The organism is Actinotalea endophytica, assembly GCF_025717005.1.
Lineage (GTDB): Bacteria > Actinomycetota > Actinomycetes > Actinomycetales > Cellulomonadaceae > Actinotalea.
On record NZ_JAOVZU010000008.1, the window covers coordinates 152,579 to 208,521 of the forward strand.

At 71.9% G+C, this 55,943-nt stretch carries 60 protein-coding genes and 4 tRNA genes (1 of these 64 cut by a window edge); 14 read left to right on the forward strand and 50 right to left on the reverse strand.

All coding sequences use genetic code 11. The features are described from left to right. From rplF to rplJ, 26 genes are all read right to left on the reverse strand, one after another. Positions 1-29 carry the beginning of a 50S ribosomal protein L6 gene (gene rplF, locus OEB99_RS14640; RefSeq protein WP_263578019.1) on the reverse strand. The gene continues 508 nt to the left of window position 1, outside the view, so the window shows 29 of its 537 coding nt (coding positions 1-29); the start codon lies at positions 27-29; its stop codon lies off the left edge, out of view. Positions 30-54: 25 nt separating this feature from the next. Then, positions 55-453, reverse strand: coding sequence for a 30S ribosomal protein S8 (rpsH, locus tag OEB99_RS14645; protein WP_263578108.1), 399 nt, complete (start codon positions 451-453; stop codon positions 55-57). 57 nt (positions 454-510) lie between these two features. Then, positions 511-696: a type Z 30S ribosomal protein S14 gene (locus tag OEB99_RS14650; RefSeq protein WP_263578020.1), complete on the reverse strand. Its 186-nt coding sequence runs from the start codon at positions 694-696 to the stop codon at positions 511-513. Between the two features lies 1 nt (position 697). Further along, a complete protein-coding gene (gene rplE, locus OEB99_RS14655; protein WP_263578021.1) occupies positions 698-1,267 on the reverse strand; it encodes a 50S ribosomal protein L5 in 570 nt (189 codons plus the stop codon). Then, positions 1,267-1,608, reverse strand: coding sequence for a 50S ribosomal protein L24 (gene rplX, locus OEB99_RS14660; RefSeq protein ID WP_263578022.1), 342 nt, complete (start codon positions 1,606-1,608; stop codon positions 1,267-1,269). Before rplX ends, rplE begins: the two co-directional genes overlap by 1 nt. A 2-nt stretch (positions 1,609-1,610) precedes the next feature. Continuing rightward, positions 1,611-1,979 carry a 50S ribosomal protein L14 gene (gene rplN / locus OEB99_RS14665; RefSeq protein WP_263578023.1) on the reverse strand — a complete coding sequence of 123 codons (369 nt, stop codon included), beginning with the start codon at positions 1,977-1,979 and terminating at the stop codon, positions 1,611-1,613. A gap of 79 nt (positions 1,980-2,058) precedes the next feature. Continuing rightward, positions 2,059-2,337, reverse strand: coding sequence for a 30S ribosomal protein S17 (gene rpsQ, locus OEB99_RS14670; protein ID WP_263578024.1), 279 nt, complete (start codon positions 2,335-2,337; stop codon positions 2,059-2,061). A gap of 14 nt (positions 2,338-2,351) precedes the next feature. Then, a complete protein-coding gene (gene rpmC, locus OEB99_RS14675; protein ID WP_318011424.1) occupies positions 2,352-2,594 on the reverse strand; it encodes a 50S ribosomal protein L29 in 243 nt (80 codons plus the stop codon). Further along, on the reverse strand, positions 2,594-3,013 hold the full coding sequence (rplP, locus tag OEB99_RS14680; protein ID WP_263578025.1) for a 50S ribosomal protein L16: 420 nt from the start codon (positions 3,011-3,013) through the stop codon (positions 2,594-2,596). The genes rpmC and rplP overlap by 1 nt, the downstream gene beginning before the upstream one ends. A 3-nt stretch (positions 3,014-3,016) precedes the next feature. Next, the gene (rpsC, locus tag OEB99_RS14685) at positions 3,017-3,823 is read right to left on the reverse strand and encodes a 30S ribosomal protein S3 (RefSeq protein ID WP_263578026.1); all 807 of its coding nucleotides are present in this window, start codon (positions 3,821-3,823) and stop codon (positions 3,017-3,019) included. Continuing rightward, positions 3,823-4,191: a 50S ribosomal protein L22 gene (rplV, locus tag OEB99_RS14690; RefSeq protein ID WP_263578027.1), complete on the reverse strand. Its 369-nt coding sequence runs from the start codon at positions 4,189-4,191 to the stop codon at positions 3,823-3,825. The genes rpsC and rplV overlap by 1 nt, the downstream gene beginning before the upstream one ends. A 43-nt stretch (positions 4,192-4,234) precedes the next feature. Further along, entirely contained in the window at positions 4,235-4,516 is a 282-nt protein-coding gene (gene rpsS / locus OEB99_RS14695; protein ID WP_034223448.1) for a 30S ribosomal protein S19, read from the reverse strand. Positions 4,517-4,527: 11 nt separating this feature from the next. Next, positions 4,528-5,364, reverse strand: coding sequence for a 50S ribosomal protein L2 (gene rplB / locus OEB99_RS14700; protein ID WP_263578028.1), 837 nt, complete (start codon positions 5,362-5,364; stop codon positions 4,528-4,530). Between the two features lie 28 nt (positions 5,365-5,392). Further along, positions 5,393-5,695, reverse strand: coding sequence for a 50S ribosomal protein L23 (rplW, locus tag OEB99_RS14705; RefSeq protein WP_263578029.1), 303 nt, complete (start codon positions 5,693-5,695; stop codon positions 5,393-5,395). Next, positions 5,692-6,399 (reverse strand): 50S ribosomal protein L4, encoded by a 708-nt coding sequence (rplD, locus tag OEB99_RS14710; RefSeq protein WP_263578030.1) that lies wholly within the window; start codon positions 6,397-6,399, stop codon positions 5,692-5,694. Before rplD ends, rplW begins: the two co-directional genes overlap by 4 nt. A 2-nt stretch (positions 6,400-6,401) precedes the next feature. Further along, positions 6,402-7,058: a 50S ribosomal protein L3 gene (rplC, locus tag OEB99_RS14715; protein ID WP_263578031.1), complete on the reverse strand. Its 657-nt coding sequence runs from the start codon at positions 7,056-7,058 to the stop codon at positions 6,402-6,404. Between the two features lie 13 nt (positions 7,059-7,071). After that, positions 7,072-7,380 carry a 30S ribosomal protein S10 gene (gene rpsJ, locus OEB99_RS14720; protein ID WP_012867945.1) on the reverse strand — a complete coding sequence of 103 codons (309 nt, stop codon included), beginning with the start codon at positions 7,378-7,380 and terminating at the stop codon, positions 7,072-7,074. A 362-nt stretch (positions 7,381-7,742) separates the two neighbouring features. Continuing rightward, positions 7,743-8,933 (reverse strand): elongation factor Tu, encoded by a 1,191-nt coding sequence (gene tuf, locus OEB99_RS14725; protein WP_263578032.1) that lies wholly within the window; start codon positions 8,931-8,933, stop codon positions 7,743-7,745. A 114-nt stretch (positions 8,934-9,047) separates the two neighbouring features. Beyond that, positions 9,048-11,150, reverse strand: a complete 2,103-nt coding sequence (gene fusA, locus OEB99_RS14730) for an elongation factor G (RefSeq protein ID WP_263578033.1) — start codon at positions 11,148-11,150, stop codon at positions 9,048-9,050. 33 nt (positions 11,151-11,183) lie between these two features. After that, positions 11,184-11,654 (reverse strand): 30S ribosomal protein S7, encoded by a 471-nt coding sequence (gene rpsG, locus OEB99_RS14735; RefSeq protein WP_263578034.1) that lies wholly within the window; start codon positions 11,652-11,654, stop codon positions 11,184-11,186. After that, complete coding sequence (gene rpsL, locus OEB99_RS14740) at positions 11,654-12,028, reverse strand: 30S ribosomal protein S12 (RefSeq protein ID WP_263578035.1); 375 nt, start codon at positions 12,026-12,028, stop codon at positions 11,654-11,656. Before rpsL ends, rpsG begins: the two co-directional genes overlap by 1 nt. A gap of 377 nt (positions 12,029-12,405) precedes the next feature. Further along, complete coding sequence (locus OEB99_RS14745) at positions 12,406-13,260, reverse strand: hypothetical protein (RefSeq protein WP_263578036.1); 855 nt, start codon at positions 13,258-13,260, stop codon at positions 12,406-12,408. A gap of 124 nt (positions 13,261-13,384) precedes the next feature. Beyond that, positions 13,385-17,263, reverse strand: a complete 3,879-nt coding sequence (locus OEB99_RS14750) for a DNA-directed RNA polymerase subunit beta' (RefSeq protein ID WP_263578037.1) — start codon at positions 17,261-17,263, stop codon at positions 13,385-13,387. Between the two features lie 92 nt (positions 17,264-17,355). Further along, the gene (rpoB, locus tag OEB99_RS14755; RefSeq protein WP_263578038.1) at positions 17,356-20,850 is read right to left on the reverse strand and encodes a DNA-directed RNA polymerase subunit beta; all 3,495 of its coding nucleotides are present in this window, start codon (positions 20,848-20,850) and stop codon (positions 17,356-17,358) included. Between the two features lie 313 nt (positions 20,851-21,163). Next, positions 21,164-21,556, reverse strand: coding sequence for a 50S ribosomal protein L7/L12 (rplL, locus tag OEB99_RS14760; RefSeq protein ID WP_263578039.1), 393 nt, complete (start codon positions 21,554-21,556; stop codon positions 21,164-21,166). Between the two features lie 63 nt (positions 21,557-21,619). Next, positions 21,620-22,150, reverse strand: coding sequence for a 50S ribosomal protein L10 (gene rplJ / locus OEB99_RS14765; RefSeq protein ID WP_263578040.1), 531 nt, complete (start codon positions 22,148-22,150; stop codon positions 21,620-21,622). Positions 22,151-22,534: 384 nt separating this feature from the next. Between rplJ and OEB99_RS14770 the strand changes: the two genes are divergently transcribed. Continuing rightward, positions 22,535-23,368: a S8 family serine peptidase gene (locus tag OEB99_RS14770; RefSeq protein WP_263578041.1), complete on the forward strand. Its 834-nt coding sequence runs from the start codon at positions 22,535-22,537 to the stop codon at positions 23,366-23,368. Here the strand turns inward: OEB99_RS14770 and OEB99_RS14775 are convergent. The 4 genes from OEB99_RS14775 to OEB99_RS14790 all read right to left on the reverse strand — a co-directional run bounded on the left by OEB99_RS14775 (position 23,297) and on the right by OEB99_RS14790 (position 28,795). After that, positions 23,297-25,891, reverse strand: coding sequence for a CHAT domain-containing protein (locus OEB99_RS14775; RefSeq protein WP_263578042.1), 2,595 nt, complete (start codon positions 25,889-25,891; stop codon positions 23,297-23,299). The two genes, OEB99_RS14770 and OEB99_RS14775, sit on opposite strands and share 72 nt — an antisense overlap. A gap of 100 nt (positions 25,892-25,991) precedes the next feature. Then, positions 25,992-27,671 (reverse strand): S8 family peptidase, encoded by a 1,680-nt coding sequence (locus OEB99_RS14780; RefSeq protein ID WP_263578043.1) that lies wholly within the window; start codon positions 27,669-27,671, stop codon positions 25,992-25,994. A 39-nt stretch (positions 27,672-27,710) separates the two neighbouring features. Then, positions 27,711-28,193 (reverse strand): hypothetical protein, encoded by a 483-nt coding sequence (locus OEB99_RS14785; RefSeq protein WP_263578044.1) that lies wholly within the window; start codon positions 28,191-28,193, stop codon positions 27,711-27,713. Next, positions 28,190-28,795 carry an RNA polymerase sigma factor gene (locus OEB99_RS14790; RefSeq protein ID WP_263578045.1) on the reverse strand — a complete coding sequence of 202 codons (606 nt, stop codon included), beginning with the start codon at positions 28,793-28,795 and terminating at the stop codon, positions 28,190-28,192. The genes OEB99_RS14785 and OEB99_RS14790 overlap by 4 nt, the downstream gene beginning before the upstream one ends. Before the next feature lie 339 nt (positions 28,796-29,134). On the opposite strand from OEB99_RS14790, the gene OEB99_RS14795 reads away from it, so the two are divergent. Next, positions 29,135-30,076, forward strand: a complete 942-nt coding sequence (locus OEB99_RS14795; protein ID WP_263578046.1) for an asparaginase — start codon at positions 29,135-29,137, stop codon at positions 30,074-30,076. Positions 30,077-30,207: 131 nt separating this feature from the next. Here the strand turns inward: OEB99_RS14795 and rplA are convergent, their stop codons facing one another. From rplA to OEB99_RS14820, 5 genes are all read right to left on the reverse strand, one after another. Further along, positions 30,208-30,930: a 50S ribosomal protein L1 gene (rplA, locus tag OEB99_RS14800; protein ID WP_263578047.1), complete on the reverse strand. Its 723-nt coding sequence runs from the start codon at positions 30,928-30,930 to the stop codon at positions 30,208-30,210. An 82-nt stretch (positions 30,931-31,012) separates the two neighbouring features. Then, on the reverse strand, positions 31,013-31,444 hold the full coding sequence (gene rplK / locus OEB99_RS14805) for a 50S ribosomal protein L11 (RefSeq protein WP_263578048.1): 432 nt from the start codon (positions 31,442-31,444) through the stop codon (positions 31,013-31,015). A 97-nt stretch (positions 31,445-31,541) separates the two neighbouring features. Next, positions 31,542-32,318 carry a transcription termination/antitermination protein NusG gene (nusG, locus tag OEB99_RS14810; protein ID WP_263578049.1) on the reverse strand — a complete coding sequence of 259 codons (777 nt, stop codon included), beginning with the start codon at positions 32,316-32,318 and terminating at the stop codon, positions 31,542-31,544. A gap of 56 nt (positions 32,319-32,374) precedes the next feature. Continuing rightward, positions 32,375-32,620, reverse strand: coding sequence for a preprotein translocase subunit SecE (secE, locus tag OEB99_RS14815; RefSeq protein ID WP_263578050.1), 246 nt, complete (start codon positions 32,618-32,620; stop codon positions 32,375-32,377). Positions 32,621-32,679: 59 nt separating this feature from the next. Beyond that, positions 32,680-32,752: transfer RNA gene (locus OEB99_RS14820), tRNA-Trp, on the reverse strand. Between the two features lie 154 nt (positions 32,753-32,906). Between OEB99_RS14820 and OEB99_RS14825 the strand changes: the two genes are divergently transcribed. The 6 genes from OEB99_RS14825 (at position 32,907) to OEB99_RS14850 (ending at position 38,470) form a co-directional block, all read left to right on the forward strand. After that, positions 32,907-34,130 (forward strand): pyridoxal phosphate-dependent aminotransferase, encoded by a 1,224-nt coding sequence (locus OEB99_RS14825; RefSeq protein ID WP_263578051.1) that lies wholly within the window; start codon positions 32,907-32,909, stop codon positions 34,128-34,130. Positions 34,131-34,134: 4 nt separating this feature from the next. After that, positions 34,135-34,725, forward strand: a complete 591-nt coding sequence (locus tag OEB99_RS14830) for an alpha/beta hydrolase family protein (RefSeq protein ID WP_263578052.1) — start codon at positions 34,135-34,137, stop codon at positions 34,723-34,725. Positions 34,726-34,862: 137 nt separating this feature from the next. Beyond that, entirely contained in the window at positions 34,863-35,714 is an 852-nt protein-coding gene (locus OEB99_RS14835) for an ABC transporter ATP-binding protein (protein WP_263578053.1), read from the forward strand. Continuing rightward, positions 35,711-36,568, forward strand: a complete 858-nt coding sequence (locus OEB99_RS14840) for an ABC transporter permease (RefSeq protein WP_263578054.1) — start codon at positions 35,711-35,713, stop codon at positions 36,566-36,568. The genes OEB99_RS14835 and OEB99_RS14840 overlap by 4 nt, the downstream gene beginning before the upstream one ends. Positions 36,569-36,581: 13 nt before the next feature. Further along, positions 36,582-37,847, forward strand: coding sequence for a sensor histidine kinase (locus tag OEB99_RS14845; protein WP_263578055.1), 1,266 nt, complete (start codon positions 36,582-36,584; stop codon positions 37,845-37,847). Continuing rightward, positions 37,844-38,470 (forward strand): response regulator, encoded by a 627-nt coding sequence (locus tag OEB99_RS14850; RefSeq protein WP_263578056.1) that lies wholly within the window; start codon positions 37,844-37,846, stop codon positions 38,468-38,470. The genes OEB99_RS14845 and OEB99_RS14850 overlap by 4 nt, the downstream gene beginning before the upstream one ends. Positions 38,471-38,472: 2 nt before the next feature. Here the strand turns inward: OEB99_RS14850 and OEB99_RS14855 are convergent, their stop codons facing one another. After that, complete coding sequence (locus tag OEB99_RS14855) at positions 38,473-39,039, reverse strand: HdeD family acid-resistance protein (protein WP_263578057.1); 567 nt, start codon at positions 39,037-39,039, stop codon at positions 38,473-38,475. A 131-nt stretch (positions 39,040-39,170) separates the two neighbouring features. Here OEB99_RS14855 and OEB99_RS14860 point away from each other — a divergent pair, with 131 nt between their 5' ends. Together OEB99_RS14860 and OEB99_RS14865 are read left to right on the forward strand one after the other, a co-directional pair. Next, complete coding sequence (locus OEB99_RS14860) at positions 39,171-40,184, forward strand: adenosine deaminase (protein WP_263578058.1); 1,014 nt, start codon at positions 39,171-39,173, stop codon at positions 40,182-40,184. 61 nt (positions 40,185-40,245) lie between these two features. After that, a complete protein-coding gene (locus OEB99_RS14865; protein ID WP_263578059.1) occupies positions 40,246-40,713 on the forward strand; it encodes a GntR family transcriptional regulator in 468 nt (155 codons plus the stop codon). 16 nt (positions 40,714-40,729) lie between these two features. Here the strand turns inward: OEB99_RS14865 and OEB99_RS14870 are convergent, their stop codons facing one another. From OEB99_RS14870 to OEB99_RS14880, 3 genes are all read right to left on the reverse strand, one after another. Beyond that, a complete protein-coding gene (locus tag OEB99_RS14870) occupies positions 40,730-41,839 on the reverse strand; it encodes a UDP-N-acetylmuramate dehydrogenase (protein WP_263578060.1) in 1,110 nt (369 codons plus the stop codon). A gap of 117 nt (positions 41,840-41,956) precedes the next feature. Beyond that, on the reverse strand, positions 41,957-43,153 hold the full coding sequence (locus OEB99_RS14875) for an MFS transporter (RefSeq protein ID WP_263578061.1): 1,197 nt from the start codon (positions 43,151-43,153) through the stop codon (positions 41,957-41,959). Between the two features lie 2 nt (positions 43,154-43,155). Further along, entirely contained in the window at positions 43,156-44,724 is a 1,569-nt protein-coding gene (locus tag OEB99_RS14880) for an MFS transporter (protein ID WP_263578062.1), read from the reverse strand. A gap of 148 nt (positions 44,725-44,872) precedes the next feature. On the opposite strand from OEB99_RS14880, the gene OEB99_RS14885 reads away from it, so the two are divergent. Beyond that, positions 44,873-45,922: a LacI family DNA-binding transcriptional regulator gene (locus OEB99_RS14885; protein ID WP_263578063.1), complete on the forward strand. Its 1,050-nt coding sequence runs from the start codon at positions 44,873-44,875 to the stop codon at positions 45,920-45,922. Positions 45,923-45,927: 5 nt separating this feature from the next. Here OEB99_RS14885 and OEB99_RS14890 read toward each other — a convergent pair whose 3' ends face one another. The 6 genes from OEB99_RS14890 to OEB99_RS14915 form a co-directional block, all read right to left on the reverse strand. After that, complete coding sequence (locus OEB99_RS14890; RefSeq protein ID WP_263578064.1) at positions 45,928-46,338, reverse strand: MaoC family dehydratase; 411 nt, start codon at positions 46,336-46,338, stop codon at positions 45,928-45,930. Then, on the reverse strand, positions 46,335-46,784 hold the full coding sequence (locus tag OEB99_RS14895; protein ID WP_263578065.1) for an FAS1-like dehydratase domain-containing protein: 450 nt from the start codon (positions 46,782-46,784) through the stop codon (positions 46,335-46,337). The genes OEB99_RS14890 and OEB99_RS14895 overlap by 4 nt, the downstream gene beginning before the upstream one ends. A 13-nt stretch (positions 46,785-46,797) precedes the next feature. Then, positions 46,798-46,968, reverse strand: coding sequence for a 50S ribosomal protein L33 (gene rpmG, locus OEB99_RS14900; protein WP_263578066.1), 171 nt, complete (start codon positions 46,966-46,968; stop codon positions 46,798-46,800). Positions 46,969-47,031: 63 nt separating this feature from the next. Continuing rightward, a tRNA-Met gene (locus OEB99_RS14905) sits at positions 47,032-47,108 on the reverse strand. Positions 47,109-47,146: 38 nt separating this feature from the next. Continuing rightward, a tRNA-Thr gene (locus OEB99_RS14910) sits at positions 47,147-47,219 on the reverse strand. A gap of 139 nt (positions 47,220-47,358) precedes the next feature. After that, positions 47,359-47,439, reverse strand: a tRNA-Tyr gene (locus tag OEB99_RS14915). A 110-nt stretch (positions 47,440-47,549) separates the two neighbouring features. On the opposite strand from OEB99_RS14915, the gene OEB99_RS14920 reads away from it, so the two are divergent. Further along, positions 47,550-48,041: a YajQ family cyclic di-GMP-binding protein gene (locus OEB99_RS14920; RefSeq protein WP_263578067.1), complete on the forward strand. Its 492-nt coding sequence runs from the start codon at positions 47,550-47,552 to the stop codon at positions 48,039-48,041. Between the two features lie 65 nt (positions 48,042-48,106). On the opposite strand, the gene OEB99_RS14925 is transcribed toward OEB99_RS14920, so the two are convergent. Both OEB99_RS14925 and OEB99_RS14930 read right to left on the reverse strand, forming a co-directional pair. Next, entirely contained in the window at positions 48,107-48,469 is a 363-nt protein-coding gene (locus OEB99_RS14925) for a TfoX/Sxy family protein (protein WP_263578068.1), read from the reverse strand. A 76-nt stretch (positions 48,470-48,545) separates the two neighbouring features. Continuing rightward, positions 48,546-49,031, reverse strand: a complete 486-nt coding sequence (locus OEB99_RS14930; RefSeq protein ID WP_263578069.1) for a MarR family winged helix-turn-helix transcriptional regulator — start codon at positions 49,029-49,031, stop codon at positions 48,546-48,548. A gap of 24 nt (positions 49,032-49,055) precedes the next feature. On the opposite strand from OEB99_RS14930, the gene OEB99_RS14935 reads away from it, so the two are divergent. Beyond that, on the forward strand, positions 49,056-50,924 hold the full coding sequence (locus OEB99_RS14935) for a chloride channel protein (protein WP_263578070.1): 1,869 nt from the start codon (positions 49,056-49,058) through the stop codon (positions 50,922-50,924). Positions 50,925-51,008: 84 nt separating this feature from the next. Here OEB99_RS14935 and htpX read toward each other — a convergent pair whose 3' ends face one another. After that, positions 51,009-51,881 (reverse strand): zinc metalloprotease HtpX, encoded by an 873-nt coding sequence (gene htpX / locus OEB99_RS14940; RefSeq protein ID WP_263578071.1) that lies wholly within the window; start codon positions 51,879-51,881, stop codon positions 51,009-51,011. Between the two features lie 263 nt (positions 51,882-52,144). Next, positions 52,145-53,506, reverse strand: a complete 1,362-nt coding sequence (locus OEB99_RS14945) for an FAD-dependent oxidoreductase (RefSeq protein ID WP_263578072.1) — start codon at positions 53,504-53,506, stop codon at positions 52,145-52,147. Positions 53,507-53,662: 156 nt separating this feature from the next. On the opposite strand from OEB99_RS14945, the gene rarD reads away from it, so the two are divergent. Further along, the gene (gene rarD, locus OEB99_RS14950; RefSeq protein ID WP_263578073.1) at positions 53,663-54,604 is read left to right on the forward strand and encodes an EamA family transporter RarD; all 942 of its coding nucleotides are present in this window, start codon (positions 53,663-53,665) and stop codon (positions 54,602-54,604) included. Here rarD and OEB99_RS14955 read toward each other — a convergent pair. Continuing rightward, positions 54,580-55,695: an RDD family protein gene (locus OEB99_RS14955; protein WP_263578074.1), complete on the reverse strand. Its 1,116-nt coding sequence runs from the start codon at positions 55,693-55,695 to the stop codon at positions 54,580-54,582. The two genes, rarD and OEB99_RS14955, sit on opposite strands and share 25 nt — an antisense overlap. Between the last annotated feature and the right edge of the window lie 248 nt (positions 55,696-55,943).

Sequence of the window (55,943 nt, forward strand, 5' to 3'; positions counted from 1 at the left end):
GGGACGGGGACCTTGCCGATTCGAGACATGGCTGGCTCCTTCCTGGTTCTCAGATCACCAGACGTAGGCGAGGACTTCCCCGCCCACACCCTTGGCCTGTGCCTGCTTGTCGGTCAGCAGGCCGGAGGACGTGGACAGGATCGCCACGCCGAGGCCGCCGAGCACCCGAGGCAGGTTGGTCGACTTCGCGTACACCCGGAGACCGGGCTTGGACACACGGCGCACGCCGGCGAGCGAGCGCTCGCGGTTCGGGCCGTACTTGAGCTGGAGGGTGAGCGTCTTGCCCACCGTGGCGTCGGCCACGCTCCAGCCCGAGATGTAACCCTCGGCCTGGAGGATCTCCGCGATGTTGCCCTTCAGCTTCGAGTAGGGCATCTGCACGGAGTCGTGGTACGCCGAGTTGGCGTTACGCAGACGCGTCAGCATGTCTGCGATGGGGTCGGTCATCGTCATCGGGCTCATGCCCTTCCTCGCCGCGGTATCCCTCTGCTGGGACCTACGGCGTCGTGGTTACCAGCTGCTCTTGGTGACGCCAGGGAGCTCGCCGCGGTGCGCCATCTCGCGCACGCAGATGCGGCACAGCCCGAACTTCCGGTAGACGGCACGCGGGCGGCCGCACTTCTGGCACCGGCTGTAGGACCGGACGCCGAACTTCGGCTTCGCCGCGGCCTTGTTGATGAGCGCAGTCTTCGCCATCTCAGTTCTCCTTGAACGGGAAGCCCAGCTTGCGCAGCAGCGAGCGGCCCTCGTCGTCAGTGGTCGCGGACGTCACGACGGTGATGTCCATGCCACGCACCCGGTCGGACTTGTCCGGGTCGATCTCGTGGAACATCACCTGCTCGGTCAGGCCGAAGGTGTAGTTGCCGTGGCCGTCGAACTGCTTGGGCGACAGGCCGCGGAAGTCGCGGATCCGGGGCAGGGCCAGCGAGACCAGGCGGTCGCAGAACTCCCACATCCGGTCGCCGCGCAGCGTGACGTGCGCACCGATCGGCATGCCCTCGCGCAGCTTGAACTGGGCGATCGACTTGCGGGCCTTGGTCACCTGCGGCTTCTGCCCGGTGATCGCGGCCAGGTCGCGCACCGCGCCCTCGATGAGCTTGGAGTCCTTGGCGGCCTCGCCCACACCCATGTTCACGACGATCTTCAGCACCCGCGGCGTCTGGTTGACGTTCGCGTAGCCGAACTCCTCGCGCAGCGCGGGAGCAATCTCCTCGCGGTAGCGCGTCTTCAGCCGCGGCGTGACAGCGGTCTCGGTGGTGGTGCTCATCAGACGTCCTTACCGGAGCGCTTGGCCACCCGGACGCGGACGTTGCGGGTCCGGCCGTCGCGCTCGATCTGCTCGGTGCGGTAGCCGACCCGGGTGCCCTTCTTGGTCTCCGGGTCGACCAGCATGACGTTGCTCACGTGGATCGGGGCCTCGACGGTCTCGATGCCACCGGTCCGCGTGCCGCGGGAGGTCTGGCCGGCCTTGGTGTGCTTGGTCACCCGCTGCACACCCTCGACCACCAGGCGGTCGGAGTCCGTGAGCACCTCGAGCACGCGGCCCTGCTTGCCCTTGTCCCGACCGGTGATGACGACCACCAGGTCGCCCTTCTTGATCTTCGCCATGGTCAGAGCACCTCCGGCGCCAGCGAGATGATCTTCATGAACCGCTTGTCACGCAGCTCGCGGCCCACCGGGCCGAAGATGCGCGTGCCGCGCGGCTCGCCGTCGGCCTTGAGGATCACTGCGGCGTTCTCGTCGAACTTGATGTACGAGCCGTCCGGGCGCCGGCGCTCCTTGGTGGTGCGCACCACGACGGCCTTGACCACGTCGCCCTTCTTGACGTTGCCGCCGGGGATCGCGTCCTTGACCGTCGCGACGATGACGTCGCCGATACCGGCGTAGCGGCGGCCCGAGCCGCCGAGGACACGGATGCAGAGGATCTCCTTCGCACCCGTGTTGTCGGCGACCTTGAGTCGCGACTCCTGCTGGATCATTGCTTCTGCTCCTGTCGTCTGCCGGTTCTCGCCGCTCCGTCACCGGGGTGGCGAGCCTTGCCGAACGGATGGGTGAGGGCTACTTGGCCTTCTCGAGGATCTCCACCACACGCCAGCGCTTGGTCGCCGACAGCGGGCGGGTCTCCATGATCAGGACGAGGTCGCCCGAACCGGCCGCATTGGCCTCGTCGTGCGCCTTGACCTTGCTCGTGCGGCGCATGACCTTGCCGTAGAGCGGGTGCTTGACCCGGTCCTCGACCTCGACCACGACCGTCTTGTCCATCTTGTCGCTGACCACGTAGCCGCGCCGCGTCTTGCGGTACGGCCGGTGGTCGGCGGCCTTCGTCTCTGCGCTCATCGTCTGCTCCTCGCTCACTGCGCGCTCGAGCCGGGCGCGGTACGGATACCGAGCTCGCGCTCACGCAGGATCGTGTAGATCCGCGCGATGTCGCGACGCACGGCCTTCAGCCGCCCGTGGCTCTCCAGCTGACCGGTGGCCGACTGGAAGCGCAGGTTGAACAGCTCCTCCTTGGCCTTCTTCAGCTCCGCGACGAGGGTGTCCTCGTCCATGCCGTCGAGCTCGGTGGGAGCGAGCTCCTTCGACCCGATAGCCATCAGCTGCCACTCCCTTCACGAACCACGAAACGGCACTTCATCGGGAGCTTGTGCATCGCACGACGCATGGCCTCGCGGGCCAGCGGCTCCGGGACACCGGCGAGCTCGAACATCACCCGACCGGGCTTGACGTTCGCGACCCACCACTCGGGCGAGCCCTTGCCGGAACCCATCCGGGTCTCCGCCGGCTTCTTGGTCAGCGGACGGTCGGGGTAGATGTTGATCCAGACCTTGCCGCCACGCTTGACGTGCCGGGTCATGGCGATACGAGCGGCCTCGATCTGCCGGTTCGTGACATAGGCCGGCTCGAGAGCCTGGATGCCGTAGTCACCGAACGCGATCGTGGTGCCACCCTTCGCCACGCCGGAGCGCGACGGGTGGTGCTGCTTGCGGTGCTTGAGCCTGCGCGGGATCAGCATGACTCAGGCCTCCGTTCCGGACGTGGTGGGCTCGGCGGCCGGGGCCTCGGCGGCGGGCGCCTCGGCGGGAGCCTCGCGGTCGCGGCGCGGACGACGGTCCCCACGGTCCCCGCGGTCGCCACGACCACGCGGCCGCGGAGCGGCGGCGGCCTGCTCGCGGGCGAACTCCTTCTCGGTCATGTCGCCCTTGTAGATCCAGACCTTGACGCCGATCTGGCCGAACGTGGTCTTCGCCTCGTAGAGGCCGAAGTCGATGTTCGCGCGGAGGGTGTGCAGCGGCACGCGACCCTCGCGGTAGAACTCCGAGCGGCTCATCTCGGCGCCGCCGAGACGACCCGAGCACTGCACCCGGATGCCCTTGGCACCGGCGCGCTGGGCGGACTGCATGCCCTTGCGCATGGCGCGGCGGAACGAGACACGGCTCGCGAGCTGCTCGGCGATGCCCTGCGCGACCAGCTGTGCCTCGATCTCGGCGTTCTTGACCTCGAGGATGTTCAGCTGGACCTGCTTGCCGGTGAGCTTCTCGAGCTCGCCGCGGATGCGGTCCGCCTCGGCGCCACGACGACCGATGACGATGCCGGGACGCGCGGTGTGGATGTCGACGCGGACCCGGTCGCGGGTGCGCTCGATCTCCACCTTGGCGATGCCGGCCCGCTCCAGACCCTGGCTCATGAGCTTGCGGATCTGGACGTCCTCACGGACGTAGTCGCGGTAGCGCTGACCGGGCTTGGTGCTGTCGGCGAACCAGCGCGACCGGTGGTCGGTGGTGATGCCGAGACGGTACCCGTGCGGGTTGACCTTCTGTCCCACTAGCGGGTCCTCTCCTTCGTCGGGGTCGGCGCGACGACCACGGTGATGTGGCTCGTGCGCTTGAGGATGCGGCTGGCCCGGCCCTGCGCGCGCGGACGGAACCGCTTGAGCGTCGGGCCCTCGTCGACGTAGGCCTCGGAGACGACGAGCGTCGAGGCGTCGAACGCCTCACCCGCTCGGTCGGCCTTGACCCGCGCGTTGGCGATGGCCGACTCGACCACCTTGCGCACCGGCTCGCCGGCGGCCTGGGGCGCGAACCTCAGGGTCGCCACGGCCTCCTCGGCCCGCTTGCCACGGATCAGGTCCACGACGCGCCGGGCCTTGAGGGGCGTGACACGGACGAACCGCGCCTGCGCCTTGGCTTCCATTGCTGTCCTGCTTTCTGGTGTCGTCGATCGCTCGGGGCGCGCCTCAGCGGCGGCGGCCCTTGCGGTCGTCCTTCTCGTGGCCGCGGAAGGTCCGCGTGGGGGCGAACTCGCCGAGCTTGTGGCCGACCATCGACTCGGTCACGAAGACCGGGACGTGCTTGCGACCGTCGTGCACGGCGAAGGTGTGCCCCAGGAAGTCCGGGGTGATCATCGACCGGCGGGACCAGGTCTTGATGACCGTCTTGGTGCCCTTCTCGTTCTGCACGTCCACCTTCTTCTGCAGGTGGTCGTCGACGAAGGGGCCCTTCTTCAGGCTGCGCGGCATCGGTGCTCTCCTCAGCGCTTCTTGCCGGTGCGACGGCGGCGGACGATGAGCTTGTCGCTCTCCTTGTGCGGGTGACGCGTGCGGCCCTCCGGCTGGCCCCAGGGGCTCACCGGGTGACGGCCACCGGACGTCTTGCCCTCACCACCGCCGTGCGGGTGGTCGATCGGGTTCATGGCGACACCGCGGACGGTCGGGCGCTTGCCCTTCCAGCGCATCCGGCCGGCCTTGCCCCAGTTGATGTTGGACTGCTCGGCGTTGCCGACCTCGCCGACCGTGGCGCGGCAGCGCAGGTCGACGTTGCGGATCTCACCGGACGGCATGCGCAGCTGGGCGTACGGACCGTCCTTGGCGACCAGCTGCACCGAGGCGCCGGCCGACCGCGCGATCTTCGCGCCGCCACCGGGCTTGAGCTCGATCGCGTGCACGACGGTACCGGTCGGGATGTTGCGCAGCGGCAGGTTGTTGCCGGGCTTGATGTCGGCCGACGGACCGTTCTCCACGGTGTCGCCCTGCGCGAGCCGGTTCGGCGCGAGGATGTAGCGCTTCTCGCCGTCGGCGTAGTGCAGCAGCGCGATCCGCGCCGTGCGGTTCGGGTCGTACTCGATGTGAGCGACCTTGGCCGGCACGCCGTCCTTGTCGTGACGACGGAAGTCGATGACCCGGTAGGCGCGCTTGTGGCCGCCACCCTGGTGCCGGACCGTGATCCGACCCGAGCTGTTGCGACCGCCGTTCTTCGGCAGCGGCCGGACCAGCGACTTCTCGGGGGTCGACCGGGTGATCTCGACGAAGTCGGCGACACTCGAGCCGCGGCGACCCGGCGTCGTCGGCTTGTACTTGCGGATTCCCATGGTTGTCCTTGATCCGTTCGGGCCGGCCTCAGCCGACCGGTCCGCCGAAGATGTCGATGGTTCCCTCGGACAGGGTCACGACCGCACGCTTGGTGTCCTTGCGCTTGCCCATCCCGAAGCGGGTCCGGCGCACCTTGCCCTTGCGGTTGATCGTGTTGACCGAGGCGACCTTCACGCCGAACACCTGCTCGACAGCGATCTTGATCTCGGTCTTGTTGGCCCGCGGGTCGACGAGGAACGTGTACTTGCCCTCGTCGAGCAGGCCGTAGCTCTTCTCGGAGACCACCGGCGCGACGAGCACGTCGCGGGGGTCCTTGTTCAGCTCGGTCACTTCGACTCCTCCGCCTCGAGCTCGGACGCCTCGGACGAGGTCGCGACGGCCTTCGCGCCGCGGCCGGCCGGCCGGGTCAGGAAGGCGTCGAGCGCGGTCCGGGTGAACACCACGTCGTCGCTGACCAGCACGTCGTACGTGTTGAGCTGGTCCGCGGTGAGCAGGTGCACCTGGGCGACGTTGCGCAGCGACTTCCACGACGCGTCGTCGGCGCGGTCGAGCACCACGAGCACGTGGCGACGCGGGGTCACTGCGGCGAGCACCGCGAGCGCGGCCTTGGTCGAGACCTCGTCACCGACGAAACCGTCGACCACGTGGACGCGACCGGCGCGGGCCCGGTCCGACAGCGCGCCGCGCAGCGCGGCGGCCTTCATCTTCTTCGGGGTCCGCTGGCTGTAGTCACGCGGCTGCGGGCCGTGCACCACGCCACCACCGGCGAACTGCGGCGCCCGGGTCGAACCCTGGCGGGCGCGGCCGGTGCCCTTCTGGCGGTACGGCTTCTTGCCACCGCCGGAGACCATGCCCCGGGTCTTGGTGGCGTGCGTGCCCTGACGGGCCGCGGCCAGCTGGGCCACCACGACCTGGTGGATCAGCGGAACGTTGGTCTGGACGTCGAAGATCTCGGCGGGGAGCTCGGCGGTGCCGGACTTCTTGCCCTTCGCGTCCAGGACGTCGACGGTCAGCGTCTGGGTGGACTCAGACATGGTCACGCCCCCTTCGCGGCAGTCTTGACCAGCACGACGCCGCCACGCGGACCGGGGACCGCGCCCTTGACGAGCAGCAGACCCTTCTCGACGTCGACCGCGTGCACGGTCAGGTTCTGGGTGGTCTGGCGCACGTTGCCCATCCGGCCGGCCATCCGGACACCCTTGAAGACCCGGCTCGGGGTCGCGCAGGCGCCGATCGAACCCGGCTTGCGGTGGTTGCGGTGCGCACCGTGGGAGGCACTCACGCCGGCGAAGCCGTGACGCTTCATGACACCGGCCGTGCCCTTGCCCTTGGTGGTGCCGACCACGTCGACGGGCTCGCCCGCCTCGAACGCGTCGGCGGCGATCTCCTGGCCCGGCGCGAAGTCGGCGGCGTTCGCGGTGCGCACCTCGACGAGGTGACGACGCGGGGTCACGCCGGCCTTCTCGAAGTGGCCCTTGAGCGGCTTGGTCACCTTGCGCGGGTCGATCGCGCCGAAGCCCAGCTGCACGGAGTCGTAGCCATCGGCCTCGACGTTGCGCACCTGGGTGACGACGTTGGTGTCGACCCGGACGACGGTGACCGGCACGAGCTTGCCGGCCTCGTCCCAGACCTGGGTCATGCCGAGCTTCGTGCCGAGCAGCGCGGTGATCGGCTTCGTGGAAGTCGCAGTCATCGTGATCTCCGGCTCAGAGCTTGATCTCGATGTTCACGTCCGCCGGCAGGTCGAGACGCATGAGCGAATCGACGGCCTTCGGAGTGGGATCGATGATGTCGATGAGACGCTTGTGGGTACGCATCTCGAAGTGCTCGCGGCTGTCCTTGTACTTGTGCGGCGACCGGATCACGCAGAACACGTTCTTCTCGGTCGGCAGCGGCACCGGGCCCACCACAGTCGCACCGGCGCGGGTCACCGTGTCGACGATCTTGCGCGCCGAGCTGTCGATGACCTCGTGGTCGTAGGACTTGAGCCGGATGCGGATCTTCTGTCCCGCCATGGCGTCGTCTGACTCTCTCTCTCGTACCGCTGGAACCCGACCCCCGCACTCGGGCGTGTCGCATGTCGCGACGCACCTCTGCGCTGCGCACCTGATGGTGCGAGGTCGTTGGATGCCTGTCGTGCCCGCTCCCCCGCCTCGAAGAGGCGGCCGGTTCGCGGCCACGTCTCCCGCGCCGCGCACCGCGCCCTGCCGTCTGACGGCAGTTCACAGCGCACCCGGCGCCGGGCAACCTGACTAGTGTGCCAGATGCCGACCCGATCTGGCCAATCGGTCGACCCCGAGGGGCCGTCGAGCTCGTCCCACCGCGTCGGCAGCGGCAGGGCGAGGGCCCGGGCGCGATGCCCGGGCCCTCGACCGGCTCACTTGAGGATCTTGATGACCTTGCCGGAGCCGACGGTCCGGCCACCCTCACGGATGGCGAAGCCGAGGCCCTCCTCCATGGCGATCGGCTGGATGAGCTCGACCGTCATCTCGGTGTTGTCGCCGGGCATGACCATCTCGGTGCCCTCGGGCAGCGTGATGACGCCGGTGACGTCGGTCGTCCGGAAGTAGAACTGCGGACGGTAGTTCGAGTAGAACGGGTTGTGGCGGCCGCCCTCGTCCTTGGCCAGGACGTAGACCTGGGCCTCGAAGTCGGTGTGCGGGGTGATGGTGCCCGGCTTGGCGACGACCTGACCGCGCTCCACCTCCTCACGCTTGATGCCGCGGAGCAGCAGACCGCAGTTCTCGCCGGCCCACGCCTCGTCCATCGACTTGTGGAACATCTCGATGCCGGTGACCGTGGTCTTCTGCGGCGCGCGGATGCCGAGGATCTCGACCTCGGAGTTGATCGCGAGCTTCCCACGGTCGACCTTGCCGGTCACGACGGTGCCGCGGCCGGTGATCGTGAAGACGTCCTCGATCGGCATCAGGAACGGCTTGTCCATGTCGCGGACCGGGTCCGGGATCGCGTTGTCCACGGCCTCCAGCAGCTCCTCGACGGACTTGACCCACTCCGGGTCGCCCTCGAGCGCCTTGAGGCCGGACACGCGGACGACCGGGCAGTCGTCGCCGTCGAAGCCCTGCGACGACAGCAGCTCGCGGACCTCCATCTCGACGAGCTCGAGGATCTCCTCGTCGTCGACCATGTCGGCCTTGTTCAGCGCCACGAGCAGGTAGGGCACGCCGACCTGACGGGCGAGCAGCACGTGCTCACGAGTCTGGGCCATCGGGCCGTCGGTCGCCGCGACCACGAGGATCGCGCCGTCCATCTGCGCGGCACCGGTGATCATGTTCTTGATGTAGTCGGCGTGACCCGGCGCGTCGACGTGGGCGTAGTGCCGCTTGTCGGTCTCGTACTCGACGTGCGCGATGTTGATCGTGATACCGCGCTGCTTCTCCTCCGGCGCCTTGTCGATCTCGTCGAACGGCGTGAAGGGGTTCAGGTCGGGGTACTTGTCGTGCAGCACCTTCGAGATGGCAGCGGTCAGCGTCGTCTTGCCGTGGTCGACGTGACCGATGGTCCCGATGTTCACGTGCGGCTTGGTCCGCTCGAACTTGGCCTTAGCCACTGTTGTCCTCCTCGGACTGGGTAGTTGTGCCGAACGATGCAGGTGCCAGGTGACGCCTGCGGGGCGTTGCGGTCGCTACAGGTTGATGGATGTGTTGATGACCGACCTGTGGGACTACTCGCCCCGGGTCTTCTTGATGATCTCCTCCGCCACGTTCTTGGGAACCTCGGCGTAGGAGTCGAACTGCATGGAGTACACCGCGCGACCCTGGGTCTTCGACCGCAGGTCACCGACGTACCCGAACATCTCCGACAGCGGGACGTGCGCGCGGATGACCTTCACGCCCGTCGCGTCCTCCATGGACTGGATCATGCCGCGGCGGGAGTTCAGGTCGCCGATGACATCGCCCATGTAGTCCTCGGGCGTGCGCACCTCGACGGCCATGATCGGCTCGAGGAGCACCGGGTCGGCGCGCTTGACGGCCTCCTTGAGGACCATCGAGCCGGCGATCTTGAACGCCATCTCGGAGGAGTCGACGTCGTGCGACTGACCGTCCACGAGGGTGGCCTTCACGCCGACCAGCGGGAAGCCGGCCAGCACGCCGAGCTCCATGGCCGACTGCACGCCCTGGTCCACGCTGGGGATGTACTCGCGCGGGACGCGGCCACCGGTGACGGCGTTGACGAACTCGTAGAGCTCGCCCTCGGCCGAGTCCAGCGGCTCGAAGGTCATCTGCACCTTCGCGTACTGGCCGGAACCACCGGTCTGCTTCTTGTGCGTGTAGTCGATCTTCTCGACCTTGCGGCGGATGGTCTCGCGGTAGGCGACCTGCGGCTTGCCGACGTTCGCCTCGACCTTGAACTCGCGCTTCATCCGGTCGACCAGGATGTCCAGGTGGAGCTCGCCCATACCGCCGATGACGGTCTGGCCGGTCTCCTCGTCGAGCTTGACCCGGAACGTCGGGTCCTCCTCGGCGAGCTTCTGGATCGCGATGGAGAGCTTCTCCTGGTCGCCCTTCGTCTTGGGCTCGATCGCCACGTCGATGACCGGCTCGGGGAACGTCATCGACTCCAGGACGACCTGCGCGTTCGGGTCGCACAGGGTGTCACCGGTGGTGGTGTCCTTGAGCCCGATGAACGCGTAGATGTGGCCGGCGCTGGCCTCCTCGACCGGGTTCTCCTTGTTGGAGTGCATCTGGAACATCTTCCCGATGCGCTCCTTCTTGCCCTTGGTCGAGTTGATGACCTGGTTGCCGGTGGCCACCTTGCCCGAGTAGACGCGGACGTAGGTGAGCTTGCCGAAGAAGGGGTGCGCGGCGACCTTGAACGCCAGGGCCGAGAACGGCTCGGTGGCGTCCGGGTGGCGCTCGATGTGCTCGGACTCGTGGCCGGGCTTGTGGCCCAGCACGGCAGGCACGTCGAGCGGCGCCGGCAGGTAGTCGATCACGGCGTCGAGCATGGGCTGCACGCCCTTGTTCTTGAACGCCGAGCCGCACAGCACCGGGTAGATCTCGCCGGCGATCGTCAGCTTCCGGATCGCGCCCTTGATCTCGTCCTCGGTCAGCTCCTCGCCGCCGAGGTACTTCTCGAGCAGCTCCTCGTCCGACTCGGCGACGGTCTCGAGCAGCGCCTGACGGTACTCCTCGACCTTGTCGACGAGGTCCGCGGGGATCTCCTCGATGGTGTAGTCCTCGCCCTTCTGGACGTCACCGCGCCAGGTCAGCGCGCGGCGGTAGATCAGGTCGACGACACCGATGAAGTCGCTCTCCGCGCCGATCGGCAGCTGCAGGACCAGGGGCTTGGCCTTGAGCCGGTTGATGATCGTGTCGACGGTGTAGTAGAAGTCCGCGCCGAGCTTGTCCATCTTGTTGACGAAGCAGATCCGCGGGACGTTGTACTTGTCCGCCTGACGCCACACGGTCTCCGACTGGGGCTCCACGCCCTCCTTGCCGTCGAACACCGCGACCGCGCCGTCGAGCACGCGCAGCGAGCGCTCCACCTCGACGGTGAAGTCGACGTGACCGGGCGTGTCGATGATGTTGATCTGGTTCTTCTGCCAGAAGCAGGTCGTCGCGGCGGACGTGATCGTGATGCCGCGCTCCTGCTCCTGCTCCATCCAGTCCATCGTGGCAGCGCCGTCGTGGACCTCACCGATCTTGTAGTTGATCCCGGTGTAGAACAGGATCCGCTCGGTGGTGGTCGTCTTGCCGGCATCGATGTGGGCCATGATGCCGATGTTGCGGACCTTCGTGAGGTCGGTGAGCACGTCAAGTGCCACGGTTGTGGGCCCTTCCTGGGTCGCCCGCCGGGATTACCAGCGGTAGTGCGCGAAGGCCTTGTTCGACTCGGCCATCTTGTGCATGTCCTCGCGGCGCTTGACGGACGCACCGAGCCCGTTCGAGGCGTCGAGGATCTCGTTCATGAGCCGCTCGGTCATGGTCTTCTCGCGGCGAGCGCGCGAGAAGTCGACCAGCCAGCGCAGGGCCAGCGTGGTCTGGCGCGTGGCGCGCACCTCGACCGGCACCTGGTAGGTCGCACCACCGACGCGGCGGGAGCGGACCTCGAGCGACGGGCGGACGTTGTCCAGCGCGCGCTTGAGCACGGTCACCGGGTCCTGGCCGGTCTTCTCCCGCACGCCCTCGAGCGCGCCGTAGACGATGGCCTCGGCGACGGACTTCTTGCCGTCCAGCAGGACCTTGTTGATCAGCTGGGTGACGATCGGCGACCCGTAGACGGGGTCGGTGATGAGCGGCCGCTTCGGGGCCGGGCCCTTGCGAGGCATCAGCTCTTCTCCTTCTTGGCGCCGTACCGGCTGCGGGCCTGCTGGCGGTTCTTGACGCCCTGGGTGTCCAGCGCGCCGCGGATGATCTTGTAGCGAACACCCGGCAGGTCCTTCACACGGCCGCCGCGCACGAGCACGATCGAGTGCTCCTGCAGGTTGTGGCCGACACCCGGGATGTACGCCGTGACCTCGATCCCGGTGGAGAGCTTCACACGCGCCACCTTGCGCAGCGCCGAGTTCGGCTTCTTCGGGGTCGTGGTGTAGACGCGGGTGCACACACCGCGCCGCTGCGGGCTCCCCTTGAGGGCCGGCGTCTTGGACGAGTTCGGCTTGGAAGCCCGTCCCTTGCGCACGAGCTGCTGGATCGTGGGCACTGCGTCTCCGTCTTCTTGGCTTTGAACGTTGTCCTCGGGCCGGGCGCTTCCCGGACCTCGGCCGTGCCGGCCGATCCGACCCCCGCACCCGGGCGTGTCGGGCCACCTGAGCGCGATCCTGCCCGCCATTCTTGTCGAGGCGGTAGGACCGCGCGGTGGTGGACCGGCCACCCGGCCCCGTCACCGCGCCCCATGGCCTTGAGGCCGGGGCACCGCTCTGAAGCGCGCGCGAGAGCCCGACGACGCGGGCACAGGGGCCCACGATACCGACTGCCCCCGAGAACCGTCAAAGCGGGCCGGGCACCGGCACCGGTCCGGGGGACCTTGGCGCCTCACCGGTGGTGGCATCCCCGCTCAGCGTGCGGGGAGGGACCGGCTCACGCGCGCGAGCCGCGGTCCTGCGCCTCCGCGACCAGACTCGCGTACTCCTTGGCCGTGGTCGGTTCGAGCGTGCCGCTGGAGACGTCCGAGAGGTACGACTGCAGGCTCCACACGTACCACCGGCCGTCGTACTCGAGGAGCAGCGCACCACCCCTCCGGGTGCCGGCCGGCGTCCGGTAGAGCACGGCTGCGTCCTGGTAGTCGTCGGCCCCGTAGATCGCCGCCATCTCGGCCGCGTACTGCGCCCAGGCGCCACCTGCCGCGCCCAGCAGGTCGACCCGCTCGACCTGCAGCCCCGCCAGCTCGGTCGGATCGAGGTCGGCGGCGAGCTCTGCCGCCGTGAGATCCGCACCGACGTCGGTCGCCAGCCAGACGTCGCGCTCGGGAGCCGTGAGCTGCCAGACGACCTGCCGCAGCTGCAGGGCGACCTGCCCTTGCCGCAGGCCGGTGTCGATCGCCCGGTACCCCTCGTCCTCGGCCGGGAGCCAGCCGACAGGTGTGACACCGCGCAGGCGCTCGGCCTCCGCCTCGAACGAGTAGCCCTCGACGATCGGGCCGACCGCGAAGGCCTCGGCCGCGCCCGCCAGGTCGCCTGCCGCGACGGTCTCCGCGACCTGCCGGATCGCCTCCTCGGGCGTGGCGAAGCCGGCCGAGGTCGAGCTCGAGGCACCGCTCGACCCACGTGGCCACACCGCCACGAGCCCCACGACGGCCACGACGGCCACGAGAGCCGCGACTGCCGCGATCACCCAGGGCAGGCGCGGCCCGGGTCGCCCGGGCGCCACGGTCTCGTGGGAGGCCGTGCCCGGCGCGCCTTGTGGCGCGGCGTGCTCGACGCTCGGTCCGGTCATCGGGTGCCCCCTTCGTCAGGCCGCGGTCACGTTAGCAGCGGCGGACGGCACGGAGCGGGACCACCGGGACGTGACGAGGGGCCCGCACCGTTGCGGTGCGGGCCCCTCGTCGGGTCGGCCTCGATCAGCGAAGGTCGCCGAAGTCGATGTCGTCGAGCGGGATCGCCTCGCCGCTGCCCATGCCGAGCGGCGGGAAGTCGATCTCGTCGTAGCCGAAGCTCGGGTAGAGCTCGGCCTTGGCCTCCTCGGTGGGCTCGACCGCGATGTTGCGGTACCGGGGAAGACCGGTACCCGCGGGGATGAGCTTGCCGATGATGACGTTCTCCTTGAGGCCCAGCAGCGGGTCGCTGCGACCGCTCATGGCCGCCTCGGTGAGCACCCGGGTGGTCTCCTGGAAGGAGGCCGCCGACAGCCACGAGTCGGTCGCGAGCGAGGCCTTGGTGATGCCCATCAGCTCCGGACGGCCCGAGGCCGGCTGGCCGCCCTCGGCGATCGCCTTGCGGTTCGCGTCCTCGAACCGGCCACGCTCGGCCAGCTCGCCCGGCAGCAGGTCGGTGTCACCCGAGTCGAGCACGGTCACGCGCCGCAGCATCTGCCGCACGATGACCTCGATGTGCTTGTCGTGGATGTCCACACCCTGCGACCGGTAGGTCTCCTGGACCTCGTCCACCAGGTGCTTCTGGGTGGCACGCGGGCCGAGGATGCGCAGCACCTTCTTCGGGTCCACCGCACCCTGCACCAGCAGCTGGCCGACCTCGACGTGGTCGCCGTCCTCGATCAGCACGCGCGAGCGCTTGGTCAGCGGGTACGCCACCTCGTCGGTGCCGTCGTCCGGGGTCAGGACGATGCGACGGGTGCGCTCGTCCTCCTCGATCGCGACCCGACCGGAGTACTCCGCGATGGTGCCCTCACCCTTCGGGGTGCGGGCCTCGAAGAGCTCCTGGACACGCGGCAGACCCTGGGTGATGTCGTCGGCCGACGCCACACCACCGGTGTGGAAGGTACGCATCGTCAGCTGCGTGCCCGGCTCACCGATGGACTGCGCCGCGATGATGCCGACCGCCTCGCCGATGTCCACCAGCTTGCCGGTGGCCAGCGAACGGCCGTAGCACTTGGCGCAGGTGCCCACGCGCGACTCGCAGGTGAGCACCGACCGGACCTTGATGTCGGTCACGCCGGCCGCGACGGCCGCGTCGATCAGCAGGTCGCCCGCGTCGTCACCGGCCCGCGCCACGATCGTGCCGTCGTCGCCGACCAGGTCGGTGGCGAGGGTCCGCGCGTAGACGCTGGTCTCGACCTTCTCGTGACGAACCGTCGTGCCGTCCGGGAGCACCGTGGCGATCGGCAGGGTCAGACCCCGCTCGGTGCCGCAGTCCTCCTCACGGATGATGACGTCCTGCGAGACGTCCACCAGACGACGCGTGAGGTAACCCGAGTCGGCGGTCCGCAGCGCGGTGTCCGCCAGACCCTTGCGGGCGCCGTGCGTCGCGATGAAGTACTCCAGGACCGACAGGCCCTCGCGGTAGTTCGACTTGATCGGGCGAGGCATGATCTCGCCCTTCGGGTTGGCGACCAGGCCACGCATGCCCGCGATCTGGCGGACCTGCATCCAGTTGCCTCGCGCGCCCGAGCCGACCATCCGGTACAGCGTGTTGCGGGCCGGGAAGTTGGCCTGCATCGCCTTGGCGACGTCGTCGGTGGCCTGGGTCCAGATCTCGATGAGCTCCTGGCGGCGCTCGTCGTCGGTGATCAGACCCTTGTCGAACTGACCCTGGATCTTCGCAGCGCGGGCCTCGTACTCCTCGAGGATCGACTGCTTCGACGGCGGGATCGGCACGTCGGAGATCGCGATGGTGACACCCGAGCGGGTGGCCCACCGGTAGCCGGCGTCCTTGAGCGCGTCCAGGCTCGCGGCGACCTCGACCTTCGGGTACCGCTCGGCGAGGTCGTTGACGATGCCGGAGAGCTTCTTCTTGTCGACCGGGCGGTTCACGTACGGGTAGTCGACCGGCAGGAGCTCGTTGAACAGCGCGCGACCCAGCGTGGTCTTGACCATCGCCGCGTCGCCCGGCTCCCACTCCTCCGGCAGGCCGAAGTCGCCGTCACCGGGCACCAGGTCGCTCATCCGCAGGGTCACCTCGGCGTTGAGGTCGAGGGTGCCCTGGTCGAACGCCATCATCGCCTCGGCCACCGAGCCGAACGCCCGACCCTCGCCGACCGCCTCGGGGCGGTCGGTGGTGAGGTGGAACAGACCGATGATCATGTCCTGCGAGGGCATGGTCACCGGGCGGCCGTCGGACGGCTTGAGGATGTTGTTGCTCGACAGCATGAGGATGCGGGCCTCGGCCTGCGCCTCCGCCGACAGCGGCAGGTGGACGGCCATCTGGTCGCCGTCGAAGTCCGCGTTGAACGCGCCGCAGACCAGCGGGTGCAGGTGGATGGCCTTGCCCTCCACGAGAACCGGCTCGAAGGCCTGGATGCCGAGGCGGTGCAGGGTCGGTGCACGGTTCAGCAGCACCGGGTGCTCGGTGATGACCTCCTCGAGCACGTCCCACACCTGCGGGCGGGCCCGCTCGACCATCCGCTTGGCCGACTTGATGTTCTGCGCGTGGTTGAGGTCCACCAGGCGCTTCATCACGAACGGCTTGAAGAGCTCGAGCGCCATCTGCTTGGGCAGGCCGCACTGGTGCAGCTTCAGCTCCGGGCCCACCACGATGACCGAACGGCCCGAGTAGTCCACGCGCTTGCCGAGCAGGTTCTGGCGGAACCGGCCCTGCTTGCCCTTGAGCATGTCGGAGATCGACTTCAGCGGCCGGTTGCCCGGGCCGGTGACCGGACGACCGCGGCGGCCGTTGTCGAACAGCGCGTCGACGGCCTCCTGGAGCATCCGCTTCTCGTTGTTGACGATGATCTCCGGCGCACCGAGGTCGAGCAGGCGCTTGAGCCGGTTGTTCCGGTTGATCACTCGGCGGTACAGGTCGTTCAGGTCCGACGTGGCGAACCGGCCACCGTCGAGCTGGACCATCGGGCGCAGGTCCGGCGGGATCACCGGGACGGCGTCGAGGACCATCGCCTGCGGCGAGTTCGACGTGGTCAGGAACGCGTTGACCACCTTGAGGCGCTTGAGCGCACGGGTCTTGCGCTGGCCACGGCCGGTGCGGATGACCTCGCGCAGCGACTCGGCCTCGGCGTCGAGGTCGAAGGTCTCCAGGCGCTTCTGGATCGCCGCGGCGCCCATCGAGCCCTTGAAGTAGTTGCCGTACCGGTCGCCCATCTGCCGGTAGAGCAGCTCGTCGCCCTCGAGGTCGGCGACCTTGAGGTTCTTGAAGCGGTCCCAGACCTGCTCGAGCCGGTCGATCTCGGCGTCCGCACGCTTGCGGATCGAGGCCATCTCGCGCTCGGCCGAGTCCCGCACCTTGCGGCGCGCGTCGGCCTTGGCACCCTCGGCCTCGAGCTCGGCGAGGTCGGACTCGAGCACCTGCGCACGGGCGTCGATGTCGACGTCGCGGCGCTTGGCGATCTCCTGCTTCTCCAGGTCGATCTCGTGCTGGAGGTTCGGCAGGTCCTCGGTCCGGCCCTCCTCGTCGACCTCGGTGATCATGTAGGCCGCGAAGTAGATGACCTTCTCCAGGTCCTTCGGGGCCAGGTCGAGCAGGTAGCCCAGGCGCGAGGGCACACCCTTGAAGAACCAGATGTGCGTCACCGGGGCGGCGAGCTCGATGTGGCCCATCCGCTCACGGCGCACCTTCGAGCGGGTGACCTCCACGCCGCACCGCTCGCAGACGATCCCCTTGAAGCGCACGCGCTTGTACTTGCCGCAGTAGCACTCCCAGTCCCGGGTGGGACCGAAGATCTTCTCGCAGAAGAGACCGTCCTTCTCCGGCTTGAGGGTGCGGTAGTTGATGGTCTCGGGCTTCTTGACCTCGCCGTGCGACCACGCGCGGATGTCCTCCGCGGTGGCCAGGCCGATACGCAGCTCGTCGAAGACGTTGACGTCGAGCAAGGTGTCCTACTTCCTTCGTCTGAAGTTCACGCAGTCTGTGTCCTGCGGTCACGCGCGCGACCGCGGATGGAACCGAAACGGCTCCGACGAGCTCAGATCTCCTCGATGCTCGAGGCGTTCGGGCGGCGGGACAGGTCGATGCCCAGCTCCTCCGCGGCCCGGTACACCTCGTCGTCGTTCTCCTTCATGTCGATGGAGACGCCGTCCGCGGACAGCACCTCGACGTTCAGGCAGAGCGACTGCATCTCCTTGAGGAGCACCTTGAAGGACTCCGGGATGCCCGAGTCGGGGATGTTCTCGCCCTTGACGATCGCCTCGTACACCTTGACGCGACCAGGCACGTCGTCCGACTTGATGGTGAGCAGCTCCTGCAGCGTGTAGGCGGCGCCGTACGCCTCCAGGGCCCACACCTCCATCTCGCCGAACCGCTGACCGCCGAACTGCGCCTTACCACCGAGCGGCTGCTGGGTGATCATCGAGTACGGACCCGTCGACCGTGCGTGGATCTTGTCGTCGACCAGGTGGTGCAGCTTGAGGATGTACATGTAGCCGACCGCGATCGGCTCCGGGAACGGCTCACCCGAGCGGCCGTCGAACAGCACGGCCTTGCCGTTCTCGTTGACCATCCGCTCGCCGTCACGGTTGGGCGTCACGTGCTCGAGGAGCCCGGTGAGGACGTCCTCGGAGACACCGTCGAACACCGGCGTGGCGACCGGGGTGCCGGGCTCGCTGGCGAGGGCCTCGGCCGGCACCTTCTTGAGCCACTCAGCGGTCTTCTTCAGCTCGGTGATGTCCCAGCCCTGCTTGGCGATCCAGCCGAGGTGGACCTCGAGCACCTGCCCGACGTTCATCCGGCCGGGCACGCCGAGCGGGTTGAGCACGACGTCGACCGCGGTGCCGTCGGCGAGGAACGGCATGTCCTCGACCGGCAGGATCTTCGAGATGACGCCCTTGTTGCCGTGCCGGCCGGCGAGCTTGTCGCCGTCGGTGATCTTGCGGCGCTGGGCGATGTAGACGCGGACCAGCTCGTTCACGCCGGCGGGCAGCTCGTCGCCGTCCTCACGGTTGAACGTGCGGACCTCGATCACGGTGCCGGACTCGCCGTGCGGCACCTTGAGCGAGGTGTCCCGGACCTCGCGGGCCTTCTCGCCGAAGATCGCGCGCAGCAGGCGCTCCTCCGGGGTCAGCTCGGTCTCACCCTTGGGGGTCACCTTGCCGACCAGGATGTCGCCCGCGGAGACCTCCGCGCCGATCCGCACGATGCCGCGCTCGTCCAGGTCCGCCAGGACCTCCTCGGAGACGTTCGGGATGTCCCGGGTGATCTCCTCGGGGCCGAGCTTCGTGTCGCGCGCGTCGACCTCGTGCTCCTCGATGTGGATCGAGGAGAGCACGTCGTCCTGCACCAGGCGCTGGCTCAGGATGATCGCGTCCTCGTAGTTGTAGCCCTCCCACGACATGAACGCGACGAGCAGGTTGCGGCCGAGCGCGAGCTCGCCCTCGTCGGTGGCCGGGCCGTCGGCGAGCGCGGTGCCCACCTCGACCCGCATGCCCTCGTCGACCAGGACGCGCTGGTTGTAGCAGGTGCCCTGGTTGGAGCGGCGGAACTTCTGCAGCCGGTAGCTGCTCTGCGTCGCGTCGTCGTTGGCGACGGTGATCAGGTCGGCGGACACCTCGGTGACCACACCGGCCTTCGCGGCCACGACCACGTCACCGGCGTCCACCGCGGCCCGGCGCTCCATGCCGGTACCGACCAGCGGGGCCTCCGAGCGCACCAGCGGCACGGCCTGGCGCTGCATGTTCGCGCCCATCAGCGCGCGGTTCGCGTCGTCGTGCTCGAGGAACGGGATCATCGCGGTCGCGACGGACACCATCTGCCGCGGCGAGACGTCCATGTAGTCCACCGCGTTCGGCGGCACGAGCTCGACCTCGCCACCCTTGACGCGCACCAGCACCGCGTCCTCGACGAACCGGCCGTCGCCGTGCACCGGGGCGTTGGCCTGGGCGATGACGTGACGGTCCTCGTCGTCGGCGGTGAGGTAGTGCACCTCGTCGGTGACCCGGCCGTCGGTGACCTTCCGGTACGGCGTCTCGACGAAGCCGAACGGGTTGATCCGGCCGTAGGTGGCCAGCGAGCCGATCAGGCCGATGTTCGGACCCTCAGGGGTCTCGATCGGGCACATCCGGCCGTAGTGCGAGGGGTGCACGTCGCGGACGTCCATGCCGGCGCGGTCGCGGGACAGACCGCCCGGGCCGAGCGCCGAGAGGCGGCGCTTGTGGGTCAGACCCGCGAGCGGGTTGTTCTGGTCCATGAACTGCGACAGCTGCGAGGTCCCGAAGAACTCGCGGATGCTCGCCACGACCGGGCGGATGTTGATCAGGGTCTGCGGCGTGATCGCCTCGACGTCCTGGGTGGTCATCCGCTCACGGACCACGCGCTCCATGCGGGACAGGCCGGTGCGGACCTGGTTCTGGATCAGCTCGCCGACCGCCCGGATGCGACGGTTGCCGAAGTGGTCGATGTCGTCGGTCTCGACGCGGACGTCCACCGTCTCGCCGGCGCGCATGCCCGGCAGGGTCGTGACGTCGGCGTGCAGCGCGGCCAGGTACTTGATGGTCGCGACGACGTCCGCCACCGAGAGCACCGAGTCGCTCAGCGGCGCGTCGATGCCGAGCTTCTTGTCGATCTTGTAGCGACCGACCTTCGCCAGGTCGTAGCGCTTGGCGTTGAAGTAGAAGTTGTCCAGCAGCGCGCGGCCGGCGTCGATCGTCGGCGGCTCGCCCGGGCGGATCTTGCGGTAGATGTCGAGCAGCGCCTCGTCCTGGGTCTGGACGTGGTCCTTCTCGAGGGTCTCCAGGACCGCCGGGAACTGGGCGAACTCCTCGCGGATCTCGGACTCGGTCAGGCCGAGCGCCTTGAGGAAGACCGTGACGGACTGCTTGCGCTTGCGGTCCACGCGCACGCCGACCGCGTCGCGCTTGTCGATCTCGAACTCGAGCCACGCGCCGCGGCTCGGGATGATCTTGGCGGTGAAGACGTCCTTGTCGGAGGTCTTGTCCGGGGTGCGCTCGAAGTAGACACCGGGCGAACGGACGAGCTGCGAGACGACCACGCGCTCGGTGCCGTTGATGATGAACGTGCCCCGCTCGGTCATCAGCGGGAACTCGCCCATGAAGACCGTCTGGCTCTTGATCTCACCGGTCGTGTAGTTGACGAACTCGGCGGTCACGAACAGCGGCGCGGCGAAGGTGAAGTCCTTCTCCTTGCACTCGTCCGCGGTGTACTTCGGCGGCTCGAAGCGGTGGTCGCGGAAGGACAGCGACATGCTGCCGCCGAAGTCCTCGATGGGCGAGATCTCCTCGAAGATCTCCTCCAGCCCGGAGGTCTCGGGGACGTCGCCACGACCGGTGGCCTTGGCCTGCGCGACGCGCTCCTGCCAGACGGCGTTGCCCAGCAGCCAGTCGAAGCTCTCGGTCTGCAGGCCGAGCAGATCGGGGACCTCGAGCGGTTCGTGAATCTTGGCGAAGGAGATGCGGCGAGCGCGATTCGCAGTGTCGTTCGGTGCAGAAGGGGTGCGCGAGGCAGCCAAGAGGGGTCCTTCCCTGCGGTCGAGGTACTGCGCATGGCCCGGAAGGCGCAACCCCCCGGCCGTCGAGCTGCTGCTCGCCGATCCAGGGCACGGCGATAGAAGACTCGGGTTATACGGGGTCGCGGACACAGGTCAGCGCAAAGCGCTAGCATACTCGGCTTGGTCAAGATGTCCAAACCGTGACCTGCGATCAGTGCCCGGATGGCCGTCCGATCCGCTACCCTCTGCGCCCGCACGCGGCGAGGCCCGCACCCGGACGGGTGCGGGCCGCGCGCGGCGGGGCGCCGCGGGGCGCCCGGCGCGCGGCGGGACGTCACTTGACCGTGACGGTGGCGCCGGCGCCCTCGAGGGCAGCCTTCGCCTTGTCCGCGGCCTCCTTGTTGACGGCCTCCAGGACCGCCTTCGGGGCGCCGTCGACCAGGTCCTTGGCCTCCTTCAGGCCCAGGCTGGTGAGCGCGCGCACCTCCTTGATGACCTGGATCTTCTTGTCGCCGGCGGCCTCGAGGACGACGTCGAACTCCGTCTTCTCCTCCTCCTCCTCGGCGGCGGCGGCACCGCCGGCGGCCGGGGCGGCGACCGCGACGGCGGCCGGGGCGGCAGCGGTGACCTCGAAGGTGTCCTCGAAGGCCTTCACGAACTCGGAGAGCTCGATGAGGGTGAGCTCCTTGAACGCGTCGATCAGCTCGGCGGTGGTGAGCTTCGCCATGGGGTTGTCCTTCCTAGTGCCCTGCTCGCGCGAGCAGGTGGGGTTGGGGTGCGGAGGGGCGGCTCAGGCCGCCGTCTCCTCGGTCGCCCGCTTGTCGCGCAGGGCATCGATGGTGCGCACGGCCTGGGAGGCCGGCGCGGTGAACAGGTAGGCAGCCTGGTAGAGCTTGGCCTTCATGGCCCCGGCCGCCTTGGCCAGCAGGACCTCACGGGACTCGAGGTCCGCGAGCTTGGTGACGTCGTCCGCGGACAGGGGCTTGCCGTCGAGGACGCCCCCCTTGACCACGAGCTGGTGGTGAGCCTTGGCGAAGTCACGCAGTCCCTTCGCGACGGCGACGGCGTCGCCGTCGACGAAGGCGATCGCCGTCGGACCCTTGAGCTGGTCATCGAGACCCTCGATGCCGGCGTCCCTGGCCGCGATCGCGGAGAGCGTATTCTTCACCACGGCGTAGGTGGCGTTACCGCGCAGCGCCGTCCGCAGCTCCTTGAGCTGCGTCACGGTGAGCCCGCGGTACTCGGTCAGCACGACGGCGCTGGACCCACGGAACTTCTCCGTGAGCTCGGCGACGGCGGCCGCCTTGTCCGGCCTCGCCATGGCACTCCTTCCGGTGGTGGTGCCGCAGGCGAGGTCCGCGAACGAGAAGAGCCCCGTGCGCAGGCACGGGGCTCGGTGCTGCCCGGAGTGCGCTCCGAGCCTGAGTCCTTCACCTGCGCGGGCCTCCGCTACGAGCGGGACTTCGATCCGCCACCTGGCGGTGGCGGACGACCTGCGGTCTTGGGCGCGACAAGGGTACGCGCCCCGCGGGCCGGCGACCAAATCCGGCCGGGCGTCGGGCGTCCCACCGGTTCGCGCGGGCGTCGCCTCGATCAGCCACGGGGACCGCCGACGAACTCCTTCGCGTCAGGTTGTCACAAACCGGGCACGGAGTGCTCTCGACCGGGTGAGGACCCGCACCGGGCCACCGAGGAGAGGATCCCGATGACCGTGACCACCCGACCCGCCGGTCTCACCGGTCGCGACGACCTGCAGCGCCCCGCACCGGTCCGCCCGGCCGGCGTGCCGGCCCCGGCGCCGCTCGACTGCCTGGACTGGCTCACCCGCTCGGCCCGGCCGAGCACCACCGTGCCCAGCGTGCCGGTGCCGCCGCGGTCCGCGAACGCCGGCGCGGGTCGACGCATCGCGCTCCTGGACGGCGGCGTCGACACCCAGCACCCCGACCTGGCAGGTGCGCGGGTCCGCGTGTGGTCCGGCGGACCGGACACCGTCGACGACCACGCCACCGGCCTCGCATCCCTCGTGGTCGGCCAGGGCGCGGCGCACGTGCGCGGCCTGCTCCCGGCCGCCGAGCTGCTCGTCGCGGCGGTCCGGCCGGACCGCGAGGGTGGCGACGCGGTCGTCGCCCGGGCGGTGCGGTGGGCGGTCAACCACGGCGCCGAGGTGATCGTGCTCCCGTTCGGGCGTCAGCGGCTCGGACGACGGATCACCACCACGCTGCACGAGGCCATGGCATCCGGGGTCCGGGTGTTCGCCGCCGCCGGCAACCTCGGCCCCGAGGTGCTGGCCTTCCCCGCCGCCGTCACCGGGGTGGTCGCCGTCACCGGTCACGACGGTCAACGCGTCCTCGCCCAGTGCTGCGAGCGCGCCGACCTCGCCGCACCCGGGTACGACGTGCCGGCAGCCGGACCGCGGCGCCGCGCCTACCTGCAGGGATGCGGCCCCGCCGCGGTGCTGGCCGCCGCGTCACACCTCGCCTGGGTCGACGCCGGCTCGCGCCCCGAAGCACGCGAGCGGGACGGGCTCCTCGGCGGCTGACAGGACGCCGGCCAGCGCTGCGGCCGGGTCGACGCCCTGCCGGATCGCCGCGTGCAGGTGTGGTGCGAGGTCGGCTGCGACGTCGTCGCGCAGCGGGGTCAGGGCCGCCACGACGTTCTCGGCGCCGAGCCGCAGCAGCACGCTCGCCATGCCGAGCGCCTCGCCACCTGGCCGCACGGTGGACCGGCCGACCTCGCACGCCGAGAGCACCACGACCGACCCACGCAGGTCCGCACCCTCGAGCTCGTGCGCGAACAGCGGGCCGTCGGCGAGCCGTACCCAGGAGAAGAGCGGGTTGTCGGGCTCGTGACGACCGTGCACCGCGAGGTGGACCACGCCGGCGCTGCGCAGACCGGCTGCGACCGACTCCGTGGCCGCGGCAGCACCTGCCAGCACGGTGGCGTCGCCCCACGCACGGGCCACCGCTGCGGCTTCGTCCTCGGCAAGCGTGAGCCCGGGTCCGGCCACCGCCAGCACGCCGTCCTTGCGCGGCGCCGGCGCCTGCGCGGTCAGCCGGCTCCCCACGCTGGTCGCGAGCCCCCGGCGGGAGGGCAGCAGGCCCCACGGCAGGGCGACGAACGTGCCGCCGGCCGCCAGCTGCACGGGACCGTGCAGGTCCAGCGGCGCGAGCAGGAGCTCGTCGAGCCTGGCCAGCCCGCGCTCGAGCGAGCCTCGCACCACGGCCCGCAGCGCGTCGGGCAGGTGAACCCCGGCCAGTGCTCGCAGGTCCGCGTCCACCCGGCGCGCGGCCGCAGCCACCACGTCGACCTCGGCGAGGTGGTGCAGCCGGACCCCGTCGCCGTCCACCACGACCGCATGCACCTGGCCGCCGATGCCGACGAGGTCGACCACCGCCTCGTCGCCGCCCGCCAGCTCGTCGACCAGCCGGGCCGCGGTCGGCGCCTCCGGCGGCCCGACCTCGCCGTCGAGATGCCACGACCGTTGGCGCGCCGCGGTGCGCAACCGCTCGACCTCCCGGTGCGCCTCCGCACGGTCCGCGTGGCTGTCCGGCGGGAGCAGGCGTTCCCGCTCGACGGCGAACCTGAGCTCGGCAAGGAGCTCGGCCAGTGCCGGGTCGGACGGCGGGCGGACCCGCGCCGGGCCGGCGAACGTCGCCCGCCCTCGCTCGACCGCGTCGAGCACTCGGGCCGCGTCCCCGGAGCTGAGCGCAGCAGCACTCTCGACGACCACGAGCCGCTCACCGTGCACGGCCGCCGCGGTCACGGCCTCGACCGAGCCGAACTGCCGGCGGTGCGCCGCGAGGAGCCGCTGACCGGCCCGGACCTCGCGACGACCGTCCGACGCGCGACCGTTCGCGAACGCCAGCTCGGCGCGGACCGCGCGCAGCCCGAGGGCCAGGGTGAGCGGGTCGCGGGCACGGGCTCGGCCCGCGGCCTCGAGTGCTGCCGCCGCCTCGCGCCGATGCCCGCCAGTGACCAGGGCCGACGCCCCGACCACCTGTGCCGCGCGCACGACCGAGCGGGGGCTGCCCGCGGCCTCGAGCCGGCCCGCGAGGTCGGCCGACCGCCGCGCGATCCGCGCGCACGCGGCCCGGTCGGGTGCGTCGAGGACCAGGTCCAGCCGCGCCCGCAGCTCGGCGAGCTCCGCGCGGGCAGCCCACGAGACGTTGCCACGCCGCGCGAGGCGTCGTTTGGCTCCGAGCGCCCAGCGCAGGGCCGCCTGCGGTCGGTGCAGCAGCAGAGCGCACTCCGACCGCACGAGCTCGGCCTGGGCCAGGTCCAGCGAGAGGCGCTGGGCCGCGAAGAGCTCGGCGGCCTGGGCCAGGGTCTCGTCGGCCTCGTGCACGAGCCCCGCCTCGAGCAGCACCTGCGCACGGTCCGCGAGCGCGACCCCGAGCGAGACGTCCCCCGGGCTCTCGGCCGCCCTGGCCATCGTGGCGAGCGCCCGGGGCAGGTCGCCCGCGAGGAACTCGGCGTAGCCGAGGTTGTGCCGCGCCTTGAAACCGAGACCGTGCTCGCCGAGGCCGTCGGCCAGCTCCGCACACGCCCGCAGGTCCGCCCTGGCGGGCTCGATCTCGCCGAGCTCGAGACGCAGCGAGCCGCGGTTGAGCAGGATCCGGCAGGCGTCGATCGGCTCCGCGTCGCCCAGCCGGGCCGCCGCACGGTCCAGCGCGGCCAGGGCACGCGCGGTGTCCCCCGACCGGAGCCACAGCAGCCCCTGCTGACCGGCGACCGCGACCCGGAGCGCGTCGGCACCTGCCACGGCCGCCCAGCGGTCGGCGTCGCCGAGCACGGCCAGACCGGCGTCGACGTCGGCGCGGAGCTCGAACTCGCTCATCACCCGGCCGAGCAGGGCGCGAGCGCGCAGGTACGCGCGCTCCGCGGTCTCCCGGTCGGGGTCGGCGCTGCCGTCACCGACGGCGTCGAGCACCCGCCGGAAGTACCGTCCGGCCACCGCGGGCCGGCCGTCGGCGTTGCTCTTCAGGCCGGCCGCCAGCAGGCCGCGGACGGGCTCGAGCGGGTCCGGCCCGCCCGTCCCCGCGCTCGTGCCGCCCCGACCCACCGGCTGATCATCCCGCCGTGCCGAGTCCGTGTCACGACGACACGGGACGGCCGACCGGGGAGCCCGATGACGGCGGTCGGCCGCGCCCGCGGTACGCGACCTACGGCAACGGGAGGCCGGTCGCCGCGACGATCGCGTGCCACGCCGCCTCGCGACGTTCCTTGGCCCGCGCCTGCCAGTCCGCGCCGCCCCCGCCGCCGGCCGCACGCCGCCGGAGCAGCTCCTCGGCGAGGTCGCCGGCCATCACGGGGGCCGCGAACGAGGTGCCGCTCCACACCCCGAAGCCGCCGGTGAACCCGTCGGGGTCGACCGTCGCCCGCGTCTCACGCGGCCGCAGGCCGCGCAGCGCAACGGTGGGTGTCAGGGAGCCGTTCATCGTGACCGGGAACGTGCTGACCACCGCGGCCCCCGTGCGCAGCGCCGTCACCCAGTCCCCGTCGTTGCTCATCAGCGCCGTCGAGCCGTCCGGGTTGAGCGCACCGACGGTCACCACCGGCGGCAGGTCCCACGATCCGGGGGTGACCGGTGTCGGCGGGTCCCACGAGCTCAGCCGGGGCGCGAACGCCGCGGGGTAGCACGGCCGCGTGGTCGCGTCGTTGCCCGCCGAGACCACGACGGCCACGCCGTAGCGGGCGAGCGCGTCGAGCAGCGCGCGGAACGGGCCGTCGAACTCGGCGTCCTCCGGGCGCTCGTGGTAGTAGCCGAGCGAGAGGGTCAGGACGTCGACCGGGTGGCAGCCGGGCCGCCCGAGCAGACCGAGCAGGTGGAAGAGGAGCACTCGGCGCAGACCGGTGAGCAGGTCGGACTCCGCGATCATCCCGTCACCGCCGTACAGCCGGCAGGCGAGCACGGTCGAGTCGGGGCACCGCTGGTGCACGAGGCCGGTGATGAAGGTTCCGTGCGGCGCGCAGGAGTCGAGGCTGCCGGTCAGCGGGCGCCCGTCCATCCCGCCGACGTCGGCGTCGCGCCAGTGCGGCTCGGTCGGTGGGTACGGGCCGATCGGGACGCCGAGCACCTGCGGGTCACGCACCACGGTGTCGCCGACGAACCAGGGGTGCTCGCCGGCACCGGTGTCGAGCACGACCACCACCGGCCGCGCCGGCCCCTTGCCGGAACCGTCCACCGTGGCGTCCGGGTACCGCCTCGAGGGCGCCGGGCCGACCCACGCGACCGGGCTGCGGCCCCCGCTCCCGGCGCGGGCGTACTCGCCCACGGCGTCAGGCGCCGTGTACGGGTGGGGCTCGGTGTAGGGGTGGGGCTCGGTGTACGGGTGCGGCTCGGTGTAGGGATGGGGCTCGGTGTACGGGTGCGGCTCGGTGTACGGGTTCCCGACGATCCCCGTGGCGACCACGAGGTGGTCGAGCGACGCGAGCACACCGGCCTTGTCGACCAGCGCCTCCAGCACCGGCCACACGTCGACCGGCTCGGCGATCGCACGGTTCTCCAGCTGGGCGGTGTAGCCGAAGGCCGCGTAGAGCTCGGCCGCGAGCTCCTCGGGCAGATCCGCCTGGCGCAGCAGCTCGAGGTCGCGCTCGTCGCGGGCGTCGAGACTCACCCGCAGACCCCGCTCCTCGGCGAGCTCCTCGAGCACCTGCCAGCCTTCCGACCCCGGCGCCCCGGCCATCAGGAGCCGGTCACGCAGGTACCACGTGGTCTGCACCGGCATGGCCTGCGGTCGCTGCGGCGCCGTCGCCGGGTCCAGCCGGAGCAGGCGACCCGCCCAGGAGCGGGGCAGATCCCCGTACGCACCCTCGTCGGCCCGGCCGTCGTTCTCCACCATCTACGCCTCCTCGCGCATGCCTCGCACGTCGTTGACTCTCTAGAGCTCGATCACCGGCGTGCTGACCGCCGGCCCGGTGCCGTCCGTGCGCCGGAGCACCAGGCTCGCCGGCCCGCGGGGCAGGTCCTCGATGACGAAGCAGCCCTCGTCGTCGGACTCGGTGCGGACCTCGCCCTCCGGACGCAGCACGTCCACGGTGCACCGCATCGCGGGCGCCACCCAGCCGTCGATCCGCACGCCGGCCTCGCCGGGCGACACGGTGATCATGACGGTGCAGGGGTCGGCCGTGAACGTGATCGTCCGGGCCGTCACCGTCTCCTCGCCACGCAGGGCGAGCTCCGGGGTCTCCATCCGCACCAGCTCGACCATCTCGGCCTGCAGGTCGGCGAGCGTGAGGGCGAAGAGCGAACGCTCCGCCAGCCCGTCGGGCACCGGGTCCACCTGCTGCACCACACGGCCCAGGTGCGTCAGCAGCTCCCGATCGCGGGCATCCATCACCTCGTCGGGCGAGTACTCGCTCATGCCCACTCCCACCTCTCGTCCTGGTCCAGCAACGTGCGCAGCTTGGCGAGGCACCGGCCCCTGGTGACGCCGACCGCGGTCACCTTCATGCCGGTCACCTCCGCGATCGCCCGGTAGTCCGGCCGGTCGGCGCTCGCCACGAAGCGGAGGATCTGCTGGCATCGCGCCGGCAGCCGCAGGAACACCTGCCAGAGACGGCTGTCGCGGTCGTGGGTGAGGACCTCGGCCTCCGGGCCCGGCGACGGCGACGGCAGCTCGCCGGCCTCGTCGGTGTCGTCCGGAAGCTCGCGCGTGTGCGCCTGGTCCCCGCGCTGACGGCGGACCGCCAGCCACGCCGCACGCCGCGCGCTGACCAGCAGCCAGGCGAGCAGGGCCTCCGGCTCGCGGATCGTCCCGGTGTGCCGCACGAAGGAGAGCCACACACCCTGCACGACGTCCTCGGCGTCCTCGCGCGGCACGCCCTGGCCGCGCACCACGTGCCACAGCAGCGGCGTCGCCTCGTGGACGAAGTCCTCCAGGGGTGCGGTGCGTCCCTCGCGGTACGCGAGCAGCGCGAGCGCCGCCCGGTCCCCGAGGGTCGTGTCGCCGGTGTGTCCCGTCATCGCCTGCCGATTCATCGACGGCCGTCCCGCCCACTCGGCGGCGGTCCCGCCAGAGTTGTCGAGACTACGGTCGCCGCGGTGGCCACGCCAGGGGTGCAGGGTGCGCGCATCGGCCACCTCCCGGGGTCGTGGGCGCCTGCTGCGGCGGACCCGTTCACCCTGGAGGGAGGTCGTCGAGCACCGTTTGTGACAACCCCCGGTGTGCGGTGCGTCACACGGTGGCACGCGGCCCACGAGGTGCCCCACACCTCGCACCGGCGCACGCGGTGACGGCGCGCGAGACGCACCGCGCGCCGAGCCGGTGGTGCGGCACACTCACCCCGACGAGAGGAGGGGCGCGTGGCCCATCCGCTGGACGCCGCCGGCTGCGTGGAGCTGGCCGTGCAGGACCGCAACGGCCTCGACGAGTCGAGGCACCTGGGCGCTGTCGTGGTCGTCGATCCGGACGGCGTCGTGCTCGAGTCGCACGGCGACATGACGGCGGCGGTCTACCCGCGGTCGTCGCTCAAGCCCTTCCAGGCCGCGGCGTCGCTCGCGGCCGGAGCACCCCTCGACCAGCTCCAGCGCGTGCTCGCCTGCGCCAGCCACGCCGGCACCGACGAACACGTGGCCGTGGTCGCCGGCACCCTCGCCGCGGCGGGCCTCGACGAGCACGCCCTGGGCTGCCCGGCACGCGCTCCCCTGGACCCGGCGACCGCCGCGCGGGTCGAGCCGAGCCGGATCCGGATGAACTGCTCGGGCAAGCACGCCGCGTTCCTGTCCGCCTGCGCGGCGGCAGGCTGGGACCCGGCGACCTACCTCGAGCCCGAGCACCCGATGCAACGCGCCGTCGTCGCGACCCTCGAGGAGTACTGCGGCGAACGCATCGCGCACAGCGGGGTCGACGGGTGCGGCGCCCCCACGCACGCGCTGACCCTGCCCGCCCTGGCACGCGGTGGGGCGCGACTGCTCGGCCCCGGCAGCAGCCTCGCCGACGACGTCCGCGCGCACCCCTGGGCCCTGGACGGCCGCGGGCGGGCCAACACCCGCACGGTCGAGGCCACCGGGGCGATCGCCAAGGGCGGCGCGGAGGGCTACCTCGTGGTCGTCGCACCATCCGGCGCCGCAGCCGCGATCCGAGTCCTCGACGGCTCGCAGCGGGTCACCGGGTACGTCGCGCTCGCGCTGCTCGCCCGGTCCGGCGCGCTCGACCCCGGCCCGGTCGCGGAGCTGCTCGCCGAGCTGGCCCCGGCCCCGACCGGTGGGGACGACGTCGTCGGCCGGTGGCGGCTGCTGGTCTGAGCACGGATGCGGAACGGCCCGGACCCCTCGGGTCCGGGCCGTTCCACGTGCAGAGAGGGGAGGCGTCAGGCCTCGAGCCGATGCTCGGCCTGCGCTCCTCAGGCCTCGAGCCGATGCTCGGCCTGCGCTCCTCAGGCCTCGTCGGCCTCCTCGACCGTGAGGTTGCGCGTCTTGTTCGGGTCCAGCGGGACGCTCGGGCCCATCGTCGTGGTGACGAAGGCCTTCGTGATGTACCGGCCCTTCGACGCCGCCGGCTTCAGACGCAGGACCTCGTCCAGCGCCGCGGCGTAGTTCTCCACCAGCGCGGTGTCCGAGAACGACGCCTTGCCGATGATGAAGTGCAGGTTCGCGTGCTTGTCGACGCGGAACTCGATCTTGCCGCCCTTGATCTCGGACACGGCCTTGGCCACGTCCATCGTCACGGTGCCGGTCTTCGGGTTCGGCATCAGGCCGCGCGGGCCGAGCACCTTGCCGAGACGACCGACCTTGCCCATCAGGTCCGGCGTCGCGACCGCGGAGTCGAAGTCCGTGTAGCCGTCGGCGACCTTGGCGATGAGCTCGTCGCCGCCGACCTCGTCCGCACCGGCGTCGAGCGCCTGCTGCGCACGCTCACCGACCGCGAACACGATCACGCGGGCGGTCTTGCCCGTGCCGTGCGGCAGGTTGACCGTGCCACGGACCATCTGGTCGGCCTTGCGGGGGTCCACACCGAGGCGGAACGCGACCTCGACGGTCGAGTCGTACTTCGTGGTGGAGGTCTTCTGCGCCAGGCGGATCGCCTCGAGCGGCGCGTAGAGCCGCGTCCGGTCGATCGTCCCCGCGGCGGCGCGGTAGGCCTTGCCGTGCTGTGCCATTGCGTTCTCCTTCAGTCGTGGTCGTCGGGCCGCACAGGGCCCTGCCACTGGACGGGTGCGCCGGTCGGCGCGCCCGGGTCGGTCACTCGGTGACCGTGATGCCCATCGAGCGGGCGGTGCCGGCGATGATCTTCGTCGCCGCGTCGAGGTCGTTCGCGTTGAGGTCGGCCATCTTGGTCTCGGCGATCTCGCGCGCCTGAGCGGTCGTGATCGAGGCGACCTTGGTGGTGTGCGGGGTCGGCGAACCCTTCGCGACACCGGCGGCCTTCTTGATCAGCTCGGCGGCCGGCGGGGTCTTCAGGACGAAGGTGAACGAGCGGTCCTCGTACACCGTGATCTCGACCGGGATGACGTTGCCGCGCTGCGACTCGGTCGCCGCGTTGTACGCCTTGCAGAACTCCATGATGTTGACGCCGTGCTGACCGAGCGCCGGGCCGATCGGCGGCGCGGGGTTGGCGGCACCAGCGTTGATCTGGAGCTTGATCAGGCCGGAGACCTTCTTCTTCGGGGGCATGTGCCTTCCGTTCCGTGTCGTGGGCCGACGCCGTGGGCGATGACCCGGTTGCATGCCCGGCCGGCGAGCGCCGGTCGAGCGGAGGTGAGCCGTTCGCTCAGATCTTCGCGACCTGGTTGAACGACAGCTCGACCGGGGTCTCCCGGCCGAAGATCGAGACGAGCACCTTGAGCTTCTGCGCCTCGGCGTTGATCTCGGAGATCGTCGCCGGCAGCGTGTCGAACGGCCCGTCCGTCACGGTGACGGACTCGCCGACCGTGAAGTCCACGGTGATCGGGGCAGCACCCGTGGCGGCCTTCGCGGCCGCCTTCTCGGGCGCCGGGGCGAGCGTCGGGGCGAGCATCGAGAAGACCTCGTCGAGGGTCAGCGGCACCGGCTGGTGGGTGTGCCCGACGAAGCCGGTCACGCCCGGGGTGTGCCGGACGGCGCCCCACGACTCGTCGGTGAGGTCCATCCGCACCAGCACGTAGCCGGGGATCCGGACCTTGCGCACGACCTTGCGCTGGGAGTTCTTGATCTCCACGACCTCTTCCATGGGGACCTCCACCTGGAAGATGAAGTCCTCCATGTTCAGCGACTGGATGCGGTTCTCCAGGTTCGCCTTCACGCGGTTCTCGTAGCCCGCGTAGGAGTGGATGACGTACCAGTCGCCGGGCTGGCGACGCAGCTGGGTCTTGTACTCCGCGACGGGGTCGACGACCTCGTCCTCGACGGCCTCGTCCTCGTCGACCGGGTCGGCGTCGGCGGCCGGCTCGACGGCGTCCTCCGCGTCCTCGACGACCTCGACGTCCTCGGCCGGCGCGTCGGCCTGCTCGGGCGCGACGTCCTCGGGCACGACGAGCTCCTCGGCCTGCTCCTGAGGCTCCTGCGACACGGTTCGAACCTGCTTTCTGGTGATGACGTGCGGGTGGGCGGGCGACGGCGCGGCCGTCAGCCGCCGAAGACCCAGCCGACGAAGGACCCGATCGCGAGGTCCACCCCGGTGACGAACGCCATGATCACGGCGACGAAGACGAGGACGACGGTGGTGTACCGGACCAGCTCGGTCCGGGTCGGTCGGACGACCTTCTTGAGCTCGGCGACGACCTGCCGGACGAACAGAGCGATGCGCGCGAACAGACCGCGGCGGCCGTCCTTGGACGGCGCCTTGCTGGCGCTGCTGGCGCGTTCGCTCACCGGTGGGTCCTCACGTCTCGTCGTGCTCTGCGGTCACCGCGAGATGCGGTGCCGCGCTGCAGGGCAGGAGGGACTCGAACCCACAACCGCCGGTTTTGGAGACCGGTGCGCTGCCAATTGCGCCACTGCCCTTCGGCGACGCCATCCGGCCGCAGGCATGCTGCAGCATGACGGACGTCAACCGCCGACGGACGAGTGTACGTGGTCCACGGGCGCAGGTCGAACCGGTCGAACGGGCGGCCGAACCCGGCGACGCCGACGCGGTGTGCTCTGCGAGAATGCCGACGTGAGCGAGCACCCCGTGACCCCCAAGCCCCGGATCTCCCAGCGCATCGGCTCCATCGCGGAGTCCGCGACCCTCGCGGTGGACGCCAAGGCGAAGGCGCTCAAGGCCGCCGGCCGGCCGGTGATCGGCTTCGGCGCCGGCGAGCCCGACTTCCCGACGCCGGACTACATCGTCGCCGCCGCACAGGCGGCCTGCGCGGTGCCGGCCAACCACCGGTACACGCCGGCGGCGGGCCTTCCCGACCTGCGCCAGGCGATCGCCGACAAGACCCTGCGGGACTCCGGCTACCCGGTCGCCCCGAACCAGGTGCTCGTCACCAACGGCGGCAAGCAGGCGGTCTACCAGGCGTTCGCGACCCTGGTGGACCCGGGCGACGAGGTGCTGCTGCCCGCGCCGTACTGGACCACCTATCCCGAGGCCATCCGGCTGGCCGGCGGCGTGCCGGTCGAGGTCTTCGCCGGTGCCGACCAGGGCTACCTCGTCACGGTCGACCAGCTCGAGGCCGCCCGGACCGACCGGACCAAGGTGCTGCTGTTCTGCTCGCCGTCCAACCCCACCGGCGCGGTGTACTCGCCCGAGCAGACCGAGGCGATCGGGCGCTGGGCGCTCGAGCACGGCATCTGGGTGATCACCGACGAGATCTACGAGCACCTCACCTACGACGACGCGGTGTTCACCCCGATCGTGCGGGCGGTCCCCGAGCTCGCGGACACGACCGTGGTGCTCAACGGCGTCGCGAAGACCTACGCGATGACCGGGTGGCGGGTCGGCTGGATGATCGGCCCCACCGACGTCATCAAGGCCGCGACGAACCTGCAGTCCCACCTGTCCTCGAACGTCGCGAACGTGTCCCAGCGTGCCGCGATCGCAGCGGTGAGCGGTGACCTCGCGGCGGTGGACATGATGCGGGCCGCGTTCGACCGCCGTCGCCGGACCATCGTCGAGATGCTCTCCGCGATCGACGGCGTCGTCTGCCCGACGCCCAAGGGCGCGTTCTACGCCTACCCGAGCGTCGAGGGCGTGCTGGGCCGCACCATCCGCGGCGTCACCCCGACCACGTCGGCCGAGCTGGCTGCGCTGATCCTGGACGAGGTCGAGGTCGCCGTCGTGCCCGGCGAGGCGTTCGGCCCGAGCGGGTACCTGCGGCTGTCCTACGCGCTCGCCGACGACGACCTCGTCGAGGGCGTGTCCCGGATCCAGACGCTGCTCGGCGAGGCCCGGTAGCCCCGTGACCGCCGCGGCGGCGGGCGGCGGGCGGCCCGCCGGTCTGCTGCTCACCCCCGGCTCGAACGGCGACCCGGACCACCCGCCCCTGCTCGCGGTGGCCGAGGCCGTCGAGCGCGCCGGGGTACCGGTGCGGCGGTTCGGGTTCGGCTCGCCGGACAAGGACGGGCGGGGGCCCGCACCGGCTGCCACCGCGGTCGCGCGGATCCGCGCCGAGGCGGACCGCTGGGCCGGCGAGCTCGGCGTGCCCGCGTCCCGGCTGCTGCTCGGCGGGCGCTCGTTCGGCGGGCGGATGTGCTCGGTCGCGGTCGCCGAGGGCCAGCCGTCCGCGGGACTCGTCCTGCTGTCCTACCCGCTGCACCCGCCCGGACGGCCGGACCGGTTGCGGGTCGAGCACCTGCCGCGGGTCCGCGTCCCGGTGCTCGCGGTGTCCGGCGCCACCGACCCGTACGGGTCGCCCGACGAGCTCGCCGCAGCGTTCGCGGCGGTGGGCGGTCCGCTGACGCACGTCACCGTGGCCGGCCCGCACGTGCCGAAGGACGCTGCCGCGGTCGCCGACACCGTCGCCGCGTGGGTGCTGACGCTGAGCTCCTGAGGTCCGTCACGGCCGCGCAGCCGGTCGGACGCGACCACCCGGCCGTTCGACGGGGCCGGGCATCCACCGATCGGTGGACCCCAGGACTCACCGAAGGATGCTGCCGGCGGGACCTGGCCCCGCGGCACGCTGGAGGCATGACAACGACCGCCCCCGCAGTCCTGGTGCAGGACCTGCACAAGCACTACGGCGCCAAGCGCGCCGTCGACGGGCTGGACCTGCGGGTCGAGACCGGTGAGATCTTCGCCGTCCTCGGACCGAACGGTGCCGGCAAGACGACCACCGTCGAGATCCTCGAGGGCTACCGCAAGCGCGACCGCGGCTCCGTCTCGGTGCTCGGCGAGGACCCGCAGCACGCGGGCCGGGCCTGGCGCAGCCGGATCGGCGTCGTGCTGCAGTCGGCCGACGACCACGCCGAGCTGACCGTACGCGAGATGGTCGCGCACTTCGCCCGGTTCTACCCGAGCACGCGGGACCTCGACGAGGTGATCGCGGCGGTCGGGCTCACCGAGAAGGCCGGCGCCCGGACCCGGCAGCTCTCCGGCGGCCAGCGCCGCCGCCTCGACGTCGCGCTCGGCATCGTCGGCCGGCCCGAGCTGCTCTTCCTCGACGAGCCGACCACCGGGTTCGACCCGGAGGCCCGGCGCTCGTTCTGGGACCTCATCGCGTCGCTGCGCGAGGACGGCACCACCGTGCTGCTCACGACGCACTACATGGACGAGGCCGAGCACCTCGCCGACCGGATCGCCGTGATCCGCGACGGCCAGGTGGTCGCGCTCGACACCCCGGCAGCGATCGGTGCCCGTGCCCAGCAGCACGCGACCGTGCGCTGGCACGACGGCACGCGCCACGAGGAGCGCACCGCCACCCCCACCGCCCTCGTCGCCGACCTGGCCGCCCGCTTCGGCGGCGAGGTGCCGGGCCTCGAGGTCTACCGCCCCACGCTCGAGGACGTGTACCTCGGGCTCGTCGGAGAGGCCACCCGATGACCACCACCGCCACCCAGCCGTTCGTCGCCAGCCGACGGGCCGCCCTGCCGGGCACGCTCTCGCTCGGCCTGGAGCGCACCCGCGCCGAGGTCGTCACGTTCTTCCGCGAGCGCGACGCCGTGGTCTTCGTCTTCGCCTACCCGATCCTGATGCTGGCGATCTTCGCGACGGTCTTCGGGCAGGACGGCACCACCGTCGGCCCCGACCCCGGGATCCCGTTCGCGCAGTACTTCCTGCCCGGCATGGTGGCCACCGGCGTCATGCTGTCGAGCTTCCAGAACCTCGCGGTGTCGATCGCGGTGGAGCGCGACGACGGCACGCTCAAGCGGCTGCGCGCCACGCCCATGCCGCCCGCCGCGTTCTTCCTCGGCAAGATCGGTTCCGTCCTGGTGACCTGCGTCATCCAGATGGGTCTGCTGCTCACCGCGGCCGCGCTGATGTTCGGCGTCTCGCTGCCGACCGAGCCGGCCCGCTGGTGGACCTTCACCTGGGTGTTCCTGCTCGGCACCGCGAGCGGTGCGGTGCTCGGCGTCGCGTTCTCGTCGGTGCCGCGCAGCGGACGCAGCGCGTCGGCCGTGGTGATCCCGATCGTGCTGGTGCTGCAGTTCATCTCCGGCGTGTTCTTCCAGTTCAACGAGCTGCCGTCGTGGATGCAGTCCGTGGCCTCGGTGTTCCCGCTCAAGTGGCTCGCGCAGGGCATGCGTTCGGTGTTCCTGCCGGACTGGGCGCTGCAGATCGAGCCCTCCGGGTCCTGGCAGCACGGCGCGACTGCCGCCATCCTGGCTGCCTACCTGGTGATCGGCCTGCTGGTGGGCGTCAAGACGTTCCGCTGGCGCCGGCGCGACGACGGCTGAACGGAGCTCGACGGTGACAGAGATCCGACCGGAGGCCGGGCAGCCGGAGGGGCAGCCCGGCCCTCGGCCGTCCCTGGACGACCCCGGCGACCGGTCCCACTTCTGGTCCAGGTCGATGCGCGGGTGGGACCTCGCGTTCTACCTGATGACCGGCCTGACCGCGGTCGCGATCCTGATCCTGCAGGAGGGCGCGGACGTGCCCACGGCCGTCGCGCTGGGGCTGCTGGCCGTCCTCGTGGTCGCCTACGTGCTGATCGGACGGCGGGCCGCGCTCACCGACAACCCGCGGCTGGTCGCGGTCTACCTCGCGGTGCTGCTCGTCGTGGTGACCGCGGTCTCCGCGGCCAGCATCGCCGGCAGCGTCCTGCTGTTCATCGGGTTCAGCCAGATCTGGTTCTTCGCCCCGAACCGACGCACCGGCGTGGTGCTCGTCGTGGTCCTCGCGGTCGGGGTGTTCACGGCCATCGGCCTGCGCAGCGGGATCCACACCGCGGCGGACCTCGGCGCGCTGCTGACCCAGGGTGGTGTCACGGTGGCGTTCGCGGTGCTCCTCGGCCTGTGGGTGACCCAGATCGCCGAGCGCAGCGAGGAGCGTGCCCAGCTGGTCGAGCGGCTCGAGGCCGCCCAGGAGGAGCTCGGCCGGACGCACCACACCGCCGGCGTGATGGCCGAGCGTGAGCGGATGGCCCAGGAGATCCACGACACGCTCGCCCAGGGCTTCACGAGCATCGTGATGCTCTCCCAGGCCGTGCGCGCCGACGTCGAGCGCGGCCGGACCTCGGCCGCGGTCGAGCGCCTCGACCTGGTCGAGCGCACCGCGCGGGACAACCTCGCCGAGGCGCGCGCCCTGGTCGCCGCGTTCGCCCCGGTCGGCCTGGACGACGGCGGCATCCGGGCGGCGCTCGAACGCCTCGCCGCACGCTTCGGCGCCGAGACCCGGATCTCGGTCGAGGTCGCCCTGCCCGACGCGCTGCCCGACCTCGGCCGCGAGCGCGAGGTGATCCTGCTGCGCGCCGCCCAGGAGGCGCTGACGAACGTCCGCCGCCACGCCGAGGCGTCCTCGGCCCGGCTCGCGCTCGCGGTCGGCGAGGGCGGCGCGCTCACGCTCGAGGTGAGCGACGACGGCCGGGGGATCGACCCCGAGGTGGTCGAGGGCTTCGGGCTGCGCGGCATGCGCGACCGCGTGACGTCGGGCGGCGGCGAGCTCGAGGTGGCAGCACGGCAGGAGGGCGGCACGCGGGTGCTGGTCGTCCTGCCCCCAGGAGAGGTGGAGCAGTGAGCGTGCGGGTCGTGGTGGTCGACGACCACCCAGTGGTGCGTGCCGGGATCGTCGGCCTGCTGGCCGGGGAGGACGACCTCGACGTCGTCGGGGAGGCCGGCGACGGGCTCCAGGCGCTCGACGTGGTGGCCGCCGAGTCCCCCGACGTGGTCCTGATGGACCTGCGGATGCCCCGTCTGGACGGCGCGGCCGCGACCGGCCGGGTGCTCGCGGCGCACCCCGAGGTGCGGGTCGTCGTGCTCACCACGTACGAGTCCGACGCGGACATCCTGCGCGCGGTCGAGGCCGGCGCGACCGGCTACCTGCTGAAGGACACCCCGCGGGAGGACCTGGTCGAGGCGGTGCGCGCCGCGGCTCGGGGCGAGACGGTGCTCGCGCCGTCGGTCGCACGGCGGCTCGTCGCCCAGGTGCGCGGCGACGACCAGCGCCTCACCGCCCGCGAGCTCGAGGTGCTCGCGGCAGTCGCGCGGGGCGGCTCGAACGGTCAGATCGGGGCCGAGCTGTTCATCAGCGAAGCCACCGTGAAGACCCACCTGCTGCGGATCTTCACCAAGCTGGGGGTCGACGACCGGACCCGCGCTGTCACCGTCGCGATCGAGCGCGGGATCCTGCCGTCGCCCTGAAGTCAGACCTGGACGGCCCGGGTGATCGACAGTGCGTAGATGATCTGCGCGATGCCGATCACGATCGCCGAGATCCCCAGCAGCCACCACAGCACGGCGACGCCGAAGATCGGCGAGAACAGCAGCAGCACGCCGGCGACGATGCTGATGATCCCCGAGACGATCGCCCAGCCACGGGACGGCGCGTACCGCGACATCGCGATCGCGCCGGCCCCGGAGACCACCCACATCGCGCCCGTGATGATGCCGAGGAAGGTCGCCAGGAAGGCCGTCGTCGCCCGCAGGTTGCTGAACGCCAGGATCGCGACCACCACGAACAGCACGCCGAGCACGACGTGGCCGAGCCGCCACCAGCCGCCCCGGCCGGAGCCGAACAGGCCGATCGCGGCGTAGACCACGCCCGCGATGAGGGCGTACGCGGCGATCACGCCGGCGACCACCGCCGCCGTCCGGCCCGGCCAGACGACGATCAGGATCCCGATGATGAGGGTGATCACACCCCCCAGCCCGATCAGGACGCGGATCGCGCCGACGTCAGAGTTGCTGGTAGGGGCACTGAGCTCGGACACCTGGGCCTCCTCGGACGGACGGCGCGTGCTGCGCCGCACAGTTCGATCTTCGCGGTCGGCGGGCGGCCGGACAAGGACCCCCGCGGATCGGACCTGGCCGGGGCCGGGCGCGCGACTGGCAGACTGCCACCGTGCGCGACCTGGCCCGGCTCCCGAAAGCGCACCTGCACCTGCACTTCACCGGCTCGATGCGTCCGGCCACGCTCGCCGAGATGGCCGCCGAACGGGGGGTCCGCCTCCCCCACGCGCTCACCGAGGGGGTCGTCCGGGCACCGGTCGACGAGCGCGGCTGGTTCCGCTTCCAGCGGCTCTACGACGCGGCGCGCGCGTGCGTGCGCAGCGAGGCCGACATGCGCCGGATCGTCGCCGAAGCGGCCGAGGACGACGCCGCGGAGGGTTCCGGTCGCCTCGAGATCCAGGTCGACCCGACGTCCTACGCACCGCACGTCGGTGGCATCACACCGGCCCTCGAGATCGTCCTCGACGAGGCGCGCGCCGCGAGCCTGCGAACCGGCGTCGAGGTGGCCGTGGTGGTCGCCGGCTCGCGCGTGCGCCACCCGCTCGAGGCCCGCACGCTCGCCCGGCTCGCAGCGCAGTACGCCGGCGAGGGGGCCGGCGAGGTGGTGGGCTTCGGCCTGAGCAACGACGAGCGCCGCGGCGACACCGAGGACTGGGCGCCGGCGTTCGCGATCGCGCGGCGGGCGGGCCTCGCCTCGGTCCCGCACGGCGGCGAGCTCCTCGGCGCCGCCCACGTCGCGCGGGTCGTCGAGCACCTGGCGCCGGACCGGATCGGTCACGGCGTGCGCTCGGTGGAGGACCCGGCGGTGCTCGGCTGGCTGGTCGACCGGGGCATCGGCCTCGAGGTCTGCCCGGCGTCGAACGTCTCGCTCGGCGTGTACGCGGAGGACCGCCACGTGCCGCTGCGCGCGCTCACCTCCGCGGGCGCGACGGTCGCCCTCGGCGCGGACGACCCGCTGCTGTTCGGCTCGCGGCTCACCGACCAGTACGAGCTGGCCCGCCACGTGCACGGCTACTCCGACGCGGAGCTCGCCGAGCTCGCGCGCGGCTCGGTGCGTGCGTCCAGGGCCGGCAAGGGCACCAAGGCCCGGCTGCTCACCCAGGTGGACGACTGGCTGGCGTCCTGAGGGGCCCGATTCACTCGTCTGCGCGATCTGCTCGACCCGTCCACGTGCCGATGCACCGATCATGACGCGAGCGGACGAGGTGCGGCTGACGATCACGGCCGATCGGACGACCGGGCTCTCCGCGCACGAGCAGGTCCGCCTCCAGGTGCTCGCCCACCTCGCGACCGGCCGCCTCGCGGCGGGCGACCTCGTGCCCGAGGCCGCGGAGCTCGCCGCCCGCTCGGGGCTGCCCACCGAGACCGTGCGACGCGCGTACGACGAGCTCGAGCGGGCCGGCGTCCTGACGGTCGATGCCGACGCGCTGCACGTCGCGCAGGTGCCCACCACGCTGCCGACCGGCGAGCTGCGCACCGCAGCGGTCCGCCTGGTCACCTGGGCCCGGGACGCCGGCCTCGACGACGACGCGATCCTCGACCTGGTCCGGCGCGCCCTGCTGGGCCTGCCGGCACCGGTACCCGACGAGCCGTCCGTGCCGAGCCCGCGCACGCCGTTCGAGGTGCCCGAGCGTCGCGCAGGAGCCGACGACTGAGGCGTCGGCGGGCAGGTCAGAGCGTCGCGCCGACCAGCACGGGCTCCGGCTCGAGGACCACACCGAACGCGTCCCGGACGCCGTCGCGCACCTGACGCGCCAGCGCGAGCAGCTCGGCCGTGCTGCCGCCGCCGCGGTGGGTGAGCGCCAGGGTGTGCTTGGTCGAGATGCTCACCGGTCCGGGCAGCCCGAACCCCTTCGTGAAGCCCGCGTGCTCGATCAGCCAGGCCGCGCTCGTCTTGACCAGGGTCGGGTCGACCGCACCGAGGCTCGGCCCGGTCGTGGTCGCGGGCACGGACGACCGCACCGGGTAGCGCGGAGCGGCCTCGGGCAGGGCGTCGGCGACCCCGGCGGGCACCACGGGGTTGGTGAAGAACGACCCGGCACTCCAGGTGTCGTGGTCAGCGGGGTCGACCACCATGCCCTTGCCGGTGCGCAGCTCGAGCACCGCGTCGCGCACGTCGGCGAGCGGCGCGCGGTCCCCCACCTCGACGCCCAGCCGACGGGCCAGCTCGCCGTAGCCGACCGGAGCGGACAGCGTGCCGAGCCGGAGCTGGAACGAGACCTCCAGCACGACGAAGCGCGGCGTCGGGCCCCAGCCGTCCTCGCGCATCGAGCGCTTGAGCACCGAGGTGCGGTACCCGAAGCCCAGCTCACCGACCGCGAAGGTGCGGTGCCGCCCGCGCTCGCGGTCCCAGGTGCGGACCGTGGACACCACGCCGGAGACCTCCTGCCCGTAGGCACCGACGTTCTGCACGGGGGTCGCGCCGGTCGCGCCGGGGATCCCCGCGAGCGCCTCGACGCCCACCCAGCCCTGCTCCACGGCGGAGTCGACCACGACGTGCCACGGCGTGCCGGCGGGCACGGTGATGCTCGCTCCCCCGCACGTGTCTCGCGCGTCGACGTGCACGTCGCTGCGAACGTCCCGCACCACGAGGCCCGGGAAGCCCCGGTCGGCCACCACGAGGTTCGACCCGCCGCCGACCACCAGGACCGGTTCGCGTGCGTCGTCCGCGGCCCGGACCGCTTCCACCAGGGCATCCGCGGAGTCGACCTCGAGGTAGCGAGCGGCGGGGCCGCCGAGGTGCAGGGTCGTCAGCTCGGCCAGGGTGGGGACGTCGGGCACGGCGTCACCCTACGCGCCGGCCACGTCCCGCACCGCGCTCGGCAGCGGCTCCAGCCGCCCGCGGCGCCGTCAAGGCCGGAGGGACGCCCGTCCGGCCCGCTCGCGGGCCGGGCGAGGTCAGCGGGCCTTGCCGGCTGCGGTCGGCAACGGCGCGGCGGCCGGCACCAGGAACAGGCCGATGAGCACCGGCACGGCGACCGCGAGCAGGGCGTGCCGGTAGCCGACCTGGTCGGCCAGCAGCCCGATCAGCGGAGGCCCGCCGAGGAAGGCGCTGTAGCCGATGGTGGCGACCACCGCGACCCTCGCCGGTGCGCGGCGCGGTTCGTCGGACGCGGCCGACATGCCCACCGGGAAGCCGAGCGCGGCGCCCATCCCCCACAGCACCACGCCGATCGCCGCGAGCCAGAGGGTCGGGGCCAGGCCGAAGAGCAGCAGCCCGCTGAGCGAGAGGACCGCAAGGATGCGCAGCACGGGCACGCGGCCGAGCCGGTCGAGCAGGCCCGTGCCGAGCAGGCGCATCGCGGTCATCGCCGTGACGAACAGCGCGAAGCCCAGCGCACCGACGTCGTTGCCCACGTCGAAGCCGTCGACCACGGCGAGGCTGACCCAGTCGTTCGCGGCGCCCTCGGTCAGCGCGGCCGCGAGCACCACGAGGCCGATCAGCAGGGTGCGGGTCTCGCGCCACGCGCTGCGCGGGCGCTGCGCGGCGTCGTCCGGGTGGGCGTCGTGGGTGCCCTCCGGCAGGTACCAGCGGGCGCAGGTGACGAGGGCCACGTAGCTGAGCGGCAGGATCAGGCCGAGGTGCAGCACCAGCGGCGCGCCGAGCGCGGCGGCCAGCGCCCCGAGCCCGGCGCCGAGGATCGTGCCGAGCGAGAAGCCGGCGTGGAACCGCGGCATGATCGCCCGGCCCAGCGCCTGCTCGACGGCCGCGCCCTCGAGGTTCATCGCCGCGTCCCAGGTGCCGGTCCCCATGCCGACCAGCACGAGGGCCGTCGCGACCAGCCACACGAGCCCGCCGGCGACGGCAGCCGCGGTCACCAGGAGGCCGATCGCGTTGACGGCCGCGAACACGAGGATCGTGCGACGGGCGCCGAGGCGCTGCACGACCCGGCCACTCAGCGGCATCGCGGAGAGCGCGCCGGCGGACGCCGCGAGCAGCAGCAGGCCCATCTGCGCCGGCTCGACGCCCAGCGAGTCGCGCACCGCCGGGAGCCGCGAGGCGAGGCTGGCGAACGAGAGCCCGTTGAGGGCGAAGGTGACGAACACCGCCCAGGCGGCAGCCTGCGGCGTGGACGTCGTCGTCGGGGTGCTCATGCTCAGCTCGCTACGGGTTCAGCCGGGACAGGGGCGGCCCGCGGCGTCGGGACGGCCGACGCGGGCACCGAGTCCGAGGGTACGGCGGTCGCACGCCGGCCGAGTGCCAGGCCCACGGCCATCACGACCGCGATGCCGAGCACCGCGTGCCGGACCCCGAGCTGCTCGGCGACCAGGCCGATCACCGGTGGCGCCGCGAGGTTCGCCGTGGACCCGAACGCGGAGACAACGGCCACCCGTCCGGCCGCGCCGAGCCCGTCGCCGGTGGTCGCGCTCATCGCGATCGGGATGACCAGCCCCGCACCGAGGCCCCACGCGACGGCTCCGGCGACCGCGCCGGGCAGCGTCGGGGACAGGCCGTAGACGAGCAGCCCGGCGACCGCGAGCGCCATCGAGCCGACCAGCACCGGCGCCCGGCCCAGCCGGTCGATGAGCACGGTGCCGCCGAGCCGGGCGACCGTCATGGCTGCGACGAACGTGCCGAACACCAGGGCGCCGACCGCCTCGCGCGCACCGAACCCGTCGACGACACCGATCGCGAGCCAGGTGTTGGCCGTCCCCTCGGAGAGCGCGCCCGCCATGACGACGACACCGAGCAGCAGCGTGCGCGGGTCACGCCACGCGTCGAGCGAGCCGCGGAGGCCGCCGCCGCGCCGCACCCTGGTGGGCGCTGCGGCCTGGGAGCCATCGGCCGCCGGCGCGCCTGAGCCGGGAAGCACCGACGTGGCGAGATCAGCGGTGGCGAGATCCGCGGTGGGGAGCGCGGATCTCGGGAGAGCTGCGGTGGCGAGCACCGGGACGGGGAGCACGGGGACGGGGAGCACGGAGGCGGGGATCGTGCGCAGCCGCCAGACGAGGCTGACCACCGCGACCAGCGAGAAGTGCACCACGAGCGGGAGGTGCCCCCACGCGGCGAGCGCGCCGAGCCCGGAGCCCAGCACCGAACCGACCGAGAACGCCGCGTGGAACTGCGGGACCACGGTGCGCCCCATCGCGCGCTCGATCCGGACGGACTCGACGTTCAGCGGCACGTTCCCCAGCGCGAAGGACACGCTCATCAGGACGACGCCCACCGCGAGCACGAGGACCGAGCCCATCGCCGGACCGAGGCCGAGCAGGGCGGCCGCGACGGAGAACACCCACGCTGCCACGACCATCGTCCGCCGGCTGCCCCAGCGCTCGGCGAGCCCGCCGGCGACGAGGACCGTCCCGAGCGACGCGATCGCACCCGCGAGCAGCACGGTGCCGAGGCCGCCGGTGCTCAGGCCGAGGTCGGCGCGCACGGTCGGCAGCCGGGACAGCCAACTCGCGACGGTGATGCCGAGCAGCCCGTACAGGCCGAGCAGGGCGACCCGCGCGCGCAGTGCCTCGGGCTCGACCGGCGGGCGAGGCCTCCGCAGCACCCGAGCACCGGGCCGCAGGCGCGACGGGAGCGCCGCGGCGCGGGCGGCTGCCGAGCGACGCGGCACGGCGCCGGAACGCGCGGGGTGGGTGGCGGCTCCGGCCGGGCGGCCGGGGCGTCGGGCGGAGGGTCGGGCGAGCAGGTCGGACAGGCGGGCGGAGCGAGGCACGTGGGCTTCCGGTGGTTCGAGTGGTGGCCCTCGTCGAGCGTCGTCGGTCGAATCGATTCGAGGAGTGGTCTCAAGTGTGACCGTTAGGCTGCCGCTCGTCAATCCGACGCCGTGCGCCGGACGGGTCACGGACTCAGGAGGCCGAGGGATGACGGAGCGGACCACGCTCGCCGACGTCGCCGCGGCGGCGGGTGTGTCCGTGTCCACCGCGTCACTGGCGTTCTCCGGCGCGGGACCGATCTCGGCCGCGACCAAGCAGCGCGTGCTCGACGCCGCCGCGGAGCTCGGCTACACCGGGCCCAGCGCGCTCGGCAGGTCGCTGCGCTCCGGGCGCTCGGGGATCGTCGGCGTCGTGATCGGGGACCAGCTCCGGCGCTCGTTCCGCGACCCGGTGTCCGTCCAGGTGCTCGACGGGCTCGTCGACTCGGTCGGACCCCAGGGGCTCGGCGTCCTGCTGGTCCCCGCGACGGGAGGCGAGGCGGCCGACCCGCTGGTCGAGACCGCACCGATGGACGCCGCCGTGCTGCTCTTCGGCGCACGGCGCGGCGAGGGCACCTTCGAGGCGCTGCGCCGGCGCGGCGTGCCGGTGGTGCTCGGCGAGGGCCCGCGCGGCCTGGACGCCCCGGTGGTCGGGATCGCCGACCGGGAGGGCACCCGCCGCCTCGTGGAGTACCTGCGCGAGCTCGGGCACAGCCGGATCGGCGTCGTCACGCTGCCGCTCGGTGGCGAACGTCGCTGCGCGCCGGTCGACGCGGCCCGGATGGCCGAGCTGGACTGCCCGCCGGCGGAGCATCGCCTGGCCGCCCTGGACGACGCGGGGGTCGTGCCGACCGCCGTGGTCGAGGCGAGCGCCTCGCTCGTCGAGGCCGGCGTCGAGGCCGGGCGCGTCCTGCTCGACGTCGCCGACCCGCCGACCGCGGTGCTGACCCATTCGGACCTGCTCGCCGCCGGTGTGCTGATCGCGGCGCGGGACCTGGGGCTGCGGGTCCCGGAGGACGTGTCGGTGGCCGGCTTCGACGGGCTGAACCTGCCCTGGCTCGCGCCGGACGTGCTGACGTCCGTCGCGCAGCCGTTCGCGGCGAAGGGCGCGGCGATCGGCGACGCGATCACGGCGATCCTGGCCGGTGAGACCCCGGCGGACGTCGAGCTCGAGGTCGAGCTGCGGATCGGCACGACGACCGCGCCGCCGCGGGCCTGAGCGCCTCAGAGGCGGACGAGCACCTGGGCGCGGCCGAGCACCTTCACGCCGGCCGACTCGACCGTGAGGTCGATCCGCGCCGTGCCGGCCTCGGCGTCCACCGCACCGACGGTCGCGGTGATCGCCACCGTGGCGACCCCGGGGTCGGGCACCTCGACGGGGCGGGTGAACCGGACGCCGTACTCGAGCACCCGGCCCGGGTCGCCCAGCCAGTCGACCACCACGCCGACGGCGGTGCCCATGGTGAACATGCCGTGCGCGATGACGCCGGGCAGGCCGACCTCGCGGGCGAACCGCTCGTTCCAGTGGATCGGGTTGCGGTCGCCGCTCGCGCCCGCGTAGTGGACCAGGTCCGCGCGGGTGACCTCGACGGTCCGCGAGCCGACCACCTGGCCGACCTCGAGCTGGGCGCTCATGCGTCCGCCCCCCGCACCGCGAGGGTGGAGACAACGGTGCTCACCGGGGCGCCGTCGGCGTCGGCGAGCTCGCAGCGCGTGGTGACCATGGCGAGCCCGGCGCGCTCGACGATCGAGTCGACGTGCAGCACCGTGACGATCGCGTCACCGGCGACGATCGGCCGGTGGTGGGTGAACCGCTCCTCGGCGTGCACGACGCGGGAGAAGTCGATGCCGGCCGCGGGGTCGGAGATGAGCTGGGCCTCGGCCGCCTGTGCGATGACGACGGCGAAGGTCGGCGTCGCGACCACGTCGGCGTAGCCGAGCGCACGCGCGGCCTCGACGTCGTGATGCGTCGGGTGCGTGGCACCCACCGCCGCGGCGAAGTGCCTCAGGTGCTCGCGGCCGACCAGGTAGGGCGCCGTGGGTGGGTACACCCGGCCCGCGTAGCCCGCGTCGATCGCCATGCCGGAGGCAGGGTCAGCGGGTCTCGCGGTGCGCGGTGTGCTTGCCGCAGCGCGGGCAGAACTTCGCCAGCTCGAGCCGGTCGGGGTCGTTGCGGCGGTTCTTCTTCGTGATGTAGTTCCGCTCCTTGCACTCCGTGCACGCGAGCGTGATCTTCGGACGGACGTCCTGCGTCTTGCTGGCCACGATTCACCTCTGCTGTCGATCGCACGTCGCGCGCCATCCGGGCCGTGCGCGACCTCTTCTGTGTGGTAGCGGGGGCGGGATTCGAACCCGCGACACCACGATTATGAGCCGTGTGCTCTAACCACCTGAGCTACCCCGCCATTCCGGCATCCGCACCACATGGTGCGGGCACCGAGAGAGCCCCGAAAGGGAATCGAACCCTTGACCTTCTCCTTACCATGGAGACGCTCTGCCGACTGAGCTATCGGGGCAGCGCAGGCCAGGGTACAGGAGCGCGCGCGGCCCGCGAAATCCGGTACCCGGCTCTCGCCCGGCACCCTGCGACGCACGTGATCCTGCTCCCGGCCGGCAACCGGAAAGCCGAACGCCCCGGAGATCCCGGGGCGAGCGTGGCAGGTGAGGGATTCGAACCCCCGTAGCTTGCGCAACTGATTTACAGTCAGCTCCCTTTGGCCGCTTGGGTAACCTGCCCGGCCGAGCGCGTCGCCGCGCTGGTGCGGATGGAAGGATAGCAACTCTGCGGGGTGCACCCGAACGCGCCGGGGATCGCACCGCCCGCACACAGCCCGAGGAGGACAGGCATGGCAGGCGACTCGTCGTTCGACGTCGTGAGCAAGGTGGACCGCCAGGAGGTCGACAACGCCCTCAACCAGGCGGCCAAGGAGATCGCACAGCGCTACGACTTCAAGAACGTCGGCGCCTCGATCACCTGGAGCGGCGACACGATCGTGATGGTCGCCAACTCCGAGGAGCGCGTGAAGGCCGTCCTCGACGTCTTCCAGACCAAGCTGGTCAAGCGCGGCATCTCGCTCAAGGCGATCGAGACCTCCGCCCCCAAGCCGTCCGGCAAGGAGTACCGGCTCGAGGGCGCCATGAAGCAGGGGCTGAGCAGCGAGAACGCGAAGAAGATCGCCAAGATCGTCCGCGACGAGGGCCCCAAGGGCGTCAAGACCCAGATCACCGGCGACGAGCTTCGGGTCTCGGCCAAGTCCCGCGACGACCTGCAGTCCGTCATCGCGCTGCTCAAGGCGGCCGACCTGGACGTCGCGCTGCAGTTCGTCAACTACCGGTAGGCCGCCGGCTTCGGCGGCACATGTCCGCCGAAGCCGGGTGGTAGCGGTCGGCGCCGAGCGGGCCGCTACCGCTTCGTGCCGCGCGGTGGTTTCGGCGGGATGGTGCGGGCGTAGGCCGCGGACCGTTCGAGCCACGGCTGCACGTCGGGCGAGGCGAACAGGTCCGGCGGCAGGACGACGTACTCCTTCATCTTGCGGCCGGCCATCGGCTCGAAGATGTGCAGCGGATGGTCGGCCGCGAAGTCCTCGCGGTCGGCCTCGGACATCCTCAGGACGGCGCTCGCGTGGAACAGCGAGAAGAAGAGGTTGCCGTTCATGAAGAGGGCCGGGTAGCCGAACATCGGCCTGCGGACGGCATCGGGCACGAGGCCGACCAGCTCGTCGAACCGCGCGACCACGTCCGGGGGTGACTTCTCGAAGCTGGGCACGGGGACCCCTCTCGGCGGCGCACCCCGAAGGTACCTCGCACCTCGGACACCGGCGGGGCGCGGCCGGCGCGACGCGCTACATGCCGAGCGCGGTGAGGTCGGCGGCGCCGGCCCCGGCCTCCCCGGCCGCATCGGCGAACGACTCGAGCGCGCCCGCGAGCACGTCGCGGGTCTCCGGCGGCATCGTCGCGAGGATCTCGCGCAGCTCGGCGCGACGGCGCCGGGTCACGCGGTCGACCAGGTCCGCCCCGGTGTCGGTCAGCTCGATCAGCACCGAGAGCCGGCTGTCGGGGTCCTCGACGCGGCGCACCCACCCCCCGGCGACCAGCCGGTCGGCGTTCCGGGAGAACGTCGACGGGTGGATGCCCATCCGCTCGGCAACCACGCCGGAGCGCAGCGGGCCGTCGACGGCCAGGAGCACGAGCACCCGGAACTGGGGCAGCGAGACGTGCTCGAGCGCCTCGGACAACGAGCGGGCGACCACCCCGAGCAGGGCGCGAGAGGCGCGCAGGGTCGCGTCGGTGGCGTCGTCGAGGCCCGAACCTCGCCGGTGAGCAGTCATGGGATGTCATGGTACATTAGTTGTATGCCTACAACTCCCGGGGCCGTCGCGCGCCTCAGCACCACAGCACGACGGCTCCGGGGAACCAGCGGCGCGCTCATGGTCATGGCGATCGTGGTCGGCGCGGCCACCGGCCTCGGCGCGGTGGCGTTCCGGTGGCTCATCCAGGCGGCCACCAAGATCTTCACCGGCACGTCCGACTACTCCGCGGTGGGCCTCGGACAGCACCCGCCGCACCCGTGGCTGCCCTGGCTCGGCGCCGGCTTCGTGGTGCTCGCCCCGGTGGTCGGCGGCCTGATCTACGGCCCGATGGTCCAGCGCTGGGCCAAGGAAGCCCGTGGGCACGGCGTGCCCGAGGTGATGCTCGCGGTCTCCCAGAAGGGCGGCCGGATCCCCGGCAAGGTCGCCGTGGTCAAGGCCCTCGCCTCCGCGCTCACCATCGGCTCGGGTGGCTCGGTCGGCCGCGAAGGGCCGATCGTGCAGATCGGCTCGGCGCTCGGGTCGCGGATCGCCCAGACCGCGCGACTCTCCGAGACCCGGGTGCGCACCCTGGTCGCGTGCGGCGCCGCCTCCGGCATCGCGGCCACGTTCAACGCCCCGATCGCCGGAGTCTTCTTCGCGCTCGAGCTCCTGCTGCGCGACTTCCAGGCCGAGTCGTTCGGCGTCGTGGTGCTCGCGGCCGTGGTCGCCTCGGTGATCGGCCGGGCGATCCTCGGCGACGTGCCGTTCCTCGAGCTGCCGTCGTTCGAGCTCCCGCACGCCGGGTCCTTCGTGCTGGTGGCACTGCTCGGAGTGCTGGCCGGCGTCATCGGCGTGATCTTCACCCGCACGCTCTACGCCTTCGAGGACGTCGCCGACAAGATCTGGCGCGGCCCCGAGTGGGCGCGACCCGCGGTCGGCGGCGTGCTGCTCGGCCTGCTGCTGCTCGCCATCCCGCAGATGTACGGCGTCGGGTACCCCGTGCTCGAGGCCGGGGTCCAAGGTCAGTACGCCATCGCGGTGCTGCTCGGGCTGCTGATCGCCAAGGTCGTGGCGACCAGCCTGACGATCGCGATCGGTGGCTCGGGCGGCGTCTTCGCGCCCAGCCTGTTCATCGGCGGCATGCTCGGTGCGGCGTTCGGCGCGAGCGTGCACGAGGCGTTCCCCGGCTGGGCCGGGCCGGCAGGGGCGTACGCCCTGATCGGGATGGGCGCCGTATTCGCCGGTGCCGCGCGGGCACCGATCACCGCGGTCCTCATCCTGTTCGAGCTGACCGGCGAGTACACGATCATCCTGCCGATGATGCTCGCGATCGTGCTCGCGACCGGCGTCTCCCGGGCCCTGAGCCGGGACAGCGTCTACACGCTCAAGATCCGCCGGCGGGGCATCGAGATGGACGCCCGCGCGGCCGATCCACGGATGACCGAGAAGACCGTCGGCGACATCATGGAAGCAGCACCGACCGCGCTCGCCCCGGACGTGGCGCTCGAGATCGCAGCGCGGCGCCTGCTCGGCAGCGGACGCGGCTCGCTCCCCGTGGTCGAGGACGGCATGCTCATCGGACAGGTCAGGGCCGACCGGATCGCCGCTGCGATCGAGGACGAGGACACCACCGCCCTCAGCGTGCGCGACGTGCTGGACGACGTCCCGCAGGCCAGGACCGAGACGGTGCTCCGGCGCGGCATGGAGGCGTTGCGCCGACACGAGTACCCCGACGGCGGGCTCGCGGTCACCGACGGCGCCGGCACCCTGGTGGGCTGGGTGACGCACCGCACGCTGCTGCGCACGCTGACCGCTCCGCTGCCGATCGCCGCGTCGGCACCGGCCGGTACCGCGCTGGCCCGGCTGCGGCCGTCGCTGCGCGGTGGGGGCTCCCGGATGGGGACCTCGGCGAGTCGGCGCCAGCGGACCTGACGTCGGGGTCGCGCCGGGCGCCGACGGCGCGGGACCACCGGCCGTCAGCGACGGCCAGCGACGGTCAGCGACCGTGAGCGACCGTCACGCGTACGGGTGGCCGGCCATCTGACGCAGCCGGGAGATCCGGTCCGCCATCGGCGGGTGGGTCGCGAACAGCTTCGCCATGCCGCCGGCGCGGAACGGGTTCGCGATCATCAGGTGCGACACGTCGACCAGGTCGCGGGTGGCCGGCAGCGGCGCCCGTGACGTACCCGCGTCGAGCTTCTCCAGCGCCGAGGCCAGCGCAAGCGGGTCCCCGGTCAGCCGCGCGCCGTCCTCGTCGGCGTCGTACTCGCGGGTCCGGGAGATCGCGAGCTGGATCATCATCGCCGCGATCGGCGCCAGGAACACCAGCGCCAGGGCACCGATCGGGTTGGAGTTGTTCCGGCTCCCCCCGCCGAAGAACAGCAGGAACTGCGCGACCGACGTGATCATGCCGGCGATCGCCGCGGCCACCGACGAGGTCAGGATGTCGCGGTTGTACACGTGCATCAGCTCGTGCCCGAGCACACCGCGCAGCTCACGCTCGTCGAGCATCCGCAGGATGCCCTCGGTGCAGCAGACCGCCGCGTGCTGCGGGTTGCGCCCCGTCGCGAACGCGTTCGGCGCTGCGGTCGGCGAGATGTAGAGCGCGGGCATCGGCTGACGGGCCGCCGTCGACAGCTCGCGCACGATCCGGTACATCTCCGGAGCCTCGAGCTCGGTCACCGGGTACGCGTGCATCGCGCGGATCGCGATCGACGAGGAGTTCCAGTACCCGTACGCCGTGCCCAGCAGCCCGATCCCGGCGAACAGCCACAGGAACGTGGCGTTCCCGGACGACCCGGCCAGCCAGCCGCCGATGCCGAGCAGCACGGCCCACAGCACACCGAACAGGGCTGCCGTCTTCAGCCCGTTGAAGTGCCGACGACCCACGAACGTCCTCCGTCTCCCGGCGCCCCGCGCCGCACCACCGGGCCCCGTCACGGCACCCGAGTGTCCAACGAGGCCGATCGTGCCACGGTTCCCCGGGAGAGCGCCGGACGGTCGCTGAGCGGCGGCTGTGCGGCGCGCGGCCACAGGGCCGGGGATCCCGCGCGACGGGTCAGGGCCGGGGCTCCGGTGACGGATCAGGGCCGGGGCTCCGGCGTGACGGATCAGCGCCGCGTCGGCGTGGCCGCAGAGCTGCGGCGTGGGGCTCAGGCCTGCGGCTGCTCGCCGCGCATCACGGCGAGCATCGAGTCCCGCGGCACGACCTTGATCCGCTCCCGGCCGTGCGGGGCGCCGAGCGACTGCTCGTACGCGTCCAGCAGGGTCCAGCCCTGCCACTCGACGGCGCCGACCCCACGCTCGCGCAGCAGCGTGCGGAACGCCTCGGGGTCGCGCCGGGTCGCTCGCGGCAGCGCGTCCGCGTCGGCGACCAGGTGCCGGATCGTCTCGGTCGCGTCGGACTTCGTGTGCCCGATCAGGCCGACCGGTCCGCGCTTGATCCACCCCGTGGTGTACAACCCGGCGAGGTGCTCGCCGTCCGGGCCGATCACCCGGCCCTCCCGGTTCGGGATCACCCCGGCGACCTCGTCGAACGGCAGTCCGGGCACCGGCGAGCCGAAGTAGCCGACCGCGCGGTACACCGCCTCGACCGGCCAGTCGTGCAGCTGCCCCGTGCCGGCAACCGTGCCGTCGCCGGTGAGCGTGGTGCGCTCGGTGCGCAGGCCGGTCACCCGGTCGGTGCCGAGCACGGCCACCGGCTGGTGCAGGAAGTGCAGGTGGATCCGCCGGCTGGCGGTGAGGTCCTCGGGCTCCTTGAGCGTCCAGTCGGTGAGGGTCTTGACGACCTGCTTGGTCTGGTTCGACGAGTGGATCGCCGCCATCGAGCCCTCGTCGAACTCGAAGTCCTCCGGGTACACGACGATGTCCACGTCCGGGACGTGGCCGAGCTCACGGAGCTCCAGCGGGGAGAACTTGACCTGGGCGGGCCCGCGGCGGGCGAACACGTGGACGTCGGTCACCGGGTTCGCGGCCAGCCCCTCCTGCACGTTCGCCGGGATCTCCGTCGGGAGCAGGTCCTCGACGTGCTTGGCGAGCATCCGCGCCACGTCCAGCGCGACGTTGCCCGCACCGACCACCGCGACGTGCTGCGCCTCGAGCGGCCAGGTCCGCGGCACGTCGGGGTGCCCGTCGTACCAGGAGACGAAGTCCGCGGCGCCGTAGGACCCGGTCAGGTCGATGCCCGGCACGCTCAGTGCGGCGTCCCGGATCGCGCCGGTCGCGAAGATCACCGCGTCGTAGTGGTCCTGCAGCTCGGCGACCGTCACGTCGGTGCCGACGTCCACGTTGGCCAGCAGCCGGATGTCGCCGCGCTCGAGCACCTTGTGCAGCGCCACGATGATCTGCTTGATCCGCGGGTGGTCCGGCGCGACGCCGTAGCGCACCAGGCCGAAGGGGGCGGGCAGCCGCTCGATGAGGTCGATCTCCACCTCGGCTCCGGCCTTGGACAGGATGTCCGCCGCATAGATGCCGGCCGGACCGGCGCCGACCACGGCGACACGCAGGGGACTCACGACGTCTGAACACCTTCCGACTTCACGCACGAACCACGGATCAGCGGGTCTGCGGGATCTCGGGGATCACCGCACGGGCCAGCAGACCAGTGTAGGCGGCTGCTCGCCAGCCGGACGGTCGAGGCCCGTGCCGGTGGCCGGGCGTAGCGTCGCGTCGTGACGCACCCCTCCTCCACGCGGGCGGTCACCACCCAGGGTCTGAACCGCTCCGGCATGACGCAGGGCCTCAGCGCGTACGGGCTGTGGGGACTGCTCCCGCTGTACTTCCCGCTCCTCGCGCCGGCCGGCCCGGTCGAGATCATCGCGCACCGCGTGCTGTGGACCTTGGTGTTCTGCGTCGTCGGGCTCGCCGTGACCGGAGGCTGGCGCTCCGCGGTCACGATGGCGCGGTCCGGGACGATCGTCGCGCGGCTCGCCCTGGCCGGCGTCCTGGTCGCGACCAACTGGACCGTCTACGTCTGGTCGGTGCTGTCCGGGCACACCGTGGACGCCGCGCTGGGCTACTACATCAACCCGATCGTCACCGTCGTGCTCGCGGTGGTCGTGCTGCGCGAGCGGATGCGACCGGCGCAGTGGGTGGCGGTCGGCCTCGGGGTGCTGGCCGTCGTGGTGCTGAGCACCGGCGTCGGCGGGCTGCCGTGGGTCGCCCTGGTGCTCGCGACCACGTTCGGCCTCTACGGGTTCCTGAAGAACCGGCTCGGCGCGCGCGTCACGCCGATGGCCGGGCTCGCGGTCGAGACGGCGGCGCTGAGCCCGCTCGCGCTCGTGTGGCTGCTCGTCGTCGAGCACGGCGGCTCGTTCGTCGGGTACGGCGGGTGGCACTCGCTCGCCCTCGCGGGTGCGGGCGTCGTCACCGCGGTCCCGCTGCTGCTCTTCGCAGGCGCCGTGCGGCGGCTGCCGCTGTCCGTCGTAGGACTGCTGCAGTACCTGACGCCGACCCTGCAGTTCGCGATCGGCGTGCTGGTGTTCGGCGAGGCGATGCCGGCGGTGCGCTGGTGGGGGTTCGCGATCGTCTGGGTCGCGCTGATCGTGCTCACCGTGGACGGCCTGCGGGCCGCCCGGGCACCGCGCCGTCAGCCGGCGACGGTCAGCCAGTAGTCGCCGAAGGCGACCGACGCACCCACCGGGACCCGGACCTTCTGCTCCGGGGCGCACAGGATCTGCTGGCCGTCCTCGAGCGTGACCACCGTGCCGTTGGTGGAGTTGCGGTCCCGGAGCCAGACGCCGTCGCCGTCGACGCCGATCGCGAGGTGGGTCTTGGACACCGAGCGACCGCGGTCGACCACGGCGATCACCTGCACGGGCATGGCCTCGCCCTCACGCGGTGACGGGTTGCGGCCGACGAGCGCCGTGCCCTCCAGCACGACCACGCGGTTGTCCCAGAGCAGCAACGTGGCCCGCGGGCGGGTCTGGGCGCGGGTCGGCGCATAGGCGACCTTGGTGCGCGCGTGGCGCATCCGGGTGCGTTCCACCTCGTCGTCGAGCTGCCGGAACGAGGAGCTCTGCACCTGCTCGTAGGGAGCGGGCGGGACGACCCGTCGGCCCGCACCTGGCGGGTTCTCGGACATGGGGGCCTCCCGGGTGGGGTAGTCGGTCGTCGCCACGGCGGCGGGCTCGGGCGCCTCGGGGGCGGGCGCCATGACACGTTGGGGCTCGGTACGCCGTCTGCGGCGCTCGGTCTCGGACTCGGTGAGCAGGGCTTGCAGGCGCGTGGTCGCCTGGCTCGGCGTGTCCGGCGCCGAGGTGGGGTCGACGCCGGTGCTCACGTCGAACACGATGTCCCGGGCGACGCGATCCTGCCAGCCGCGGCGGCGGTCGTCCCGCGCGGCGGAGACTGCCAGGAACACCGGGCCGACCACGACGACGCACGCCGCGGCGACCACCAGCTCGCGCAGCAGCGCACGGCCCCAGCCCAGGGGCTCCCCTCGGTCGGCCGTGAGCACACGCAGCCCGGTCAGCAGCCGCCCGAAGGTGTACCCGCGGGTCGCGAGCACCCACCACTGCAGCACGGCCTGGACCACCAGGAGCACGACGCCGGCGAGCAACAGGGTCTGCTCGGTCTCCACGGACCCGCTCAGCAGCACGCCGAGCAGCAGGCCGCCGCCGAGCACGAGCACCGCCACGGCGTCGATGACGCGGGCCAGGAGCCGGCGGCGGAGGGTCGCGGGCAGCGAGCCAGGAGTCGGCACCCGACCCACCTCCCTCCGCACGGCACGGCAGAGCACCGCCCTGCAGGCGTGCTCTGGGTGTGCATCGGCACGCCTGACGGCGGGCATGAGCCCGAACGGGTGAATCTTCTGTGCAGGCCGCGCCCGGGCCGCGGTCCGAGCGTGCCCAACGGGAGATCAGCTCGGCGGACGGAAGCTCGGCGGGACGGAAGCTCGGCGGACGGAAGCTCGGCGGGAGGTGGGCTCGGCGGGAGGTGGGCTCGGCGCGA

Coding starts and splice junctions, on each gene's coding strand:
- rpsH (WP_263578108.1), bottom strand. CDS start 453: ATGACGATGACCGACCCCATCGCAGACATGCTGACGCGTCTGCGTAAC.
- OEB99_RS14650 (WP_263578020.1), bottom strand. CDS start 696: ATGGCGAAGACTGCGCTCATCAACAAGGCCGCGGCGAAGCCGAAGTTC.
- rplE (WP_263578021.1), bottom strand. CDS start 1,267: ATGAGCACCACCACCGAGACCGCTGTCACGCCGCGGCTGAAGACGCGC.
- rplX (WP_263578022.1), bottom strand. CDS start 1,608: ATGGCGAAGATCAAGAAGGGCGACCTGGTGGTCGTCATCACCGGTCGG.
- rplN (WP_263578023.1), bottom strand. CDS start 1,979: ATGATCCAGCAGGAGTCGCGACTCAAGGTCGCCGACAACACGGGTGCG.
- rpsQ (WP_263578024.1), bottom strand. CDS start 2,337: ATGAGCGCAGAGACGAAGGCCGCCGACCACCGGCCGTACCGCAAGACG.
- rpmC (WP_318011424.1), bottom strand. CDS start 2,594: ATGGCTATCGGGTCGAAGGAGCTCGCTCCCACCGAGCTCGACGGCATG.
- rplP (WP_263578025.1), bottom strand. CDS start 3,013: ATGCTGATCCCGCGCAGGCTCAAGCACCGCAAGCAGCACCACCCGTCG.
- rplV (WP_263578027.1), bottom strand. CDS start 4,191: ATGGAAGCCAAGGCGCAGGCGCGGTTCGTCCGTGTCACGCCCCTCAAG.
- rpsS (WP_034223448.1), bottom strand. CDS start 4,516: ATGCCGCGCAGCCTGAAGAAGGGCCCCTTCGTCGACGACCACCTGCAG.
- rplB (WP_263578028.1), bottom strand. CDS start 5,364: ATGGGAATCCGCAAGTACAAGCCGACGACGCCGGGTCGCCGCGGCTCG.
- rplD (WP_263578030.1), bottom strand. CDS start 6,399: ATGTCTGAGTCCACCCAGACGCTGACCGTCGACGTCCTGGACGCGAAG.
- rplC (WP_263578031.1), bottom strand. CDS start 7,058: ATGACTGCGACTTCCACGAAGCCGATCACCGCGCTGCTCGGCACGAAG.
- rpsJ (WP_012867945.1), bottom strand. CDS start 7,380: ATGGCGGGACAGAAGATCCGCATCCGGCTCAAGTCCTACGACCACGAG.
- rpsG (WP_263578034.1), bottom strand. CDS start 11,654: ATGCCTCGCAAGGGCCCGGCCCCGAAGCGGCCGCTCATCACCGACCCC.
- OEB99_RS14745 (WP_263578036.1), bottom strand. CDS start 13,260: ATGACCGGACCGAGCGTCGAGCACGCCGCGCCACAAGGCGCGCCGGGC.
- rplL (WP_263578039.1), bottom strand. CDS start 21,556: ATGGCGAAGCTCACCACCGCCGAGCTGATCGACGCGTTCAAGGAGCTC.
- rplJ (WP_263578040.1), bottom strand. CDS start 22,150: ATGGCGAGGCCGGACAAGGCGGCCGCCGTCGCCGAGCTCACGGAGAAG.
- OEB99_RS14770 (WP_263578041.1), top strand. CDS start 22,535: ATGACCGTGACCACCCGACCCGCCGGTCTCACCGGTCGCGACGACCTG.
- OEB99_RS14780 (WP_263578043.1), bottom strand. CDS start 27,671: ATGGTGGAGAACGACGGCCGGGCCGACGAGGGTGCGTACGGGGATCTG.
- OEB99_RS14785 (WP_263578044.1), bottom strand. CDS start 28,193: ATGAGCGAGTACTCGCCCGACGAGGTGATGGATGCCCGCGATCGGGAG.
- OEB99_RS14790 (WP_263578045.1), bottom strand. CDS start 28,795: ATGACGGGACACACCGGCGACACGACCCTCGGGGACCGGGCGGCGCTC.
- rplA (WP_263578047.1), bottom strand. CDS start 30,930: ATGGCACAGCACGGCAAGGCCTACCGCGCCGCCGCGGGGACGATCGAC.
- rplK (WP_263578048.1), bottom strand. CDS start 31,444: ATGCCCCCGAAGAAGAAGGTCTCCGGCCTGATCAAGCTCCAGATCAAC.
- OEB99_RS14835 (WP_263578053.1), top strand. CDS start 34,863: ATGACAACGACCGCCCCCGCAGTCCTGGTGCAGGACCTGCACAAGCAC.
- OEB99_RS14840 (WP_263578054.1), top strand. CDS start 35,711: ATGACCACCACCGCCACCCAGCCGTTCGTCGCCAGCCGACGGGCCGCC.
- OEB99_RS14865 (WP_263578059.1), top strand. CDS start 40,246: ATGACGCGAGCGGACGAGGTGCGGCTGACGATCACGGCCGATCGGACG.
- OEB99_RS14875 (WP_263578061.1), bottom strand. CDS start 43,153: ATGAGCACCCCGACGACGACGTCCACGCCGCAGGCTGCCGCCTGGGCG.
- OEB99_RS14885 (WP_263578063.1), top strand. CDS start 44,873: ATGACGGAGCGGACCACGCTCGCCGACGTCGCCGCGGCGGCGGGTGTG.
- OEB99_RS14890 (WP_263578064.1), bottom strand. CDS start 46,338: ATGAGCGCCCAGCTCGAGGTCGGCCAGGTGGTCGGCTCGCGGACCGTC.
- OEB99_RS14895 (WP_263578065.1), bottom strand. CDS start 46,784: ATGGCGATCGACGCGGGCTACGCGGGCCGGGTGTACCCACCCACGGCG.
- OEB99_RS14920 (WP_263578067.1), top strand. CDS start 47,550: ATGGCAGGCGACTCGTCGTTCGACGTCGTGAGCAAGGTGGACCGCCAG.
- OEB99_RS14930 (WP_263578069.1), bottom strand. CDS start 49,031: ATGACTGCTCACCGGCGAGGTTCGGGCCTCGACGACGCCACCGACGCG.
- OEB99_RS14935 (WP_263578070.1), top strand. CDS start 49,056: ATGCCTACAACTCCCGGGGCCGTCGCGCGCCTCAGCACCACAGCACGA.